A 57,671-nucleotide genomic window follows, 5' to 3' on the forward strand; every position below is an offset into this window, starting at 1 on the left:
TTTCATTAGCCATTTTTTTAATTGCTATTTTTATGGCCTGGATGTTTAGATCACCACAAATGATTTTTATTTCCTTAATTCCAAATATACTTCCGCTATTAATTACAGCAGGTTTAATGGGCTTTTTAGACATCCCAATAAAACCATCTACCATATTAGTATTTAGTATTGCTTTTGGTATTTCTGTAGATGATACCATTCACTTTTTAGCAAAATACAGACAAGAATTAATATCCAATAAATGGCGTGTAAAAACTTCTGTTTATGCTGCTTTAAGAGAAACTGGAGTGAGTATGTTTTACACTTCAATTGTACTCTTTTTTGGTTTCTTGGTGTTTACTTTATCTAGTTTTGGAGGTACAATTGCTTTAGGTGGATTGGTTTCTGTTACGTTACTGTTAGCAATGGTTTCTAACTTATTGTTGTTACCATCCTTACTCTTAACTTTCGAAAAGAAAATTGCAAATAAAAAAGTATTTAAAGAACCAGCAATTAGAATTATCCCCCCAAAAGAGGAAAAAACAAAAGAATAAAACTTTATCGTATTATTGACATTTCTTCATTGTTAATCTTGAAGCAAAAAAGTATCTTTACTCTTTCAATTCAAATATTTTAAAAATGATGAAGACAAGCGTTGTTGAGGTTTTAAATAATGAAACATTATTATTACAAGAAATTTCCTTAAAAGGATGGGTAAGAACCTTTAGAAGCAATCGTTTTATTGCTTTAAATGATGGATCTACCATTAAAAATATACAATGTGTACTCGATTTTGAAAACACACCAGAAGAAACTTTAAAAAGAATTAATACAGGTGCAGCAATTGCTGTAAAAGGAACCTTAACCGAAAGTCAAGGAAGAGGGCAATCTGTAGAAGTGCAAGTTTCAGAAATTGAAGTTTTAGGTGATTCAAATCCAGATGAATACCCAATACAACCTAAAAAGCATAGTTTCGAATTTTTGCGCGAAAATGCACATTTACGCATGCGTACAAACACATTTAGTGCAGTAATGCGAGTACGTTCTAAATTATCATTTGCGGTACACCAATACTTTCAAGAAAGAGATTTTAATTATGTTCATACACCAATAATTACTGGTTCTGATGCTGAAGGTGCTGGAGAAATGTTTAGAGTTACCAACTTTAAGGACAATGAAGCTCCTATTGATGAAAACGGAAACATAGATTATTCAAAAGATTTTTTCGGTAAAGAAACTAATCTTACAGTATCTGGTCAGTTAGAAGCAGAAACTTTTGCGATGTCTTTGGGTAAAGCTTATACTTTTGGACCAACGTTTAGAGCAGAAAACTCAAATACAACTCGCCATTTAGCAGAATTTTGGATGATAGAACCAGAGGTGGCTTTTATGGATTTAGATGGTAATATGGATTTGGCTGAAGATTTCATCAAATATGTTATCAATTCTATTTTAGTAAGTTGTAAAGACGATTTAGCCTTCTTAGATCAACGTTTAACTCAGGAGGAAAAAAGCAAGCCACAAGCGCAGAGAAGTGAAATGAGTTTGCTTGAAAAGCTAAAGTTTGTAGTTGACAACAATTTTAAGAGAGTTACCTATACTGAAGCTATTGATATTTTACGTAATTCAAAACCAAATAAAAAGAAGAAATTTCAATTTCCTATTAATGAATGGGGAGCAGATTTACAATCTGAACACGAACGTTTTCTAGTTGAAAAGCACTTTAAATGTCCAGTAATTTTATTTGATTATCCAGCAAACATCAAAGCATTTTACATGCGTTTGAATGACGATGGAAAAACGGTAAGAGCTATGGATGTTTTGTTTCCAGGAATTGGAGAAATTGTTGGAGGTTCTCAAAGAGAAGAACGTTATGATGTTTTGGTAGAAAAAATGAAAGCTTTAGATATTCCTGAAGAAGACTTGTGGTGGTATTTAGATTTAAGAAAATTTGGAACCGCAGTTCATTCAGGATTTGGTTTAGGATTTGAAAGATTGGTGCAATTTGCAACAGGAATGAGTAATATTAGAGATGTAATTCCTTTTCCAAGAACTCCTCAAAACGCAGAGTTTTAATCGATTTTTTGTATATTTAAGTTTATGTTAAAGCAAAGTTTACAATACAAACTCTTACAAAAATTATCTCCTCAACAAATTCAGTTGATGAAGTTAATTCAATTGCCAACACAGGCTTTTGAAGAACGTCTAAAGCAAGAAATTGAAGAAAATCCTGCATTAGATACTGGCAAGGAGGAAAACAATGATTTTGACGATGATTTTTCTGATGACTTTGACGATACTGGAAATGAAAAAATTGAAGCTGAAGACATAAATATAGACGAATATTTGAGTGATGATGAGATTCCTTCTTACAAAACACAAGCAAATAATTACTCAGCAGATGATGAAGAAAAAAATGTTCCTTACGCAGCAGGAACTAGCTTTCATCAATCTTTAAAAAATCAATTAAATACCTATTCTTTAAACGAAGAAGAAAAATCAATTGCAGAATTTTTAGTAGGTAGTATTGATGATAGTGGCTACATACGAAGAGATATTTTAGATTTGGTAGATGATTTAGCCTTTACTGCAAACGTATTTACAACTGAAGAAAAAGTAATTGAAATTTTAAAAAAAGTAGTGCATTCTTTAGATCCCATTGGTGTTGGTGCTAGAGACTTAAAAGAGTGTTTAATTATTCAGCTTAAAGCAAAAGAAACCAATAAAACCAGAAGTTTAGCTATAGAAGTTCTTGAAAATACATTTGATCATTTTGTAAAAAAACATTACAAAAAGTTAATGGAAAAATTCAATATTTCTGAAGATGAGTTGAAAGAAATCAATTCAGAAATCGCTAGATTAAACCCAAAACCTGGGAGTTCTTATGCTGGAAACAACAAAATTGCAGAACAAATTGTACCTGATTTTACCATTAAAATTTTAGATGGCGAATTAGATTTGACTCTAAATTCTAGAAATGCTCCAGAATTGCATATATCAAGAGAATACAACAATATGTTAAAAGGCTATCAAGAGTCTAAAACAAAAAGTAAATCTCAAAAAGATGCCGTATTTTTTATCAAACAGAAATTAGATGCTGCAAAATGGTTTATAGATGCCATAAAACAACGTCAGCAAACCTTAATGGTAACCATGAATTCGATTATGCATTATCAATATGATTATTTTTTAACTGGTGATGAACGTAAGTTAAAACCAATGATTTTAAAAGATATTGCAGATCAAATAAACATGGACGTTTCAACGGTTTCTAGAGTAGCTAACAGCAAATATGTTTCTACACCTTATGGGACAAAATTGATTAAAGAATTCTTCTCAGAATCAATGAAAAATGACCAAGGTGAAGATGTCTCTACAAGAGAAATAAAGAAAATACTAGAAACAGTAATTGCAGAAGAAAATAAGAAAAAACCTTTAACTGATGAGAAGCTTGCAGCTATTTTAAAAGAAAAAGGCTATCCAATTGCAAGAAGAACTGTAGCAAAATATAGAGAGCAACTAGACATATCTGTGGCTCGTTTACGAAAAGAAATTTAGTGAAATTTTATAAATTTTTATCAGTAATCTTACATCCAATTGTAATACCAACAGTTGGGGTGTTTATTTACTTTTTTTTAATTAGAAATAGTTTTAATAGTGATCAAAGGTTGGCCGTTTTAGGACTTGTTTTTATTACAACTTATATCATTCCTTTATTAATTCTTGTTCTTTTTAAAAGACTAAAAATGATTGACTCTTATTACGCAGAAAGTATTAGAGAGAGAAAAATTCCTATAGCAATGATGATAATTCTCTTTTATCTTTTAGGCAACACACTTTTAGGTACCGCTGATATTACTGATTTAGGTATACTTTTCTATGCAACAAGTTTAGGGTTAACTATCATTTACATATTTTTTGCCTTCAAACTAAAAGTGAGTATTCACTTATTATCCCTGGGAATATCTACTGGATTTTTTTTAATGATGAGTTCTAAATATAGTCACTCATTTACATTAGTTGTAATCATATGCTTTTTGGTTTCTGGACTTTTAGGAAGTGCCAGATTACATTTAAAAGCACATACAAGAACAGAGGTTTATTTGGGTTTTTTATTTGGATTTATATCACCATTTATAGTAAATTATGTTCTATAGTATATAAAAGATTAATCCAAATTTTAAAATTTTAGTATTGATTTGTTCACCATTTATGGTTACGTTTTCAAAGATTGGTGTTAACCCATAAAAAACATTAATATTAAACTCATCATATCCTGCAGATAAAGTTAGACCATACTGAATCTTTCTATAATTTTCAATATTCTTAAAAACAAATGGTATAGCATTAGTATCTGTGTATTTAAATTGGTTCGAGATATTATATAAGAACTTAATACCTGTATAAATACGCCAAAAATTATATTTTTTTGCTGTAGAAGTTCTCCACCTAATTTCTAATGGAATTTCTAAATTATGAGATGTAAAGGCATTATCAGTTATTGAATTGTCGCTGCTAAACACAATTGAATTATTAACTTGTGATACTTTTAATTCGTGATTAAAAGAGTCAAATCCATAACCTAAACCAAATGCAAAAGCAAGATTTCCTTTTTTATTTAGAATAAAGTCTTTTATAAATCCTGATGACAAAGAAAAAGAAAAACCACTCTTAGATATAGAACTAGGTTGGTCATAGAACTGTGCATAAGAAATTGATGCGTAAATCTGATCTTCTGCGTAACGATCACCAAATTGTAATGAATCCTTTTGAGAATACAAACTAAAGGATAGTAAAAGCATACTAAAAAAAAGATATAATCTATACATATTGTTTAACGTTAGTTAAATATACAATATTTCATAATTTAAAAAAGAAATAGAAATATTTAAAAATAAAAAAAGGATAATCCGTTAGAATTATCCTTTTTTTAAAAATTATAGTAAATCAATCTAGTTTGATGAAGTTTTTGATGCAGAGTAACTAATTTTAAGAGCATTTACATCTCTTAACTTAAGTCTAATATCTGTAATTGTACCTACACTAGATTCTTTATCTGCTTTTATAGAAGTTGTCATGAATGGCACCTCAGCTTCAGAAACTTTAGATCTTGCATTAATAATAAATGCAGGAACTTGATCTGCTGTTGCTATTTTGTCATTTAGTTGTATTCTATTAAAACTAGAACCATATTTTGAATCTTTGGCTTTACCAACATAAATAGTGCTAACTAGACTTTTATGTTCTAACTTTTTAACCTCAGTTGCACTTGGTAACCTAGGGTTTTCTATTTTTAAATCAGTTTCTCTCATGGTAGTAGTAACCATAAAGAAGAATAATAACATAAAAACGATGTCTGGTAATGCCGCAGTATTTACCGCTGGAACTCCTTTTTTCTTTTTTCTAAACTTAGACATATTATTATACTTTTTTAAAAATTAATTAGACGTTGGTTCAGCATCAGAAATAATTTGAGGATAACTTGTTTTGATATCTTCAACTTTTTTCTTCAAAGCTGCATTATCTCTATCATCTTTATAAGCTTCTTCCAATTCTGCAAAAGGAATTTTATATCTCTCTAAAGATAGTCTATTACGTAATTCTGCATATGCTCTTAACAATTCATTTTGAACAGTTAAATAAGTACCATATTCAGTTAACCTATCACTTTGTACAGAGATAATAGCTTTATTAGGATGATCTGAAGATTTATCACTTCTTTCTCCATTACAATAGTCACAAGGTCCTGTAGCTACACCATTTTCAACTTTACCATCTCCTCCACCATTATCAATAAACTTGATTGCAGCTTCTTTTAGGTCTTTTACTTCCATTCTTTCACCTTCTACCAATAACTCGTTATTTCTATTGATATTAACTTCAAAAATGTTTTTTTCCTTAATTACAGGAGGTACATAGTCTGGTGGCGGTTTTTCTGATAACTTTTTAGATACACCAGAATCTACATTCATTGTAGTGGTTACTAAAAAGAAAATTAATAGCAAGAAGGCAATATCTGCCATAGAGCCTGCATTAATTTCTGGAGTGTCTCTTCTTGCCATAAAATTAAGATTTAATTAAACCTTTTACTAAATCGTATACAAAGAAGAAACTAGCAGCTGCTCCTAAAAGAACGCTGTACCATATTCCTGTACCAACCCACTGATTGATAGAAGAACCTTCTTCTCCTCCTTTTAACACTACTCCTTGAGTATCTACAACAGCTGCACTGTCTGCTGTAAAGTATGCTATTACTAAAACTACCCCTAATACAGCAAGACCCAGTAAAGTTTTCTTTAAATTATCCGGATTTGTAAACAATCCTATCAAAGATAGAATTATTGTTGCTCCAACAGCAAAGTAAAGTAATGATGTTGAGTAAGTAACTATTGTTCCAACAGCGCTACTCAATGCTTCCAAATCCTCACTATCAGTCATAAAAATTCTGATAAAAAGAATTGCTCCAATTATTGCGATAACCGCAACAACTATGCTTAATATTTTAGATAAATTACCTTTCATAAGATATTTTATTTTTTATATTTTACTAATAAATCGATTAACTGTATAGAAGCGTCTTCCATATTATTAACGATGCTATCAATTTTAGATACGATATAATTATAAAAAATTTGTAATATAATTGCTACAATTAAACCAAAAACAGTTGTTAATAAGGCAACTTTAATACCACCTGCAACTACACCTGGAGAAATATCATTTGCAACAGCAATCATATCAAATGCTTGAATCATACCAATTACAGTTCCCATGAACCCTAACATCGGTGCCAAAGCAATAAATAAAGACAACCAAGAAACGTTTTTCTCTAAAAGTCCCATTTGAACTCCACCATAAGAAACTACAGCTTTTTCTGCAGCATCTACACCTTCATCTACTCTATCTAAACCTTGATAAAAAATTGAAGCTACAGGCCCTTTGGAATTTCTACAAATTTCTTTAGCTGCTTCTACACCACCCGAACTTAAAGCGTCGTCTACATTTGCTACTAATTTCTTAGTATTTGTAGTTGCCATGTTTAGATAAATGATTCTTTCAATTGCAATTGCTAGACCTAAAATTAAAGCTACCAATACAATTCCCATAAATTGAGGATCACCTTCAATAAAACGTTGTTTTAATTCTTGGTGAAAAGTCTTTGCTTCCTCTGTCGTTGCTTCTTGCGCAAAAGTTGATTGAATAGCTCCAAAAAACATAAATCCTGTTATAGATAGGATATTTACTACTTTTTTCATCGTTGTTATAATTATTTTAATAGTTAACGGGTTAAAGATATAAATTTTCAACTCAAAAAAAGAATCTTAAATTCACTTTAACGAATAAATTAAAGAAAACCTTGTAGTTTCTCTTTTTGAGAGTGCCAAGTAACAAAAAAATATTGACCCATTAAAAAAAAAATGAATCTATTTAAATGTCAAAATCACATTTTATTTGAAGATATACAATAATGTTAAATTATTTACTAGTTATTTCTCCTCGCATTGACTTCTGAAACAATTCTTTAAACTCAAAATCTGAAATATTTTTATTAAGCAAATGCATTAATTTAGCAACAGCAGCTTCTGTTGTAATATCTTTCCCATTAATTACTCCAATAGTATTTAACTCAACACTAGTTTCATAATGTCCCTGAATTACACTTCCGCCAACACATTGTGTTACATTGACAATCTTAATCCCTTTTTGAATTGCATCCTTCAATAAGGTAATAAAAGATTTTGTAGTTGGCGCATTTCCAGAACCATAAGTTTCTAACACCACTCCTTTTAAATTAGGTATGTTTAATATACTTTTTACAACTTCTTTTTTTATACCTGGGAATAATTTTAATATAACAATATCATCAACTAAATTCTTTCTAACAATTAACTCATTATATGTGTTTTTAGGTTGATGAATTAAATGCTTGTTAAAGCTTAAATGCACACCACTTTCTGCTAATGGTGGATAATTCATAGAAGCAAATGCCTCAAATTGTTCTGCACTTATTTTAGTAGTTCTGTTGGCTCTGTATAACTTGTATTCAAAATACAAACACACTTCTGCAATTGTAGGTCTCCCATTTTCTTGATCAGCTGCAATCTGAATTGATGTAATTAAATTTTCTTTTGCATCTGTTCTTAAATCGCCAATTGGCAACTGAGACCCAGTAAAAATGATTGGTTTTTTTAAATTCTTCAACATAAAACTTATTGCAGAAGAAATGTATGACATTGTATCTGACCCTGTTAAAATTACAAAACCGTCAAATTTTAGATAATTTTCTTCAATTATATTAACAATATTAATATAATATGCAGTATTCATATTAGAAGAATCCATAGGTTCATCAAAAGAAATACTTTCTATGTGACAATTTAATTGTTGTAATTCTGGAATTTTATCAACAATCTGACTAAAATCAAAAGCCTTTAAAGCGTTTGTTTTATAGTCTTTAACCATACCAATTGTTCCTCCTGTATAAATTAGTAATATGTTGGGTTTATTTGTCATTTTGTCATTTTTATATTCCAAATAATAAATTGGAATACTTTATGTTGTAAATTTATCAAACAAAAATGATATACAATTTAAAACACTATAAATTATGATGGGATTCTATATACTAATTGGTCTAATCTCTTTGGTGAGTATGCTAGTTAGCAATAAATTAAAAAGTAAGTTTAAAAAATACTCTCAAATTTCATTAAGAAACGGAATGTCTGGTGCTGAAATTGCTGAAAAAATGTTGGCAGATAATGGTATTTTTGATGTAAAGGTAATTTCTACTCCTGGACGCTTAACAGATCACTATAATCCAAAAGACAAAACCGTAAACTTAAGTGAAGCCGTTTACAATCAAAGAAACGCTGCTGCAGCTGCTGTTGCTGCTCACGAAGTTGGGCATGCTGTGCAGCATGCAAAAGCATACAGTTATTTAACAATGCGTTCTCAGTTAGTGCCTATTGTTAGTGTTACTTCTAAATTTTCACAGTGGCTAGTTATTGGTGGGTTAATTTTAGGAGCTGCTTCTGGTGCTGCAGGTATTGGTTTTTATATAGCTGTTGCTGGTTTAGCAATGATGGCATTGGCAACGCTTTTTAGTTTTATTACATTACCAGTAGAATATGATGCAAGTAACAGAGCTTTGGCATGGCTAAAAAACAAAAACATAGTTTCTCAACAAGAATTTGCGGGTTCTAAAGATGCCTTAAAATGGGCTGCAAGAACGTATTTAGTAGCTGCTTTGGGTTCTTTAGCAATGCTTTTATATTGGGGATTGCAAGTTTTGGGTGGTAGAGACTAAATCTCACAGAAACTTTTTTAAAAATATTTCTTAATGATATAAATATCTAAAATGCTTCAATTTTTCGGAGCATTTTTTGTGCTAGGAAACTTTTTATCAATTGGTAGCGTCTTTGGTTTGTAGTAACTCAATATCTGTTTATCGGAAAATTAACCCAATTCATTAGATTTCTGTTTTTCTACTCTAACAAAATGGACACTTTTACAGTGTTAAATAAAAAACCAGCCAAATGAAACTATTTACAACAAGCATTATTTTTTTATTTTTTGGAATTACAACAGCATTTCCTCAACACTCAATTCAAGGAAAAATTATTGATGATCAAAAACAAGCTTTGCCTTTTGCAAATATTGTTTTGTATAAAATTGATAGTAAAGAAAATCCAAAAGGAGTAACTTCTAATGATTTAGGAGAATATCGATTAGAAAATATTGAACCAGGAAAATATCGTCTAGAAATTTCAATGTTGGGTTTTAAAACTCAAAAAATAAAAGATTTTGAATTGAATTCTAATAAGACCTTTAATATTACCTTAAAAGAAGAAACACAGACTCTAAATGAAGTTGTTGTAAAAAGTAAACGACCTGTTATCAAACAAACTGCAGAAAAACTAGTCGTTGATTTGGAAAAATCTGAAATGATTAACACCAACTTACAAGATGTAATGCGAAAAGTTCCTGGTGTTTTGGTTACCAATAATGGAATTACAATTGCTGGAAATAGAGGTGTTCGAATTTTAATCAATGGAAAAACTACAGATTATATGGATATTCAAACGCTACTTCGTGATTTTCCTGCAGACAACATCTCTAAAATTGAAGTTGTAGAACAACCTGGAGCAGAATATGAAGCCTCTGGTTCTGGAGCTATTATCAATATTATTTTAAAGAAAAATGTAAAATTAGGAACTCATGGAAGTGTAAATTCTTGGGTAGGAGAAGACCAAGGTTTTGAGTGGGGTTCTGGTTTTTCTATTGCCAGTTATAAAAATAAACTGAATTGGCAGATGAGTACAGGTTACTCTCAACCAACTTGGAGAGACGATTTATTTTTAATTAGAACAGTGGGTAACGAAACGTACAATCAAGTTACAAGAGAGCCTTATGATCCTGATAATTTTAGAATTAGCGGAAGTTTAGATTATTATCTTAATGACCATCATTCCATAGGATTAGGTAGTCAAATAAATACTAGAAATTCTGATAGAATTGCGACCAGTGAAACAATTATTTCTGATGCGAATACTACCAATACCTTATTTTCTGAAAATAATTTTGATAGAAAAAGAACGAATTTTAACATCAACCCTTATTACGAATACAAAACTGACACAGATAAATTAGTTATCGATTTTAATTACATCAATTTTGTAAATGATAACACCAATAGATTATCTGATGTTGCAGGTAGCACAGTAGCTTTTACAGACAGAAGATATATTCAAGATGGAAAATATACTATTAAAACCTACAGAGCAGATTACACAAAAACATTTTCAGACAATTTCAAGTTCAGTACAGGAACTCGTTTTGCAGATGTAAAAACAGATAATGATTTAGAGTCTCAAATTCAAAATAACGGTGGAAATTTTGATAAAGTTGATGATGAAAGCAGTCGTTTTGTAATTGATGAAACTATTTTTGCACTCTACTCTAAAGTAAATGCTACATTTGGGAAATGGTCTTTTTCTGGTGGATTAAGATATGAGGATAGTAACACAGACGGAACATCAACCTTTTTAAAAAATGGTGTAATGACCACTGAGGTTAAAAAGCGTCCTATTAAAAAAATCTTTCCAAGTGCATCAATCAGTAGAAAATTAACCGATATTTTAGGAGCAAGTTTATCATACAGTTACAGAATTCAAAGACCTTCTTATAACAGTTTAAACTCTTTTCAACAGTTTTTAGACCCGTTTTCTGCCAGCGAAGGAAACCCATCTTTAACTCCAGCGTACACCAATAACTATCAATTTAACTTAACTTATAAAGGCCAACCTTTTTTTACCATCGGTTACAGTAAAACTGATGATGTTATTTTTCAGTTGATAAAACAAGACAATGCTACAGCACAAATTCGTCAGCAAGAAGTAAATGTAGAAAATAATGCAAATTGGAATTTTAGATTATTTGCACCCGTAAACTTTACCAAAGGTTTAGAAGGTTATACTGGAATTATAGTAACCAATACCGATTTTCAATCGTCAACGTATGGTGTAGATTTAAACAAATGGAACTTAGTTTGGTTTGTTCAAGCTAGTTATGAACTACCTTGGGATATCGATTTTGAAGTTAGTGGAAATTACGGAACAGGAGCTTTAGAAGGTCAAATTAATGTAGATTGGTTAGCAGGATTAGACTTTTCTTTTGGTAAGAAATTTTTGGATGAAAAACTACGTGTAAATCTTGGTTTCAATAAGATGTTAAACAGAGGTTTTGTGGGTAATATTGATTATGGTAATGGAACAGCATCAGTAGAAAGTAATGGTTCTAGACAAAATATTCAGTTAAGGTTAGTATATAGTTTTGGTTCTAAATTTGGTAAAAAGAAATCGAGTAGAAACAAGAACAGAGATGAAGAAAATAGAATTAGAGATAATAATTAATATCTTCGTTTTTAGATGAACACCAAACTTAACAAATCTGATTATGTAATTCTTGGCATATTTTACCTTATCAGCGCAATGCTAAATGTGTTTGATTATTTAGATCAAAATGCAACATTAATAGAATACTTAATAGATATACCCATGTATGTGATTACCTCTTGTTTGGGTGTTTTAATCTATATGTACTTTATTATTCCAAGGTTTCTTATTCATAAAAAAAATTATATACTTTTTGCAGTATTTGGCCTCTTAGTTATTACCTCTATTGGTGTAATAGAAAGAGTAGTTGGTTTTGCTACTGGAAATAATGATTGGAGTAAATTTCCAGAACTTGGCAATTTAATATTGTATGCTATTTTTAATGGATCTGATTCTGTGGGTCTTATCTTAGGTATTATTATTACCAAAAAGTTTTATGAAGGTCAAACTCAAATCTCTAAGATTACAGCGCAACAAAAAGAAAACGAATTAAAATTATTACGCTCTCAGATTGATCCTCATTTTTTATTCAATAATTTAAACACATTAGACAGTTTAATAGATAGCAACCCAACAAAAGCAAAAGAATATATCAATAGATTGTCATTAATTTATCGGTATTTAATACAAACAAAAGACGCAGAAGTCATGGAACTCTCTGATGAAATAAATTTTGCAAAAAACTATATATTCTTAATTGAAACGAGGTTTAGTAAGGATTATGAATTTACAATAGAAGAAAATATTTCTTTATTAAATAAATTTATACCTACTAGCGCTATTCAAACCTTATTAGAAAATGTCGTAAAACACAATAAATCTGATGGTACAAAACCAATTAAAACCAACATTCTAATTAATGAAGGTTGGTTGATTGTTACCAACACAAAATCGAAAGTAAAGGTAAATAAAGAATCCTTAGGTACAGGTTTAGCTAATTTAAAAGCTCGTTATCAATTGCTTTCTGATGAAAAAGTTCAGGTTGTAAATACAGAAACAAAATTTGAAGTTTTTATACCAATTATAGAATTAAGTAATTAATGTGGAATTGAGAAACCTTAATTAAAAAATAGATTTCTCCACAAGGTCTAAATGACATCAAAAAAATGTCTGGTCGAGCGCAGTCAAGACCTAAATTAACCTCTAGACTGCGCTCGACGAGAAAAGTTAAAACTATGAAAATATTAATTTTAGAAGACGAAATACCAGCATATCAAAAATTAACCAAGTATTTGGATGTTTTTTTTGATGTAAAAATCTCACAAGATTGGGCACGTTCTCTAGTTGATGGAGAGCTATTACTCAAAGAAAATAAGTACGATTTTATTTTATCTGACATTCAACTCTTAGATGGTTTGTCATTTGATTTATTCAATAAAATTCAAATTGATGCACCTATTATTTTTTGTTCCGCTCACGATGAATATTTGTTTCAAGCTTTTAATACTAACGGAATTGCATACATTTTAAAACCCTATTCTCAAAATGATTTTAACAAAGCTATTTTAAAATACCAGTCGTTATTCAAAAAAGGCGATTATAACAAATTAGACACTTCTACTATAGATGTTTTAAAAACCGCTCTGCAACAAGAATACAACACGTATAAAAAACGTTTTGTTATTAAAAAAGCCTCTGGTATTCAATTATTAAATGCTATTGACATGGCTTTAATTGCTGCCTCTGGAGATTTCTGTTTGGTAAATGACAAAGACGGAAAAAGACATACCATTTCTCAAAATCTAGGAAGCATTCACCAACAGTTAAATCCTAAAAAGTTTTTTAAGATTAATAGAAGTGAAATTGTAAACATCGATTTTATAGAAAAAATAGAAAGTCACTTTAAAAATCGTTTATTGATTTCTATTAGAATCCACAAAGAAAAAGTAATGACGAGTTCTTCTACTACTGCTGAGTTTAGAAAATGGTTGGAAAATTAATTTTCATATTCACCAGATAAGGATTCTAAGTTCTTTTTATTAGATCGTAATTTTGATAATAACATCCCAAAATCAATCATTAAATCACTTTTGGAAAACTTTTCTATCTGTTCTTGTCTAATTTTAGATCTTTTATAGTTTGATAAGAATCTATTTTTCCATGTTTTTTCATAATTGTTAAGTAGAGAAATATCATTTTCTATTAAAGCACTATCAATTGCTCTGCTAGCAATAACTGCTGACTCAAATATAAATTTATATCCTTCACCCACAATTGGATTTACTTGTGAAACACTATCCCCAACACAAACCAAATTTTTTAAAACAAATTTTTCAATTACTGGCGTTATTGGTATACTTCCTCCTTCTACTTTTTTAGAGTCTAATTGAATCAGTTTTTTTATCTCTGGTAATTCAACTATCTCATCTAATCTTCTTTTCAATCCTTTTTTCAAGGTATTATCCGTTGTTCCAAATCCTATAATTGCTCTATTATTTTTTAAGGGAAAAATCCAACCGTAACCACCTTTATAAGTCTTCCCTAAAAGTAGATAAATTTGATCGGGTTTACCTAAATACTTGGCATTGTACTCTACACCAGTTGCTAGCTTATTTTGTTTATCTCTTAAACCCAATTGTTTACTCAGAACACCTGCAGTTCCTGTTGCATCAACAAATATTTTTGCAGAGTAGGAATTATTATTTTTATCTTTTACAGTAGTAAATAGCTTGTTTTCCTCGACAATTTCTTTTATTTGAATGCCCAGTTTAAAATCTACAAAATCAGTATTTATTGCTTCTAATAACTCTTTATGAACCGCTTTTTTATCTAAAGTATATAGCTCACATTTAATTTTTGTTTTAAAGTTTTTAGAATGAAGCCATATTTTATTAATATTCTCAGAAACGACGTTTTTAGTTAGATTAAATTTTTCTAGATTTATAAAACTTGCAAGTGTATAAAATGAGAAATCTAAAAGATTTGTGTTTTTATCAATAACTAAAACTTTATGTTTTTTATTACCCAGTTCTCTAGCAAGCAATAAACCTGCTCCCCCACCTCCAACAATAATAACGTCATATTGATGCATAATGCTAAATTCTAATCATTCAACTTTAAAACTGCCATAAATGCTTCTTGAGGTATTTCTACATTACCTACTTGACGCATTCTCTTTTTACCTTTTTTCTGTTTTTCTAGAAGTTTACGTTTACGAGATATATCACCTCCATAACATTTTGCAGTTACGTCTTTACGCAACGCTTTGGTAGTTTCTCTAGCGATAATTTTAGCACCAATTGCAGCTTGAATAGGAATATCAAACTGTTGTCTTGGTATTAAAGTTTTTAGTTTTTCTACAATTTTTTTACCAATTGTGTAGGCATTGTCTGCGTGTAATAATGCAGATAACGCATCAACTGTTTGCCCATTTAATAAAATATCTACTCTCACTAATTTTGAAGTTTGCATCCCAATAGGATGATAATCAAAAGAAGCATATCCTTTAGAAACGGTTTTTAATCTATCATAAAAATCAAATACTATTTCTGCCAAAGGCATATCAAAAATTAACTCAACTCTTTGTGTTGTTAAATACGTCTGATTTACAATCTGTCCACGTTTTTCAATACATAAACTCATTACTTGACCAACAAAATCTGATTTTGTAATGATAGAAGCTTTAATAAAAGGCTCTTCTACTCTGTTTAATTTTGATGGTTCTGGTAAATCTGAAGGATTGTTAACAATAACAGCCTCGTCAGGATTTTTATTGGTGTATGCATGATAAGATACGTTAGGAACTGTAGTAATTACAGTCATGTTAAACTCACGTTCTAAACGTTCTTGAATGATTTCCATGTGCAACATTCCTAAGAATCCACATCGAAAACCAAACCCTAATGCTGCTGAACTTTCTGGTTGAAATACCAAAGAAGCATCATTTAATTGCAACTTTTCCATAGAATTACGCAACTCTTCGTAATCTTCTGTATCTACAGGATAAATCCCAGCAAAAACCATGGGTTTTACATCTTCAAAACCATCAATTCTATCTGCTGTAGGGTTTGCAAAATCTGTAATTGTATCTCCAACTTTTACTTCTTTTGCAGCTTTAATTCCTGTAATTAAATACCCAACATCACCAGTTTTAATTTCTTTTTTTACAACTTGCTCAAGCTTTAAGGTACCAACTTCATCAGCTCCATATTCTTTACCAGTTGCCATAAATTTAATCTGTTGATTCTTTTTTATAGCCCCATCTAAAACTCTAAAGTAAGTTTCAATTCCTCTATAAGAATTATAAACTGAGTCAAAAATTAAAGCTTTTAATGGCGCATTAGGATTTCCTTGTGGCGCAGGTACTCTATCTATAATTGCGGCTAAAATATTATCTACTCCAAAACCTGTTTTTCCACTTGCGTGAATTACTTCTTCTGGGTTACATCCTAATAAATCTACAATATCATCTGTAACTTCTTCTGGATTTGCACTTGGTAAATCCACTTTATTCAACACAGGGATAATTTCTAAATCGTTCTCTAAAGCCAAGTATAAGTTAGAAATAGTTTGTGCTTGTATGCTTTGTGCAGCATCTACAATTAACAATGCGCCTTCACAAGCTGCTATTGAACGAGAAACTTCGTAAGAGAAATCTACGTGACCAGGAGTATCAATTAAATTAAGAATATATTTTTCTCCATTTAATTCATAATCCATTTGAATGGCATGCGATTTTATAGTAATACCACGTTCACGCTCTAAATCCATATTATCTAATAACTGATTTTGCTTTTCGCGTTCAGTTACAGAGCCTGTATAATCTAATAATCTATCTGCTAAGGTACTTTTACCATGATCTATATGTGCGATGATGCAAAAGTTTCTAATGTTCTTCATACTGCGTTTTCTAACTACTTTCAACCAACAAAGATATGCTATTTACCAACCTTGTCAAATAAAAAAAGTACAATGAAATTCATTGTACTTTTTCGTTTATTTAGTTACAATTTACAAATCTCTTTCAAGTTCTGTAATCGCAACTTTAAATTCTTCCCAGCTAATTGTATCATCACTATCTTTGTCATATCCTTTTAATAATTCATCAGCAACTATACCTCTTATAAAACCATTAACAACAGCACTTCTTAATAATTTTTTTATTTCAGATTTTCTTAACCTACCATCATCATTTGAATCAAAAAAGTGAAATGCCTCTTCTGGAGAATCAAACTGGTTGGTAATTAAAATTCTAATCTTTCTTAAAATACTTTCTTTTGCTCCCATATTTTTTACCTGTAATTTAATAATGCATCAAATTAATAAATATTTTTTATTTATTTTGTGATAAATCTCATTTTATTATTATTTTTTACGAATATCGTAAATTTTATTTCAAATTCATCTTGCCATTCTGCAATAAACAAGTTGGTATCTCTTATTATATGTTTCAAAATGCCAATCCTTTTAGTCTTGCCATTTTGCAATAAACAAGTTGGTATCTCTACCACCTCCATTATTTCTATTTGATGAAAATATCAACTTTTTACCATCATTAGAAAATACAGGAAAGGCATCAAAAGTCTCTCCATGCGTAACTCTTTCTAAATTTTTTCCATCCAAATCTATCATATATAAGTTAAACGGAAAACCTCTTTCCGCTTCAAAATTTGAAGAGAATAAAATCTTTTTTCCTGAAGGATGAAAAAACGGACTCCAATTGGCATTACCTAAATCTGTTAATTGTCTTAAATCAGAACCATCTGCATTACAGATGTATAATTCCATTTCCGTAGGTTGCACCAATCCTTCTTTTAATAAATCTTGGTATTCTTTGATTTCTGCTTCTGTTTTAGGTCTTGAAGAACGAAAGATTAATTTTGTGCCATCTGGTGAGAAAAACGCTCCACCATCATAACCCAATTGATTGGTAATTTGTTTTACATCAGAGCCATCAATATTCATTGTAAATAATTCTAAATCTCCTGTTCTCATTGAAGTAAACACAATTTTATCACCTTTTGGAGATACAGTTGCTTCGGCATCATAACCAGGTTCTGTGGTCAATTGTTTGGTGATATTTCCTTTTAAATCGGCTACAAAAATATCATACGTTTCATAAATTGGCCATACATATTTACCTTCTCTTCTTAGAGGTGCAGGCGGACATTCTTTTCCTCCTAAATGTGTAGAACCATAAACAAAACTTTTATTATCTGGTAAAAAATAAGCACATGTTGTACGTCCTAAACCCGTTGAAATCATTGGCGGAATTGTATCTTTAAATGTTTCATCAGCATTCATCAAAAACATTTGGTCACAATTTACTCCCCAGTTTTTGTTATTGGATTGAAAAATCAATTGTTTATCATCAAAACTCCAATAGGCTTCTGCATTATCACCTCCAAAAGTAATTTGTTTTAAAGATTTAAAATGCTTCTCTTCTGGATAGATTAAACCTCCTTCCCATTTTTTTGTTTCACCAGCATAGGCATCCTCTTTTTCTTTTTTCTTATTTTTACAAGAAACTATGAATAAGGTTAATATAAACAAAAAAAGTACTCTAAATTTCATTTTTAAACTGTTTTAATTGTAACAAAAATACTATTTATCATTATGAGAAACATCCTATTTTTAATCTTTTTATGTATCGCAATAAGTTGTCAAAAAGAAATCAATCAAGAAAACCGTATCAAAGAAGATGTTACTTATTTGGCTTCTGATGAATTAGAAGGAAGGCAAACTGGTACAGAAGGCGAAAAAAAAGCGGCAGATTACATTAGCAAACGATTCCAAGAATTAGGATTGTCTAAGAAAGGAACCAAAGGTTTTTTGCAACCTTTTACGTTTAAGCCAAAAACAAATCCACATGATGAAGTAAAATTTGATGTAAATGGAGATGGAACAATTACTGGAAATAATATTCTAGGTTTTTTAGATAATAATGCAGAAAATACGGTAATTATTGGTGCTCATTACGATCATTTAGGTTTTGGCGGTGAAGGTTCTTTGTATAGAGATTCTATAAAAGCCGTTCATAATGGTGCAGATGATAATGCATCTGGTGTTGCTATTATGCTAAATTTAGCTGCAAAATTAAAATCTCAAAACACCAATAACAACTATTTATTTATGGCTTTTTCTGGCGAAGAAATGGGTTTGTTAGGTTCTAATTATTTTGTAAAAAACCCATCAATAGACACCAAAAAAGTATCCTATATGATTAATATGGATATGGTTGGACGTATGAAAAAAGATTCTTCTTTAGCAGTTTACGGTACAGGAACTTCGCCAATTTTTAAACAGGTTTTAAAATCGCATAATGACAATTTTAAACTAATACAGCAAGAATCTGGTGTTGGTCCTAGTGATCATACTAGCTTTTATTTGGCTGACATCCCTGTGTTACACTTTTTTACTGGGCAACACGAAGATTATCACAAACCTGGTGATGATTCTGAAAAACTGAATTACGATGGAATGTATTTAATTTCTGATTATATTTTTGATATCATTTCTGATTTAGATAACAATGGAAAACTTGCATTTAGAAAAACCAAAAACGAAAGTGAAAGTACTCCTCGTTTTAAAGTGGGTTTAGGCGTAATTCCTGATTATTTATTTGATGGTGTGGGTATGAGAATTGATGGTATTTCTGAAGACAAACCTGCACAAAAAGCGGGTTTACAAAAAGGAGATATTGTAATTCAATTAGGTGATAGTACTGTAACCAACATGATGAGTTATATGCGTGCTTTGTCTGTTTTTGAGAAAGGAAATACAACTAAAGTTGTGGTAAAAAGAGGTGATGCTGAAGTTGAGAAGGTGATTAATTTCTAAGTTTCCATCCTAAATCCTTCCCGAAGGAAATATAAAAAACTTCTCGATACAAAATTCTTGAAAAAGAATTTCACTCGAAGTGACAGCATGAATAAAACAATTTAAAAGGTTTGTTGTCAATTCGAGTGATTTTGCCTTTTTCAGGCAAAATTGTACTGAGAACTTATTATGCTAAATGTATGTTTAAAACCAAAAAAGATTTCATCAATAAAATACATTTAATTATTTCTGTGTGTTTAGTTATGCCTGTTTCTTTTGTTTATGGTTTTAATCCTTCTTCAGAATTTGATATTCAATTACAAACTATAGACGAGCATAACTTTTTTAAAGCCATTATGGGTTTGTATTTGGGTTTTTCTGCACTTTGGATTTTGGGTATTTTTAAACATCAATATTTAAAAATTGCAGTTATCACCAACATTGTTTTTATGCTGGGTTTAGGTTTTGGCTGAGTTTTAAGTTTTTTTATGGATGGAAACCCAACTTTTGGTTATCAATTTGGCACTTTTGCAGAAATCTTTTTGGGGTTTTACGGATTTTGGGTATTCAAAAACCTTAAATAAGGCCCTTTTTGTAATTGACCACCACTATTTGCAGTTTACAAGAAACTTGTTTTGTAAACTTTTAAATGATTGTTGTTTTGTGGTATAAAATTTTAAATTTACCAAGATGAAAAAGATAATACTAATATTAATTATTTTAATTGGAATACCATTTTTTATATGTTCAGATGATAATTTGAATACTCTAAATTATGAAAAAGGATTTCCAAACTTACCAAAAAATGATAACTGGGAATATGTTATTTCTAGATTATATCCTAATGAAGCAGTAAATAATAAGATTGGAAGATTTGAAGGACCTATTTTAATAGAATTACATCAAGCTTCTAAAAAAGATAGTTCACTTATCAAAGACATAATGAAAGATATAAAAGTTCTTTTACCTAAAAAAGAGATTAATTTTCTAACTTCTTTTATTTCTAATTATGACGAAAAAAGAGCTAAAGGAATTATACCAAAAAACTATGATTTAAATAATTTAAAAGAGTATGCAATACAATTATCTTTTGATTCAATAAACCCTAAATTAAGACAAGAATACACTCATATTACAAAAATTTATGATAAAATTACGATTAGTAACTCCCAAAAAAATTATAACTATATATCAAATACTAGAGATCATTTAAACGGAATTACAAATCAGTACCTTAATTTTGAATTTAGCAATTCTGTTTCAACGCAAGAAAGAAAAAAAATTATTTATTATAAGTTGCTTAGAGCGCTTGTTTATGATTTCACTACATTTCCACCAAATAAAGAAATTAAATATAATAAAGCAGTTTTTAGTAGAAATAGCAGTCCAACTAATTATCAACTTACACAAATGGATGTTTTTTTATTACAGAAACTATACGCAAATGATTTTCTAAGTCAGTTGAAATCTTATATGGTTGATACATATCCTTTAAACTACGCTTTAAATTTTATGAGTAAAAGGGATGCAAAACTTGTCGGGTTAATTTCAGTTATTTTAATAGGGTTAATTTCTACAATACTAATCGTCTTTATTTTTACTGAAATAGATTTTACTAATAAATTTTTTAATTATCTGTTAACTGTATGTTTAATTGGAATTTTGTCTGTAAATCTCTTATTACTTTATAATTATTTTGTAGAGCCTTCAAGTTTTATACATCTAAAAAATATGCTAATTATCTTTTTTTGTGTAAGTATTTACTTTTTAATTCTTTCAACTTTATTTTGGTTTCTCGAAGAAAAAGTATTCTTTAAACAAGTAGAAATTTTGCAGTTTCTAGGTATTAAGATTTTAGTGACACTTTTTGTTTTAAATTTCCCAACAATAGTTTTATTGTTCTTAAATTATTTTTTTCATATTCAATTTTTTGATAACGAAAGGACAATATTTGCAATTATAAATTCTCTTCTAATTATTAGTGCTTTCATAGCAATCATAAGAAGTGTAATCTTGTATTTAGATTTTCAATCTAAATCTCTTATCAACAAAAAAGATATAGAATTAAGTAGATTAAAAGAAATAAATGTTCAGTCAGAATTAAAGTCTTTACAATCTCAAATCAATCCACATTTCTTATACAATTCTTTAAATTCTATTGCGAGTTTGGCTCCAATTAATGCTGAGAAAACTCAAAAAATGGCACATTCCTTATCGGATTTGTTTAAATATTCCATCAACAGAAAAGGGCAAAAAATGAGCACCATTAAAGACGAGATAGAAATGGTACAAGCCTATTTAGAAATAGAGAAAATACGGTTTGAAGAGCGTTTAAATTTTACAATTAAAGTAGATGAAACACTTTTGAATCACAAAATTCCGTTGTTTTTAATACAACCTTTGGTAGAAAATGCTATAAAACACGGCGTTTCAAAAAATAAAGACAAAGGCGAAGTTGTTTTGAACATAGAAAAAGAAACAAACAAAATACTAATTACAGTTACAGATAATGGTCCTGATTTTCCTGAAGGTCTGGTAAGTGGGCATGGTTTACAAACTGTTTATGATTTATTAAGATTGAGTTATGGAGACAAAGCGTCTTTAAATTGGACAAACACACCACAAAAAATGATTACCATAACCATCCCTAAAAATTCATAAAATGAACAGCACGTATAAAACCATAATTATAGACGATGAAGCGCCTGCAAGAGAAGGTTTACAAAATTTACTTTCTCAATTTCCAGAAACGTTTACAATTATAGATATTGCTAAAAATGGCATAGAAGCCAAAGAAAAGATTGAAACTCAAAAACCAGATCTTATTTTTTTAGATATTGAAATGCCAGAATGTTCGGGATTTGAATTGTTGGCAAAATTAGAGCAAATTCCCATTGTGGTTTTTTGTACAGCTTATAATCAATATGCATTAGAGGCTTTTGAAACCAATAGCATAGATTATATTGTAAAACCTGTAAAAAAAGAACGAATTGCAAAAACGGTTCAAAAATTAACATCGTTTCAAAAAAACATTTCTCAAGATGAGATGTTAAAAGTCTTAAAAGACATCGCTAGTAAAAAAGAAGTCAAAAAAATGACTTCGATTACCGTTAAAAAGAATGACCGTTTACTATTTATAAAACTAGAGGAAGTTTCTTTTTTTGAAGCAGATAATGTTTACACCAAAATTCATAGCGATTCTGGTGTCTATTTAAGTAACGAAACGATTGCTAATTTAGAAAACAAATTACCCGATAATTTTTTACGCATTCACAGAGGCATCATTATCAATAAAGATTTTGTAAACGATATTCAGAAGTATTTTAATAGCAGATTTATCATCACCCTAAAAAATAGTAAACAAAGTAGTGTTACTTCTGGCAGAAGTTATAATGAGGTAATTAAAAGTTGGATAAACACTTAACAAAATGATTTTGATTGCTATATATTAATTGACAATTTAGTTTTTAAAAAAAGAATCAAAGTCTTATATCCTGCAAAGTCTTTATTTTGACTTTTTAGGTATGTTTTAAAACAAATACCTACAAGGTTTTCAAAACCTTGCAGGAATAGTAGAATCAATTATAGTAATTTCATAATCGTTATTCAGGTTAAAAAATATTATTCCTAAAAACAAGAAGCTAAAATTGCAGTTCAATCCTATTTTTTGCAGTTCATCCGAAAATCATTTCTATAAAAAACATTTTCCTGTTTATTTGCGGTATAAAATTTTAAATTTACCAAGATGAAAAAGATAATTTCGATTCTTATAATTTTAGTTATTATTGATGTAGCTATTGTTTCTGCTAATTTTATATCCTTTAATGATAAGGTTTCTTTTAATGAACTCAAAAATCAAAAAGATGACACTTGGGAACAAATTATAACACAAGTTTATGGCAGAGGAATCAAGAAAGGAAAAACACTTTTTAAGTATAAAGGACCAATACTTTTTAAACTTAAAAATGCAATTAATAAAGATAGTTTAGCTTTTAATAGTACATTACAATATTTCAAAGATTTATTACCAAATCAAGAGATAGATTATTTTTCTAATTATATAGAAAAACATACAATTAACAAAGATAGTTTGATTAATGATTACCCTTTATACTTTTTAAAAACATACGCTATAGGGTTTAACATCAATAATACTGGGAGTGCACCATGGGGCGAAAATGTTTTTTTAGATGTTATTGACAACAAAACTTTTGCTCATTTTAGATCAATTACTCAAGATAAATTTACAATTTCTGGATATGTAAATTCAAAAACAAAATTCAATTTTATAGAATCAATTTCTGCTTACGAGAGAGCTAAAGTATTTAAAAATGTAATTTTTAAAATTTTGTCTGCAAAAAGTTTTCACGTATCTGACGATTATACTACACATAATATTACTGAATCAGACGAATTAGTATTGCAAAAGTTTTATAGCCCAACTTTTGAAAAAGATTTAAAAAATTATATGAAAGGTATTTATGGCTGGAGATATACAAATCATTTTTTAGACAAAGAGAGTTATTTAAAAAAGGTTTTATTGATAGTTTTTAGTATTGGAACGCTGCTTTTTATTTTGATTTTTAGTTACTTCCAAAATAGAAAGTTTAAATATGAATACTTAAATTATTTTTTACCAATATTACTAATCACTATTAGTTACACCAATTTAAGTTTAGTGTACAAATATTTCACATCATTTAATTTCTTTATTAGTTGGAGTAAAGATATACTAAGCCAAATAGTTCAAGCTATAATTTTTTCTATAGTTACCTCTTTTTTGATGTATATCATAGAAAAATTAGCCTTTAAACGTTTAACAAATTTTAGTTTTAAATTACTATTTAAAGTAGTTATTACATTTATAGTACTTAATTTACCTTTTTTAGGTTATGCCATATATTATGATGAAAGTATTGTGTTAAAGCATTATTGGCCTTTACTTTTATTGTGGAGTGTTTTATCTATAGGTCGTGGTTTACTTATTTACCTAAACCATTTTTCAGCATCTTTAGTAAAAGAAAAAGATGTAGAATTAAGCAGATTAAAAGAAATAAACACACAATCTGAATTAAAATTATTACAATCGCACATCAATCCGCATTTTTTATACAATGCCTTAAATTCTATTGCAGGTTTAGCGCATACAAATGCCAACAAAACAGAAAAAATGGCATTGTCTTTATCTGATTTGTTTCGATATTCTATCAACAAAAAAGGAAAAAAAATGAGTACTATTTATGAAGAAATGGAAATGGTACAAAACTATATGGAAATTGAAAAAATAAGATTTGGAGAACGTTTGCAATTTTCTTTAGCTATTAATGAAGATGTAAAAGACGAAAAAATACCCATGTATATTTTACAACCTTTGGTAGAAAATGCCATAAAACATGGTATTTCTAAAATTGCTGGAAACGCAAAAATAAGTATTGAAATTAAAAAAGAACAACAACAATTGTTACTTATCATTGGCGATAATGGTCCCAATTTCCCTGAAAGATTAGTAAGTGGCCATGGTTTACAAACCGTTTACGATTTATTGCGTTTAAGTTATGGAGAAAATGCAGCTATAACTTGGCAAAACAGCCCTAAAAAACAAATTATTATTTCTATTACACAAAACGTATCGCATGAATAATCCTTACAAAACATTAATTATTGATGATGAGCCGCCAGCGAGATTACGTTTGCAAAAGTTGCTAGAAAACTTTACAGAAACGTTTCAAATTATTGGTTTTGCAGAAGATGGTTTAGATGCCAAAGAAAAAATAGCTACTTTAGAACCTGATCTTATTTTCTTAGACATAGAAATGCCAGAATTAACAGGTTTTGAAATGTTAGAACAATTAACAACAATACCTATTGTTATTTTTTGCACGGCTTATGACCAATATTCTTTACAAGCTTTTGAAACCAATAGTGTAGATTATTTATTAAAACCTGTTCGTTTAGAAAGATTACAACAAACTGTTGATAAGTTAAAACTGTTTAGAACGCAAGATATTTCTCAAAATGTAATGCAATTGTTAAAAGAATTATCCACTCAAAAAGAAGAAAAACCAATGACTTCTTTAACGGTGAAAAAAGGCGAAAAGCTCATTTTTTTAAAGTTGGATGAGATTCGTCTTTTCAAAGCAGATGAACGTTATGTGAAAGTAATTTCTAAAGACGATAGTTATTTGATTGAAGATGCCTTATCTAGTTTAGAAAGTAAGTTGCCAGATAATTTTCTGAGAGTACACAGAAGCACAATTATCAACAAAAATCATGTGAAGGATATTCAAAAATATTTTAATAGCAGATTTATCATCACTCTAAAAAACAGCAAACAAAGTACGGTTACTTCTGGCAGAAGTTATAATGAAGTCATTAAAAGTTGGATTGCAAGTTAAACTGGATTTTACTACATTTTATTTCCGATTTTGGTTTGACATTAATAAAAACACTAATTTTGCAAAAAATAAATACCTTTTGGCAAAAATAGGCAACATTCAACTTCCGGAATTTCCATTATTACTAGCACCAATGGAAGACGTTTCTGACCCACCTTTTAGAGCTTTGTGCAAAGAAAATGGTGCAGATGTTGTGTATACAGAATTTATTTCTAGCGAAGGTTTAATTAGAGATGCTGCAAAAAGTGTTATAAAATTAGACATTTACGAAAAAGAAAGACCTGTAGGAATTCAGATTTTTGGTGCGAATTTAGATTCGATGTTAAAAACCATTGAAATTGTTGAGAAATCGAATCCAGATATTATAGATATCAACTTTGGTTGTCCTGTAAAAAAAGTAGTTTCTAAAGGTGCTGGAGCAGGAATTTTAAAAGACATCGATTTAATGGTTTCGCTAACTGAAGCTATGGTAAAACATACCAATTTACCAATTACCGTAAAAACGCGTTTGGGTTGGGATCATGACTCTATAAGAATTGTAGAAGTTGCAGAACGTTTGCAAGATGTTGGCTGCAAAGCTATTGCTATTCATGGAAGAACAAGGGCTCAGATGTATAAAGGCGATGCTGATTGGAAACCAATTGCTGAAGTAAAAAACAATTCTAGAATGCATATTCCTGTTTTTGGAAATGGCGATGTTACATCTCCAGAAAGAGCTATGGAAATGCGTGATAAATATGGTTTAGATGGCTGTATGATTGGTAGAGCTTCTATTGGTTATCCTTGGTTTTTTAACGAAGTAAAGCACTTTTTTAAAACTGGTGAACATTTACCTAAACCAACAATTGCAGAACGTACAGAAATGGCAAGACGTCATTTACAAATGGCTATTGATTGGAAAGGTGAACGTTTAGGAGTAGTAGAAACCAGAAGACATTACACCAACTATTTTAAAGGAATTCCGCATTTTAAAGAATACAGAACCAAAATGGTAACTTCTGATGACCCAAAAGATGTTTTTAAAGCTTTTACTGAAGTTGAAGAAAAATTTGGGAATGCTGTAATTCCTGAAATTAGATAATTAATCATAAATTATTTGATTCTTTTTCTTAAAGGTTGATAATTGTCATTTCTTATCACTTGAATAATAGTTAATTTTAAATGTATAATTTAAAAATCGAGAATTATGAAAGTAGCTATTCAATTCGTTAACATGCCAACCAGTGAAGCTATGGAAACTTATACCATAGGTAAATTAGAAAACTTAGCAAAAAAGTACGATGCTATTATAAATGCCAATGTATTTTTTAAACAAGAAAATTCTCCAAAGAAATTGGGTAAAATTTGTGAAATGGAATTAAGTCTTGCTGGTCCTCGTATTTTTGCATCTTCTAATGAAAAAAATTATGAACTTGCTGTTAAACATACTATTAGCGATTTAGAAAAGCAACTCAAAAAAAGAAAAGGAGTTTTAAAACCTTATCTATAAAATTTCATCATTTTATCTTTCTATAAATTCTTTAGAAATTCTACTACTTGCAATTTTTGAGGCAATATACCCCAATATTGTAATGGTAAGGATAACTATCAATAAGTTTGAAAGTCTAAACTCAACTGGATAAGGTAAGTTTTGAGTAATCATAAACAACCCAAATTGTTGTTGTAGAATTACTAAGATAATTGCCAATACCAAACCTATCAACATTCCTAAAAAAGTGAGTAAAAATCCTTGGAGCTCAAAGATTTTTTTTATCTCTCTTACAGATGTTCCTAGGCTAAATAGTGTTTTTAAGTTCGATTTTTTATCGATAATCATCATTATAATTGCTCCAATTACATTGAATAAGGCAATAATTACGATTAAGGTAAATATCAAATAAGAAACAAAGTTTTCGGTATTAATTACTTTATAAAAAACTTCGTTAAGTTGCTCTTTGGTTTGTACTTTATAACTATTGCCTAATTGATTTTGAAGTTGATTAGAAACATTATCTGGATTAGAGTTATCAATCAGTTTTAATTCAATTCCAGTTACTTGATTTTTTTTATATTTTAGTAATTTTCTAGCTGCACTTATATCAACATAGACAAATTTATTCGTAAATTCTTCAGTTCCAGAATAGACGCCTACTATTTGCGTATTTAAGGTATAAAACGCATTTAGAGGGTTTATAAAGCCTGTACCTGGTTTAGGAATCATTATCGATAAAGGTTCTCCAAAATTTAAAATTCCCAAAGATAATTTTCTTGAAATTCCTTCTCCAATAACAGCTGTGTTTTCATACTCTTTTTGCAACCAGTTCCCCACACTAATAACAGAATCTATCTGCATGATCTTAGGATAATTCTCTTCAACACCTTTTATATAGGCAATTTCATTTTTATCATTATACTCTAAAAAAACACGTTCTTCAATAATCTTTGTGCTTTCTTTAATATTGCTATTATTTTCTAAAAAAGTTTGAATTGAATCATTAAAAATGAAGGATTTTCCTTTAACTGATGTTATTTTGATATCAGGGTCAGATGCATCTAGTAAACTATAACTAAAGGTTCTTAATCCAGAAAATCCAGAAAGAATTACAAACAAAGCCATTGAGCCAACAATAACTCCAAATGATGCAATAATGGTAATAATATTTATAGCATTGTTACTTGTTTTGGTAAACAAGTATCTTTTAGCTATGTAGAAGGGAAAATTCAAAAAAAGTTATTTCTTTTGTCTCTTAGGCAATATATCTGGATTTAGTATCGGATTTTCATCTTTCCCTTTGAGAGAATTATCAATTTCTTCATTATAATCTAAAGTATCATCTCCAAAAAACAACAATTCTGGCATTCTTCTCAATTGATTTCTTGTTCTTGATGCCATTTCGTGACGAATTAAAGGTGTGTTTGATTGTACTCCTTTAATGATTTCATCTCTTTTATCTGATGGAAAAACACTCAAATACACTTTTGCAACTCCTAAATCTGAAGTTACTGCAACTTTAGAAACAGAGATAATTACTCCTTTCATACCATCTTGAGCTGCTTTTTGCAAAACATCTACTAAGTCTTTTTGAAGTACTCCTGCTATTTTACGTTGTCTATTAGTTTCTTCCATATGGTAAATTTACAATATTTTTAAAACAAAAAATCTCAAAATGCAAATTACACTTTGAGATTTTATATAATTTATACTAATTTTTAGTCTGCTAAAATAATCGCTTTATTGTCGTTTAATTCTAAAGTACCTGAATTGATGGCTAAAGTTAATATTTTATCATCAGTTTCATCTGGAACTAATTTTCCATGTAGATCGTCTAACGCAATGTTAGTCTGAGTATGGATATGAATTTTTATAGTTCCATCTTTTAAATTAGAAACAACTGGTGCGTGATTGTTTAGCATTTGAAACTCACCATTTACACCAGGAACTGATAATGAATCAATTTCTGATGAAAATAAAATAGCTTCTGGTGTTACAATTTCTAAAAACATATTTATCTAGTTTTTAGTCTTTAGCTTTAAGTATTTAGTTACTTACTTGTAACAAAAAACTCAAAACTCAAAACTTATTTATGCTTCTGCTAACATTTTTTCTCCAGCATCAATTGCATCTTGAATTGATCCTCTTAAGTTAAACGCTGCTTCAGGATATTTATCTAGCTCTCCATCCATAATCATATTAAATCCTTTTATCGTGTCTTTAATATCCACTAAAACACCTGGTATACCAGTAAATTGCTCTGCTACGTGGAATGGTTGAGATAGGAAACGTTGTACACGTCTTGCTCTGTGAACTACCAATTTATCTTCTTCAGATAATTCTTCCATACCTAAAATTGCGATAATATCTTGTAATTCTTTATAACGTTGCAAAATTTCTTTTACTCTTTGTGCACAATTATAGTGCTCATCACCTAAAATATCAGCAGTTAAAATTCTTGAAGTAGAATCTAAAGGATCTACTGCAGGATATATACCTAACTCTGCAATTTTACGAGATAATACTGTTGTTGCATCTAAATGTGCAAATGTTGTTGCTGGTGCTGGATCTGTTAAATCATCTGCAGGTACATAAACCGCTTGTACAGAAGTAATAGAACCTTTTTTTGTTGATGTAATACGCTCTTGCATAGCACCCATTTCTGTTGCTAATGTTGGTTGATAACCTACTGCAGATGGCATACGACCTAAAAGTGCTGATACCTCAGAACCTGCTTGTGTAAATCTAAAGATGTTATCTACAAAGAAAAGTACATCTTTACCTTGAGCTTCTCCTGCTCCATCTCTAAAGTATTCTGCAATTGTTAAACCAGATAAAGCAACTCTTGCACGCGCTCCAGGAGGTTCATTCATTTGTCCAAATACGAAAGTCGCTTTTGAATCTCTCATTCCTGGCTTATCTACTTTAGATAAATCCCATCCACCTTCTTCCATAGAATGCATAAAATCATCACCATATTTGATAATTCCAGATTCTAACATCTCTCTTAATAAATCGTTTCCTTCACGAGTTCTTTCTCCAACTCCTGCAAACACAGATAAACCTCCATGTCCTTTTGCAATGTTGTTAATCAACTCCTGAATTAGTACTGTTTTACCTACTCCTGCACCTCCAAATAATCCAATCTTACCACCTTTTGCATAAGGTTCAATTAAGTCGATTACTTTAATTCCTGTAAATAAAACTTCTGTTGATACAGATAAATCTTCAAATTTAGGCGCTAATCTATGTATTGGTAGACCATCTTTACCTTCTTTCTTTAAATCTCCTAAACCATCAATTGCATCTCCTGTAACGTTAAATAAACGTCCGTAAATATCATTACCTATTGGCATTTGTATAGGATTACCAGTTGCTATTACTTCTGCTCCTCTGCTTAAACCATCAGTAGCATCCATGGAAATAGTTCTAACTGTATCTTCTCCAATATGTTGTTGTACTTCTAATACTAAGATAGAACCATCAGCTTTTTTAATTTCTAAAGAATCGTAAATCTTAGGTAGTTCACTTTCAGTATTGAATTCAACATCAATTACTGGCCCAATAATCTGAGAAACTTTACCTGTTATTGTAGACATTATGTATCTAATTAAAGTTATTATTTTATTTATGAGACTTCTATCTCATTTTCAGGTTGCAAAGGTAATTTTTTTGAATGGAATTAAAAAAAAATATTTTGATTAAAAAATAATTATTATTAAATAAAAAAAAACCTCATCAAATTGATGAGGTTTTTTTAATATTATTTAAAGAATCTATTATTAATTAGAAACTTTAATTACAACTCTTCTGTTTTGAGCCATTCCTGCTCTTGTTTTGTTAGAAGCAATTGGTTTACCTTCTCCGTATCCAATAGCTGTTAAACGTGTAGTATCAATACCTTTTCTAACTAAGTAATCTCTTACAGCGATTGCTCTTTTTTCAGAAATTCTTAAGTTCAATGCAGAACCTCCTGAACTATCTGTATGACCTTCGATTACAAATGTAGCTTTCGGGTTTTTCTTCATGATATCTACAACTTGATCTAGTTGTTTACTAACTCCTGGTTTAAAAGAAGATCTACCTACGTTAAACAATATAGATTTAGCAGTAAAGTTTAAAACTTCTATATCTTCTTTATTGATTACTGGTTCTGGACATCCCATTTCTGATGCAACACCAGCAACTTTAGGACATTTGTCATCTTTATCTAAAACTCCATCACCATCTGTATCTGGCCAAGGACAACCTGCGTTAGCAGCAGGACCTGCAACTGAAGCACATTTGTCATCTTTATCTACTACACCATCTCCGTCAGAATCAGGACAACCTTTATTAGCTTTTGTTCCTTTAGCATTTGGACACATGTCATCTTTATCAGCTACACCATCTCCATCAGAATCAGGACAACCATTCATAGCAGCTAAACCAGCTGTATTTGGACAAGCATCATCAGAATCTTTAACACCATCTCCATCAGCATCAGGACAACCATTAAACTCAACTAAACCAGCAACATCTGGACAAGCATCTTCTTTATCATAAACTCCGTCACCATCTGTATCTTTTCCTCCAAATTTAATTACTAAACCTAAAGAAGTTTGGTAATGAGCTCTAATATTATCAGAGAAACCTTTTTTAGTACCCGTTTGGAAGTTAATACCTAAGTTATCATTAAACCAAGTATTGAAACCAACACCTACATTTAACATTCCCTCACCTCTATCATCAACAGAAACATAAGATCCCCCTAAATACACATAAGGATCAAACCATGCAGTTTCCCCTACTAAAGTATTTAAATCGTATTTCACAGCAGCATCAAGTGACCAATATAAAAAGTCAGAGTCATTTTTTACTGATACTGTTTCAATTTTATTCAAAGTACCCGCCAATTGAACAGTAAATCCTTTGTCTAAATATTTCTCACCAGTAATTCTAGAAATAGATGGTAAAAAATTCCAATCTTTATGACCTAATAAGTCTTTAAATTGTTCAGTAATATCAGATCCATCGTAAAAGTCTACAATATTTACTCCAAAACCTACTACCCAAGGATTGTTTTCATCCTGTGCGTTTACGTTGCTAACTGTTACCAACGCAAACAAAGCTATCACAGCTAATTTTAATCGTTTCATTATCAAATTTTTAAATTAAAAGTTCGTTATTATTATACGCAAAAGTAACCTCTTATAACGTATCTACAAAGACAAATCTACAAAATATTCAGAAAACCACAAGTTTTTATTAATTCTAAATTACATTTAGTTCTTTTCCAACTTTTACAAATGCTTTTATTGCTTTATCTAAATGTACCTTAGTATGAGCAGCAGATAACTGTACTCTTATTCTCGCTTTTTCTTTTGGGACCACAGGAAAAAAGAAGCCAATTACATAAATACCTTCTTCTAAAAGTTTATTTGCCATAACTTGAGATAATTTTGCGTCATATAACATTACTGGTACAATAGCAGCATCTGCGCCAACCAAATCAAAACCAGCTTTTTCCATTTCTGTTCTAAAGTAATTTGTGTTCCACTCTAATTGATCTCTTAATGTAGTATCATCAGCAATTAAGTCAAATACTTTTAAAGACGCCCCTACAATTGCTGGCGCTAATGAGTTTGAAAATAAATATGGTCTAGAACGTTGACGTAAAATTTCAATAATTTCTTTTTTACCTGTTGTATAACCTCCCATTGCTCCTCCAAGTGCTTTCCCTAAAGTTCCTGTTACTATATCAACTCTATCCATTACATTTTTCAATTCAACAGTTCCTCTACCTGTTTTACCTATAAAACCAGTTGCATGGCATTCATCCACCATCACCAAAGCATCATATTTATCAGCTAAATCACAAATTTCATCAAGTTTTGCTACAATTCCGTCCATAGAGAAAACACCATCAGTCACAATAATCTTAAACCTATGGTTTTGTTTATTCGCTTCAATTAACTGTTCTTCTAAAGAATTCATATCATTATTATGATAACGATAACGCGCTGCTTTACACAAACGAACTCCATCAATAATGGAAGCATGATTTAAACTATCTGAAATTATGGCATCATCTTTTGTTAACAATGGTTCAAAAACGCCTCCATTTGCATCAAAACAAGCAGCATATAAGATGGTATCTTCTGTGTGATAAAAGTCTGCAATTTTTTCTTCTAATTGCTTATGTATATCTTGAGTTCCACAAATAAAACGAACAGAAGACATTCCAAAACCATGCGTATCCATGGTGTCTTTTGCTGCTTGAATTACTTCTGGATGATTTGACAATCCTAAATAATTATTTGCACAAAAATTAATCACTTCTTCTCCTGTAGCAATTTTAATCACTGCATCTTGTGAAGATGTGATGATTCTTTCTGATTTATATAAACCAGCATCTTTTATTTCTTGAAGCTCTTTTTTTAGAGTATCTTTAATATTTCCGTACATTTTTTATTGATTTAAGAAAAACAAAGTTACAAAGTTTCTTTCTATTGATTAAACTTCAACGATATCAATTTTATCATTGATATAAACTAGTATTTTTTTACCAGTCACAAAATTCATTGATTTTAAAACTTGTTCGTATTTTAGGAGTTGTTGATGATGTTCTTTAGATGGATTTCCAGTCTTATAATCAATAATTATAACTTTATCATCCTTAAAAACTAAACGATCTGGAATGATAACTTGATTATCAACATCTACAATTTCCCTTTCGTTATATACAATTTCATCAACAGAAAAATAATCTTTTAATTCTGGATGATTTACCACATCATTTACATGTTTCGAAATTGCTGCAAATTGTTTATCATTTAAAATTCCTTGTTGATGGTATTGAGAAATTACTTTAGTTACTTCATCTTTTGTGATAATTTTTGAAAAGATTTCATGAATTAAATTTCCATAATCAATGGCTTTCCCTTGTTCTGTATTCCATAATTTTGAGGAACTTGCCAATAAAACCAAATTGTGTTCTTGCCAAGGTGTTGAAATAAAATTTTGCTGAATTTCTGCAACTGCTTCTTTATTCTCTTTTAAACTGATTTTAATTTTTTCTCCAAATTGATATTCTAAAACCTCATCATTCCAAAGATTTTTTTCTTTTAAATAATTGATAAAAACACCAGAATAAAAATTTGTGTTTTCATCACCTTTAGAAGAAATTTTATTTTCGGTAATAACATGTAATTGTTCTACAGCTCTTGTTAACGCTACATATAACAAATTGAAATTATCCAATTCTAACTCTTCTCTTTGTTGATTGTAAATTTCTAAACCTCTATCGTTTACTAAACTCAAATCTTTATTATAAGACACCAAAAGCTCCTTAAAATTATCAAAATCTTTTGGTAATTTATCTAACCAAACTTTCGGGTTTATTTGACGGTAAATCTCAACATCGCAAGGAAAAATAACCACAGGAAATTCTAAGCCTTTTGATTTATGAATAGTCATTATTTGAACAGCACTGGCGCTTTCTGGAGCAACAATACTTAATTTATCTTTCTTTAATTGCCAAAACTCTAGAAAATCTAAGACAGTAGTTCCTTTTCTTTGCTGTTCTAAAACTACATCTAAGAAAAATTGAATGTAAGCATCAGAAGTATTTATGAGTTGAAAACCTCTAATAATTTCTTCGATTTTCTCATAAAATGGCAGTTGATGAAAGGTTGAAATGTCAAAAAACATTCCGTAGTTTTTGAGCTGGGTAAAAAGTGAAATAGCATCTGATTTTAAAAATTGATGACAAAACTGATGCTTTGATTCTTTAACTTTTAAATGCTGATGCAAGAAGTACAAGACTTCAAAACGTGTTTCTTCATCAGTCGGATTTAGAATCATTTGCAACACATCAATGATAAAATTGATTTTAGTACTATTTTGTAACAGTAACGTTTCTGAAGACACAATTGAAATCCCATTTTCTGAAAGATAATTGGCAATTGCAATTCCGTCTTTCTTTGTTCTCGTCAACACGCAAATTTCATTCAAAGAAAAATCATCTTTTAATTCATTGATTTTCTCTAAAACTTTCTTTGGATATTTTATTTTTTCATCCTCTTTATCTTCTTCTTTTTGTAAGAAATCTAAAGCAACATAACCTCCTTTTTTGGTATTTTCTAATTGCTGATTTCCTAGTAAAAATAAGTTTTTGTATGATTCATTTTGCAGAAAGTTGGCTGTGTGTTGAAAAAACGAATTGTTAAAATTGATGACTTCTGAATAACTCCTAAAATTGGTTTCTAAAGTTTCGATTTTCTTTTCAACAAAAAACGGATTTTCTATATCAGTTCCTAAATTGATAAATTGTTCTGCTTTTCCTCCACGCCACCTGTAAATGGCTTGTTTACCATCGCCCACCAACAACAAATTACCATTTTCTTGTGCTAAGGCATTATCTATTAACGGAATTAAATTCTGCCACTGTAATACAGAAGTATCTTGCATTTCATCAATAAAATAATGCTGAAAACGTTGCCCAATTCTTTCATAAATAAATGGTGCTGGTTGGTCTTTTATATTGTCAGAAATCAATTGATTGAACTCAGCATTTAATCTGATATTATTATCTTCTTTTATCGTTTCTAATTCTTGATTGATGTTATTTAAAACCGCTAAAGGAATGATACTTTTCAATGCCAATTTATTCAACACAAATTGACTGTACATTTCTTTTGCTTGTTGATAAAAAGAAACAATTTTTGGAACAATACTTTCTATAGTTTGCGCAATTGCATCTGTAGTTGATTTGGAATAATATTGATGATTTTTTATTGCTTTTTCAATGGTTGCACTTCGAGTTGTAAAACTAAAATTAAAGTCTTTTTGATGAATATCTGTAAAAAACTTCGGAATTGTTCCTCGCATAAAATCTTTTGGTTCTAAATCTTTAGAAGCTATCAAATCCAAACAATCCTTTCCATTTTTTTGAAACGATTTTTTCAACTCTTTTTGATTGATAAAAAGCTTGGTTTTTAAATTGGTAAAATCATCCAATTGCTTATTTGCTAGTTCTCTAAAATGCTTTACATCATCTTCATTTAAAAGAATTTTGGCAAAGTCATTTAAATCTCTTGAAATATCCCAAGATTTATCATCATCTGTTTTATCAAGTGAATAATCTATCAGTAAATTAGTGAGTTTTTTATCTGTACCTATTTTTGAAATCAATACATCAACTGCTTCATTTAATAACGAAACTGCATCCATTTCTACTTCAAAATTGAGTGATAACCCCAAATCGTAAGCAAAATTTTTGATGATTTTATGCGTAAAGCTATCAATTGTAGTAATTGAAAATGCCGAATAATTTTGCAAAATTACATCTAAAATCTTTGTACTTCGTTCTTGAATTGTAGTTTTATCAAGTGCTGTTTCATGTAAAATGATTTCGAGTAAATCATTTGCTTTTAATTCAGCAAAATCCTCCAAATTCTGCAAAACTCTTTCTTTCATCTCACCAGCAGCTTTATTGGTAAATGTAATTGCCAATACTTTTTGAAAGGTGTACACATCTTCCGAAGTTAACAACACCTTGAGATATTCTTTAACTAAAGTAAATGTTTTTCCGCTTCCTGCAGAAGCATTATATACTTGAAAAGTCGAGGTTTTTTGCACAGAATAATTTTATTGCAAAATAATCTTTTTAGAGGCAAGAGACAAGAGTCAAAGCAAAAGAAAGCAGAACTTAAATTAAGTTCTGCTTTCTTTTTTTGAAAACATATTGTGTTTTTAGCCTAAACCAACATCCAAAGACATCATAACAATAAAACCACCTATAAAACCAAGTGTGGCAATATCTGTGTATTTATCTCTCTGAGTTTCAGGAACCACTTCCTCAATTACCACAAAAATCATTGCTCCAGCTGCAAATGCTAAAGCGTAAGGTAAAATTGGTGTGAAGAAAGAAACTGCTAAAGCTCCTAAAACTGCTGCTACAGGCTCTACAATTGCAGATAATTGCCCATACCAAAAACTTTTTAAACGACTAACTCCTTGACGTCTTAAAGGCATTGCTACTGCAAAACCTTCAGGAAAATTCTGAATTCCAATTCCAATTGCTAATGAGATTGCAGCAATAATCATCTCTGTTTGCTCTACACCTACCAAAGTTGATGCTGCTCCAAATAAAACTCCTACTGCCAATCCTTCTGGAATATTGTGGAGGGTAATTGCCAAAACCAATAAAGTAGACCTGTGTAATTCTGTTTTTACACCCTCTTTTTCACTTTCTTTAAAATTGATGTGTAAATGCGGTAAAATTTTATCCATACCAAATAAGGCCAAAGCACCCAAAGCAAAACCAACAGCAGATGGAATTACTTTTACAAAACCTTCACCTGGACTGTTATCTATGGCTGGTGCTAATAAGCTCCAAAAACTTGCAGCTACCATAACTCCCCCAGTGAAACCCAACATTCCGTCTAAAACGGCTCTATTCATTTTCTTAAAAAAGAACACTAAAGCAGCACCTGCTGCAGTTAATCCCCAAGTAAATAATGATGCATATAAAGCAGCTTGAATAGGGTGTTCTTTACCAAAATCGACTAATTGATCGAAAAAACTCATATTTTTTTTATGTATAAATTGTTTGCTATTTTCTTTGAGATAGACAATTTTTCTTCTCCTACTTTTATAGATAAGGAATCGTCAAAATCTTCTTTTTCTAAAACCGTTATTTTTTTTCCTAAGGTGATGCCTTTTTTATCTAAAAACTGTAAAAATTCTGAGGAAGAATCATCAACACCTACACAAATTCCGGTTTCGTTTTTTGCTAAGGTTGATAGTAAACTTTTTTCTATTGTTTTTAAATTCCCTTCTTTATCAGGAATTGGATCTCCATGTGGATCATGAGTAGGAAAGCCTAACAAGACATCTAATTGATTGATTAATTTAGGTGATTTTATATGTTCTAATTGTTCAGCTACATCATGCACTTCATCCCAAGAAAAATTTAATTTTTCAACCAAAAAAACTTCCCATAATCTATGCTTACGAACAATATTTGCTGCAGTTTTTTTACCTAAACCTGTTAAATGCACTCCTTTATATTTCTTGTAAACCACGACTTTTTTCTCAGACAATTTTTTAATCATATCTGTTACAGAAGACGCTTTGGTTTCTAATTGTTCTGCAATTGCATTTGTACTGATACCTTTATCAGAATCTAACTCTAAATGATAAATTGCTTTTAAATAATTTTCTTCAGAAAGGGTAAACATTATTTATTTTTTACTGAGACAAATATACTATTTTTATTTATATCAAAATATTTTTTTAGGCAAGTCTAAAAAATAAGTTATATTTGTCGAAATTATAAAACTAAGATGAAACTTTTTTTTACAATCATATTATTTTTATCAGTAGGCATATCAGCAACTTTTAGCCAAAAAAATAGCATTTCAGGTAAAGTTACCTCAGCAGGAGAACCACTACCTTATGTGAATATATATTTAAAAAAAACAAAATTAGGTACCTCTACGAATGAGAATGGTTTTTATCGAATTAAGAACATTCCTGATGGAAAATATACATTAATCTTAAGCTCTGTTGGTTTTAAAACAAAATCTGTTAAAGTTATGTTTTCTAGTGGAAAAGCAATTAGTAGAAGTTTTATTTTAGATGAAAGTAATTCTTTAGATGAAATTGTGGTTTCTGGAACTTTAAAACCTGTGACAAAAGCCAATAGTCCTGTTCCTATTGAGGTATATAGTAAAACTTTTTTTAAAAAGAATCCTACTCCATCAATTTTTGAATCACTACAAAATGTAAATGGAGTAAGACCTCAATTAAACTGTAATGTTTGTAATACAGGTGATATTCATATTAATGGTTTAGAAGGGCCCTATACTTTTGTTTTAATTGATGGAATGCCAATTGTTAGCGGACTTTCTACGGTTTATGGTTTAACTGGAATTCCGCAAGCTTTAATAGAACGTGTAGAAGTTGTTAAAGGTCCAGCTTCTACTTTGTATGGATCTGAAGCTGTTGGTGGAATTATTAATATCATCACAAGAAAACCTTCAAATTCTCCTGCACTTTCCACAGATACTTTTGGGAGTTCTTGGGGCGAAATTAATACAGATATTGGTTTACGATACAAATTATCAGAAAAAATTCAAGGTTTATTAGGAGTTAATTATTTTAATTTTCAAAATAGAATTGATAATAACAACGATGGTTTTACAGATTTAACTCTACAAAATAGAATATCAATTTTTAATAAAGTTGATATTAGAAGAGAGAATGGAAAGACATTTACAATAGCTGGTAGATATGTTTACGAGGATAGATGGGGAGGTGAAACTAATTGGAAAAAAGAATTTAGAGGTACAGATGTTATTTACGGAGAAAGTATTTACACCAATAGATGGGAAACATTTGGAACCTACCAGTTACCCACAACAAAAAATATTAATTTTCAATTCAGCGCAAATGGACATCATCAAAACTCTATATATGGAACCGATTTTTATGATGCAGATCAATTCATTGCTTTCGGACAATTTATCTTTAATAAAAATATCAAAGAAAATCAAGATTTAACCCTTGGCTTAGCATACAGATATACATTTTATGACGACAACACTTTTGCTACTAAAGACACTAATGGTGTTAATAATCAGCCTTCTATTACTCATTTACCTGGAATTTTTGTACAAGATGAAATTAGTTTAAACAAAAACAACAAACTTTTATTAGGAGCAAGATGGGATTACAACAGTTTACATGGAAGTATTTTTTCTCCAAGAGTAAATTACAAATGGAATTCTAAAGATAATTCTGATATTTTTAGAATAAGTATAGGTAACGGATTTAGAGTTGCCAACGTTTTTACAGAAGATCATGCAGCATTAACTGGGGCAAGAGAAGTTGTGTTTGATGGAGAGTTAAACCCTGAAACTTCCTGGAATACCAACTTAAATTATGTAAAAAAGTTTTATCCAGGAAATTCAATAATTACTTTAGATGCAAGTGCTTTTTATACTTATTTTGACAATAGAATTTTACCAGATTATGATACTGACCCTAATAAAATTATATATGCCAATTTAGAAGGTCATTCTATTTCTAAAGGAATTTCTCTGAATACAGATATCATGTTTTTAAATGGTTTAGCAATTAACGCAGGAGCTACTTTAATGGATGTATCTATAACAGAAAACGGAATAAAAACAAGACAACCTTTAACAGAGAGCTTTAGTGGGGTTTGGTCTATTTCTTATTCCTTTCTAAATGATTTTAAAATCGATTATACAGGGAATATCTATGGTCCAATGCGTTTACCTTTATTGAGTGATACAGATCCAAGAGCATCAGAATCCCCATGGTATAGTATTCAAAATATTCAGCTTAGTAAAAGGTTCAGCAATTCTTGGGAAATTTATGGAGGAGTAAAAAACTTATTAGACTTTACTCCTGCTGCAAATAGTATTGCTCGTTCTTTTGATCCTTTTGACAAACAAGTTGTTTTTGATCAAAATGGTCAAGCAATGGCTACACCAAACAACCCAAATGCATTAACATTTGACCCATCGTATGTCTACGCATCTAATCAAGGAATTAGAGGGTTTATCGGGTTAAGATATACTGTTTTTTAATTTGCTTTAATTTCTTGTATCCCAAATACGTTTTCTTCTAGAATCTTTAATAACTCTTGTACTTGAGGATGAAGAGTTAGAGTCTCCAAACAATGAGAAACGATACACAATTCCTGCTGAAGCAAAAGTATGAGATTTTTGGCTTTGAAATCTTTCTTCATTGAACCTATACATGAACTCCCCAGTTAATCCTAACTTATCAGAAATCCAAATTGTGGCTCCTCCACCAAAATTTAATGTAGGTAAAAGGTATTTTGATCTGGTAGATTTTATAAAACTTCCACCAATCATTACAAATGGAGAAATTGTGTTTTTTGAAGTACCAAAATCATATCTTACAGAACCATCTACTGAAGCATAATGCTGAGGATTATTTAAAGTAAAAGATAGACTCCCAACAAGAGTTACATTCTTAAAAGCATAGAGCCCTCCAGAGAGTCTTGGAAATTGAGTAAAATATCGACCTCCAACTGCTGAAGCATCTTCTTTAGCGTACAACACAGATGACGAACCAATTGAGAGGAACCATTTTTTTTCTTCATTTTGGGAGAATGATTTCAGACCAAATAAAAGAAAAAAAACTAAATATAAAATAAGTTTTCTTTTCATTTTTGCTAGGGGATTATAAATATTAACAATCATTAAACTGTTGAGCAACAAATATATTGTATTCTTTGAGAAAACAAAATAGATAAAGGTATTTTATATGTTAAGAATTTTGAGTTTTTAAATTTTAAATAAAATATAAATATTTAACAATATTAGAATAATATCTTAATTTAAAGAAAAACAGATTTATAATTTAACAAGTATTACATATTATTTTTGGTTTAAAGAGATAAATAGTTTTAAAATCAATACACATTTAACAATTTCTAATACGTATATTTGACAAAATTTTCAACGTTGAGTACGCAGAACATTGTAAATCAATACCAAAAATCTGCGAATGTTTCGCAGATTATTCAACAGCTACAAGAAGACAAAAACCATATTCAAATTTCAAATTTGGTGGGTTCTTCGTTGTCTTTTGTGATTTCAGAAACTTTTAAAAAAGCAGACAAACCTTACCTTTTAATTTTTAATGATAAAGAAGAGGCTGCCTATTATTTAAACGATTTAGAACAACTTTTAGGCGATAAAAACGTGCTATTTTACCCTGGTTCTTACAGAAGACCTTATCAAATAGAAGAAACAGACAATGCCAATGTTTTATTACGTTCTGAGGTTTTAAATAGAATAAACTCAAGAAAAAAACCTGCTGTAATTGTTACTTATCCAACTGCGTTGTTTGAAAAAGTAGTTACCAAAAAAGAACTAGAAAAAAGCACTTTAAAAGTTACTGTTGGCGAAAATTTATCGTTAGATTTTGTAAACGAAGTTTTATTTGAATATAAATTTAAACGGGTAGATTTTGTTACAGAACCTGGAGATTTTTCAGTAAGAGGTGGTATTATAGATGTGTTTTCTTTTTCTAATGACGAACCCTATAGAATAGAGTTTTTTGGTGATGAAATTGACAGTATCAGAACCTTTGATGTAGAAACACAATTATCTAAAGAGAAACTGAAAAAAGTTTCTATAATGCCCAATGTAGAAAATAAAACTTTAGAAGAAAATAGAGAAAGTTTTCTTAAATACATTTCCTCTAAAACTGTAGTTTTTGTAAAAAATCAAGCTTTACTTACGGGTAATTTAGATAAGTTTTACAAAAAAGCAGAAGAAGCTTTTTTAACTTTATCTAAAGAAATAAAACATGCAAAACCCAATGAATTGTTTTGCGATGGTAATTTTATTTTAAAACAGTTACAAGATTTTACAATCGTTAATTTTGATGCAAATCCGCATTCAGAACTTGTTACAGCATCCAATAAAATTGTAGATTTTAATACAAACCCACAACCCTCATTCAACAAAAAGTTTGATTTATTAATAGACAATTTAGAAGAATACCATAAAGCTGGTTTTACCAATTATATTTTTTGTGCAAACGACCAACAAGCAAAACGTTTTCATGATATCTTTGATGATTCAGAAAAAGAAGTTCATTACGAAACTGTTGTTTTTCCTTTATACCAAGGCTTTGTAGATGTAGATAATAAACTGATTTGTTATACAGATCATCAAATTTTTGAACGTTACCATAAATTCCGATTAAAAAATGGCTATGCAAAAAAACAAGCCATCACACTTCAAGAATTAAACAAACTAGAAATTGGCGATTACGTAACACACATGGATCATGGAATTGGAAAATTTGGTGGTTTGCAAAAAATTGATGTGCAAGGTAAAAAGCAAGAAGCCATAAAATTGGTGTATGGAGAACGTGATATTTTATATGTAAGCATTCACTCTTTGCACAAGATTTCTAAATTTAATGGAAAGGATGGAAAAGCACCTAAAATTTATAAATTAGGTTCTGGTGCTTGGAAAAAAATAAAACAAAAAACCAAAGCTAGAGTTAAACATGTTGCGTTTAATTTAATTCAATTATATGCGAAAAGAAAACTACAAAAAGGTTTTGCTTTTGGACCAGATACGCATATACAGCATGAATTAGAAGGTAGTTTTATGTACGAAGATACACCAGATCAATTTACAGCTACACAAGATGTAAAAACAGATATGGAAAAAGAACAACCTATGGACAGGTTGGTTTGTGGTGATGTTGGTTTTGGTAAAACAGAAGTTGCAGTAAGAGCCGCATTTAAAGCGGTTGATAATGGTAAACAAGTAGCCATTTTAGTACCAACAACTATTTTGGCTTTTCAACATTACAAAACGTTTTCTGAACGTTTAAAAGATTTTCCAATCAAGATAGATTATCTAAATAGATTTAGAACTGCCAAACAAAAAACAGCTGCAATTGAAGGTGTAAATAGTGGTGCTGTAGATATTATTATTGGTACACATCAGTTGACAAATCAACGTATAAAATTTAAAGATTTAGGGCTTTTAATTATTGATGAAGAACAAAAATTTGGAGTTGCTGTAAAAGATAAATTGAAAACTTTAAAAGAAAATGTAGATACCTTAACCTTAACTGCAACACCCATACCAAGAACTTTGCAATTTAGTTTAATGGCTGCCAGAGATTTATCAGTTATAAAAACTCCACCACCAAACAGACATCCTATAGAAAGTCATGTAATTCGTTTTGGCGAAGAAACGATTAGAGATGCTATTTCTTACGAAATTTCAAGAGGAGGACAAATTTTCTTTATTCATAACAGAATAGAAAATATAAAAGAAGTAGCTGGTTTGTTGCAAAGGTTAGTACCATCTGCAAAAATTGGTATTGGTCATGGGCAAATGGAAGGCAAAAAACTAGAGGATTTAATGCTCGGTTTTATGAATGGAGATTTTGACGTTTTGGTTTCTACAACCATTATAGAAAGTGGTTTAGACGTACCTAATGCCAACACCATTTTTATTAATAATGCCAATAATTTTGGCTTATCTGATTTACATCAAATGCGAGGTAGAGTTGGACGTTCTAACAAAAAAGCGTTCTGTTATTTTATTACACCACCTTATCATATGATGACAGATGATGCCAGAAAACGTATAGAAGCACTCGTTTTATTTTCTGATTTAGGTAGTGGAATTAACATTGCCATGAAAGATTTAGAAATACGTGGTGCTGGAGATTTGTTAGGTGGAGAACAAAGTGGTTTTATTAATGATATTGGTTTTGATACCTATCAAAAAATATTGCAAGAAGCCATCGAAGAATTGAAAGAAAATGAGTTTAAAGAACTCTATCCAATAGATACTTCAAAGCCAAAAGAGTTTGTAAAAGAGGTACAAATTGATACCGATTTTGAAATTTTGTTTCCAGATGATTATGTAAATTCGGTTACAGAAAGGTTGAGTTTGTATGAAAAATTATCTGACTTAAAAACCAATGAAGAATTAAAAACTTTTGAAAGCGAAATTGTTGACAGATTTGGAGAAATACCTACACAGGTAGAAGATTTATTTGATTCAGTTAGAATAAAATGGTTAGCAAAAGAGCTAGGTCTAGAAAAAATTATACTAAAACAAAAAAGAATGATTGGCTATTTTGTGTCTGATCAACAAAGTGATTTTTATCAAACAGATGCCTTTTCTAGCATGTTAAAATACGTACAACAAAATAGCAAGAGTTGCGTAATGAAAGAGAAGCAAACCAAAAACGGATTGCGTTTACTAATTACATTTATAAAAATAGATTCTGTAAAAAAAGCTTTAGAAATTTTGAATACAATTTAAACAATCTCCATTTTTTTCAATAAAAAGGAAGCATTCATATTTTTACAAACGCCGCTTTTTAAAGTGTAATCAAAATGTAATTCGTTGTTGGTAATTTCTGCATCAAAATAATAATTTTGTATGCTAGAAAACTCATTTTCCAATTCGCATAAACTTACATCATGTGTTGCAATAATTCCTGTAGATTTAGATTTTGATAGTTTTTCTACAAACTTTTTAGAGCCAATTGCCTTGTCTTTGCTATTGGTTCCTTTTAAAATTTCATCTAAAATGATAAAGTAATCTTCTTGCGCAATTTCATCAACAATAAATTTTAAACGTTTTAATTCCGAGTAAAAATAACTCTCATCTTCTGTTAAAGAATCTGTAGTTCTCATACTTGTAATTAATTTTATAGGATGATATTTAAAACTTGCTGCACAAACTGGCAAACCACAATTTGCCATTACTATTGATAGGGAAACTGTTCTTAAAAACGTGCTTTTACCTGCCATATTTGCTCCTGTAACAATAAAAAAATGTGCTGCATCAATTGTAAAATTATTGTCTATTCTTTTTTCTGCATTTAATAATGGATGCCCTAAATTGGTAGCTTCTATGATTTGTTTTTTTGCAGTTATCTCTGGAAAAATAAATTTTGGATGATTAAAATGAAAATTGGCTAATGAGTTTTGAGTATCAAAAAAAGCAACCACTTCAAACCATTTTTCTACAGTATGTTTATATGTTGCAATCCACTTTTCTACTTTGTGAGCGTTGGCAATTTCAGATAAAAATAAACCATTCCCAAAAACAGCTATTATAATGTTATTTCTTTGGTCAAAAGCATCTAAAATTCTAGCAAATTTTTTAAAAATTGTAGAGGCTTTCTTATCTTCTGATGTAATAATGTTTTGCCTTTGCTGTAAGATTTCTGAGGTGAACTCTTCGTTTTCAATCTCATTCAACAATTCGTGATATTGTTTAAATGTTTCCCTAACTTTATCTGTTTCTGCATATAAATTGCTGGTCTTTTTTAGAAATTTTCCTGTAATAAATAATCCAAAGAAAAACCATGCAAGCATATAATTGAAAGGTAAAAAACCAAAAGAAACCAAACCAATCAACAATACAGAAATAACAGAAAACAATTTTGTAAAAACGTTTAAAAAATTGGGTAAGACTTGTTTGTAATTCACAATCCAATTTGCAATAAAACCAGAGGTATTTTTTACAGTAACCAAACTAGCTATAGCATTAAAATGTTGCCTCCATTTTGGTTTTTTTGATAGCTCTTTTACAACTTCTTGTTTGGCTAAAATTTTATCGGTTTTATTAGCTGTTAAAAGAGTTGCTAACTCTTTTTTACCATCTTTTGTTACAGTTCTATTTAGATATTGAAAAAAAGAACCCACACCAAACAAATCTATATCATTGCTATAAAAATGAGCAGAATTTATAAATTCTTTACCTGTTTCTAAGTGATGAAAATCTCGATGTAAAACTTTAATTTCGGTAGTATTTATGTCTATTTTTTTAGAAACTATATTGCGTTTCCTTTTTAAATCTAGATGTTTTACAACCAGAAAAGAAAACAAGAAAATTCCCAAAAAAGCAATGATAAAAACATCTGGATAACTCCCAAAAGTGAGGTAAATTAAAAAGCAAGTTCCTAAAAACACAGCAAATCTAAAAACACTTAAGTTTAGAGACTTATTTTTCAAATCGACTGCTTTTTCTTCTAGTTTTTTTAGTCTTTTTGAGTAAAATTTTAAAGGGTTTTTCATGAACTTACTTGCGTTTTGTATGTAGAAATTCCACCCGTTAAATTTAGTACTTTTAAATCTGGATATTTCTTTTTTAACCTTTCTGTGGCTCTGTAACTGTTAAATCCTCTTTGACAAACCATTACATAAGTTTTATTAAAATCTACTGCTATTTTTTCTGCGTCAAAACTATTAATATGTATGGTTTTATCAACCTGAAAAGGCAATTCTAAATTATTTAAAACCGCAATAATTTCTAAGTTTTTAGATTCTGATTGTATTGATAAACGTTCTTTTAATTCTTGTGATGATATTTGCCAATCAGGATTTTGACCCACACAAGCAGCATCAACATAAGTTTGCAACTTAAAAATCTTGGCAATTTTATCTTTTAAAACACTTGGTTTTAACTTCATTTTTAACTGTGTATTTTCTAACGAATTGTAAATTAACAATTCATTCGTTAAAGGTTTTCCTATTTCTGTAACCAGTTTTAAAACCTCATTTACTTGTTGTGTAGCAATCAAACCCACAATGGAGTTTAACGTTCCTGCTTCTTCGCAATTAGGAATGTCTGTTGCCATTTCTGGAAAAGCATCTCGTAAATTTGCTGAACTACTTCCGTCTTTTTGCAACACATTAAAAGTAGCTACATAACCATCAAACTTATACAAAGAACCATATACCAAAGGTTTGTTTTTGACAACGCAAGCATCGTTTAACAAATATTTTGTAGGCAAAGAATCTGTTCCATCAACTACAACATCTACATTTTCAATCAAATCGAATACATTTTCTTTTGTAATCGGTTTATTAGTAAAACTAACTTCAGTAAAAGGTGCTCTTTGTTTTATAAACGTACGTAAAACTGCTGCTTTTGGTTTGCCAACATCGTCTAAACTATAAAAAACTTGTCTGTGTAAATTGGTAATATCTACTGTATCAAAATCTACCAAATGGAGTTTTCCAATTCCACTAGAAGCTAAATACACTGCAATTGGACTGCCCAAACCACCACAACCAACTACCAAAACTGATGCGTTTTGTAATTTTTCTTGTCCAGATTCACCTATCTCTGATAAAGTAATTTGACGTTTGAAAAGTTGGGGTTTTGTGGGTTTCATTTTTAATTTTATATGTTCTCGATACAATTTTTTAGCTTCGCTAGCTACCTTCCATCAAAATATATTTTGATTTTGCTAATCTCAAAAATCACTCGAACTGACAGCTCATCTTTTTAGTAATTGTAAACAAAATGTCACTTCGAGTGAAATTTCTTTTTTAGAAATTTTGCATCGAGAAGTTTTCAATCATTTATCTCCTTTTTAGCCATTTCAAACTCTTCTGGAGTATTTACATTTCTAATCAAATCATCCTCAATTTCTACAATTTCTACATCAGAATTGATGAGCATTTTACGTGGACAAGAATATCCTTGTGCTAAATATTGCAATAAAATAGGATATGCTTTTGGCTCGTAAATAGTAATTAATGGCTCTACAAACTCCTTACTTTTTCCTTTAATTGCGGTGGCTACTTTGCTTGGATTTCTATGGTTTAATAATAACTGAATTACCTCATCATTTACAAAAGGCACATCAGTAGCCAACACAAACCAAGCCGAATTTGGGTCTTTTTGAAACGCAGAACAAATGCCGCCAAATGGACCTAAATTATAGAATTTATCTGAAATTTCATCTACATTATTTGTTGTTTTTTCAACAGAATAAAACGTTTCTAAATTGTTGTTTTCTAACAATTCTTTAGCAACTTCTTTTTGAGGTTTTCCAAAATAATTAAGTTCAGATTTATCTTGTCCCATTCTGGTACTTTTTCCACCTACCAAAACCAAACCTTTTATGGGGGCAATTTTTTCTTGAATCAAATTATGAATATGATTTACTATTTGATCAACTTGATCAATGGTATAACAAATCTTGTTTTTTATGTTTGGATATTTTTCAACTAAAAAATCGAAAAACTCAGTTTCTTTTTTCAATTTTACAATAAACTGAATACGATTTAATTGCTCTAATCTTTTTAACACAGAAGCTTCTTTAGCTTCGTCTAAAACTAGAATTTGTTTTGCTCCTTGGTAATGATTTCCGTTGATAAACACATAATCAAATTGTGCAAAATCTAAACGTTGTTGATATTTATTTATCTTTCCAGAAGTGGTTATTTGTAGATTTCCTTGGTGATGAAAAGTGTATTCAGATAAAATATTTTTTTCAACATCTTTTGCATGAGATGCATCAAAATATGCTAATTTAAAATTCGATAATTTTTGCGAAACTTTACTAACTAAATTAGAAATAGTAGTACAATTTGTACCTAAAATTGCAATTTCGTTAGGTGCAAAATTATCATTATCTCTTCTTGTTAAGTTTGTATGTTTTTTGTGTTTAGTCATTTTTAATATCCGATTTTCCTCCCGTTTTTTGTATCAATTTTACTTCTTTAATCACCATTTGTTGACTGATGCTTTTGCACATATCATAAATGGTTAAACAAGTAATATTTGCTCCTGTTAAAGCTTCCATTTCTACTCCTGTTTTTCCTTCAATAGTAACTTTACAGAACACTTCTATACATTCATCATCTGTAATATTTATGTCAATATCTACACCATTAATCAATAATGGGTGACACATAGGAATTAATTCAGAAGTTTTTTTAACACCTTGAATTCCTGCTATAATTGCTGTTTGAAAAACAGGTCCTTTTTTGGTGGTTAATTCATTATTTGTAAAATTAGAAATAACCTCTTTTCCTAAAAACATAGTTGCTTTTGCTATAGCAGTTCTTTTGGTAATTTTCTTGTCAGAAACATTTACCATTTTTGGGTTGTTTTTTGAATTTAAATGTGAAAAGCTCATTTAAATAGTTTTTAGTTTGTCACTTCGAGTGATTTTCGATTTTATGAGAAAATTGTATCGAGAAGTTGTTGAAATAGTTCTCGATACAAATTTGTTCATCCTTCACAAATTCACTCGAACTGACAATAAATTAATTAAATTTCTTCTTTGCTAAATTAGGAAGTTTTTCATATTCATCATTAATTAAAGCCTCCTTTTTAGCTTTAGACCATTTTTTTATTCTCTTTTCCCAGTCAATTGCAAAACCAACATCTGTAAATTCGGCATAAAAAACCAATTTAAGTGGTCTTCTTTTGTAAGTATAACTTTCTTGATGTTTACCTTGTTGATGTTCAAAAAATCGTTTTTCTAAATTTGATGTAATTCCTGTGTAATAAGTTTTATCTGAACATTTTAAAATGTAAACATAATAGATTTTCATTTTGGATTTTTATAGGTTAATTATCATTTGTTCTCGATACAATTTCTATAAAAAATCGAAATTATTTTGGTTCTCGATACAAATTTTTCGTCCCTCAAAATTCACTCGAACTGACAGTTTTTATTAAATTACTGATAAAAAGTATGTCACTTCGAGTGAAATTTCTTTTTCAGAAATTTTGTATCGAGAAGTTTTATGTTTTCCTAATATGTTCTCGATACTATTTTTCTTCCTTCGTCAGAAAAATCACTCGAACTGACAGTTTGTTAATTAGTTTATAAAAACTATCGATATCTAATTACAGGATAATTCTCTCCTTTTTTGAATACGGTTTTGTTACTTGGCAACTGAATAAAAGCATCTGCATTTACCAAACTTGCTAAATCTCCAGAACCATTTCCTTGAATGGGTGTTGCTAATAAATGCCCGAATTTATCACTTAATTGTACTTGTAAAAAGTAGGTTAAATTCGGTTTAAAAGTAACATCTTCTTTTAAAATGGCAGTTTCTTCTTGCACTTCTACTCCAACAGATTGGTAATACCATGGATAAAAATACACTAAACAATTTACAAACGTTGAATTTGGATTACCAGGAAATGCAAAAATTTTACAATTCTCAGTTTGCCCGAACCAAAATGGTTTTCCAGGTCTTTGTGCTACTTTATGAAACAATTTTTTCACCCCTAATTCTGTAAAAACTTCTGGTAAAAAATCAAATTTTCCTTTGCTTACTGCACCACTAAATAATAATACATCAAATTGTTTTAAATAGTTTTCTATTTTTTGTTTTAAAATGTGTTTATCGTCTGTAATATGATCTGTTTCTGAGGAAATATTCAATCGCTCTAATAAAGAAACCAAAGTAAACACATTAGACCTTCTAATTTGATGTGGCAAAGGGTTTGCACCTACTTCTACCAATTCGTCTCCAGTAGAAATAATCATTACTTTGGGTTGTTTTGCAACTTTTATGGTTGATTTGCCAACGGTTGCTAACACCCCAATTTCTGCTGCAGAAATAACTTTATTTTTGTTGATTAAAATGTCTCCCGACTTTCTGTCTTTACCTTTGGCATGAATATTTTGGAAGTCTTTTACAGCATCTATTTGAATTGATGCAACTCCATTTTCGATTACTACATCTTCGTATCTAATGACCACATTTGTATTGTTGGGCAATACTGCACCAGTCATCACTTCTAAACAATTTTCTTTGTTTTGTAATGTAATTTGTGGACTTCCAGCAGGTTGAATTCCTTCAATTTTAAATGCTCTTTGTCCGTTTTGAAAAACATTAAAATCAATCGCAATTCCATCCATAGAAACTCTATTGAATGGTGGAAAATCTCTATCTGCAACAATACCTTCTTTTAAAATTCTACCTACAGATTTTATAAATGGAATTTCTTCAACTCCAAAATTTTGAGTTGCGTTTAAAATGATATTTTTTGCTTCTTCTACTGAAATCATTGATTACTGTGTAATTGTTTATTTGTTTAATCGTGTAATTGTTAAACTATGGTTTACACAATTAAACATTTACACGATTACACTTTTTTATCCTCCAATTGTACTCATACTTTCAGAAACATCGCCTTTTTTACGATTTGCTTCTGCTATAAAACCATTTTCTGGTTTTTCTTTTACTAAAGATAAGAAAAGCTCTTTTAAATCGTTGTTACTTGCGCCATTTCTTATAAAATCTCGTAAATTAAAAACGCCATCATCAAACAAACAATTTTTAAAAGTGCCTGTAGATGTTATTCTAATTCTGTTACAATCGTTACAAATGGTTCTTGTAAATGCAGGAATTATACCTACAGTACCTAAATGATTTTCTATTTGATAATTTCTAGAAGTTGATGATTTTTCTGATTGAATTTCCTCAACAGCAAACTCGGTTTTTATTTCTTCTAGGATTTTTTTAAACGTCCAATTTTCTTGCATTTCACGCTGACCTTTTCCATTAAAAGGCATTTCTTCAATAAAACGAACCGCTACATTTTTATCTTTTGTGAGTTTTACAAAATCTACAATTTCATCGGTATTAAAACCTGATTGTACAACTACGTTTAATTTTAAATTTAAGTTACTTTTTTCTAGCAATTCAAAAGTTTTATACACTTCTGGAAACACATCTCTTCTAGTAATTTTTGCAAATTTATCTCGTTGTAAACTATCAATACTTAAGTTGATATTTTTTACTTTTTTCAGTTGCTCAATTCTATCAATATGATGAGAAATCATCGCGCCATTTGTGGTGATATTAATAGCATCTAACAAATCGTTGAAAGATAACATTTCTAAAAAACCCACAAAATCTTTACGCACAAAAGGTTCTCCACCTGTTAAACGCACTTTATTAACGCCCAATTCTGTCAACACACGAATTAAGCGATACATTTCTTTAAAGGTGAGCAACTCTTGTCTTGGTACGATATCTATTCCGTGAGCAGGCATACAATATTGGCAACGCAAATTACAACGATCTGTAACTGCGAGACGAACATATTCTATTTGTCTCCCAAAATTGTCTATTAATTTACTCATTAATTAGGTAATTTCTTGCTTAAAAGTCCGTAAATAAATGCTCCTAGCAAAGCTCCAATCAATAAAATTAGAGCAGGTAAAAATTTAAATCCTAAAATCACAAAAATTGGAGCTGCACAAGCACCTGAAATTCCCCAGCCTAAACCAAAAAATGTTCCTCCTATTAAAGTTCTGTAAAACCCTTTTTTCTTTTGCTCTGGATAAATTTTATTTCCTTTAATATCTCTTATTTTCCCTGATTTGAATAGTTGCATAAATACCATTGATATAACAACTGCACCACCAATAATTCCAAACATATGAAACGATTCAAAACGAAACATTTCATAAAAACGATACCAAGAAATGGCTTGTGTTTTACTTAAAACGATTGCAAAAAAGATTCCTAATAATAAAAATTTTATGTTCTTCATCATCTAAAAAAGTATTGGAATTAAAAACCAAGCAGCTATAATACCGCCAATAAAAAAGCCAATTACTGCCAATAAAGATGGCAATTGTAAACTGCTTAACCCTGTAATTGCATGACCTGAAGTACAACCTCCTGCATAACGTGTTCCAAAACCAATGAACACTCCAGAAACTAACAGAATTAAAAATCCTTTAAGAGAAAAGACAACCTCATCACTAAAAATTTCATCAGGAAAATATTGGTTACCAATATTAGAAAACCCTAAGTTTGATAATTCTTGTACCGTATTTGGGTTCAAATCTATAGTTTGTTCAGGGATTAAATATATTGATGAAATGTATCCGCCAATAATTAATCCGATAACAAATAATAAGGCAAAACTTCTTTCTTTCCAATCTGTCTTAAAATAGTCAGAAATTTTACCTGCGCCAGCCATGGTACATAAGGTTTCGAAGTTGGTTGATGCTCCAAAGTTTTTGCCAAAGTAAAAGTACAATAGCAATGAAATCGCTATTAATGGACCACCTATATACCAAGCCCAAGGTTGTAATATAAAATCCATAATTACAATTGTGTTTTTAAATAATTCATAATTAATGTTGTTGCACCCAAATTATCTTGGATGTATTTTTTGTTGATAATTCCTGTTAGATTTCTAAAACTTTCATCATTTTTTAAAAGATTAAAAGCATCAGTAAATTCTTCTTGATCTTTTATTGAGAGACAACCTCCAATTTTCACCAAATCTACAGCTTCTTTAAATTTGTCGTATTTTTTTCCAATCACTACAGGAATTCCAAAAGTTGCAGGCTCTAAAATATTATGTAAACCTGTTTTTAGACCTCCACCAACATAAGCAACATCTGCGGCTGCATAAATTTTAGTTAAAATTCCAATGGTATCAATGATAAAAACTGGGTGTTCTTTTAAAGGTTGTTTCACTTTGTTTGCAATGACATCAGAATATAAAACTATTTTTTTATGGATAGATTTCTCTAATTCTAAAATAGCTTCTTTTTTAATATTATGTGGTGCAATGATAAATTTCTCATTTTCTGATGATTGATTATTGATATAATTCACTAATAATTCTTCATCTTCTGCCCAAGTGCTACCTGCAACAATGGTGTATTGTTTGTCTTTAAATTCGGTAATAAAACTAAGAGTATTGTCTTGTTCTAAAATTTTAGAAACACGATCAAAACGAGTGTCTCCTGCTATTGTAACGTTGTTAAAATTGATTGATTTTAATAATTTTTCAGACTTTTGGTCTTGTACAAAAAAATGATGAAAAGCATTTAAAGATGCTCGCATAAACCCTCCATACCATTTGAAAAACAACTGCTTATCTCTTAATATTCCTGAAACTAAAATGGTTGACACTTCATTTTTTTGGAGTTCATTTAACAAGTTTGGCCAAAATTCATATTTAACAAAAACTGCTAATTTTGGATTTACAATTTTAACAAATCGTTTTACATTGGATTTAGAATCTAGGGGTAAATAACAAACCACATCTGCTAAGTTGTAATTTTTTCTAATTTCGTATCCAGAAGGTGAGAAAAAAGTGACTAAGATTTTATACTTAGCATATTGTTTTTTAATTTCTTCAATAATAGGTCTTGCTTGTTCAAATTCGCCTAAAGAAGCCGCATGAAACCAAATGACATCTTGATGTTTTAAGGGAGATATTTTGGAAAAAGTTTCTTTTCTTCCGTCTACAAAAAGCTTGATTTTCTTATTGAATAGCCCAATAATTGGCAAGAATAAAGATGCTTTGAATACCAATAAGTTGTAGAAAAATTTCATAGTTGCAAAAGTACGAAATAGTACTTAGCCAAAATCAAAGAAATAAAAAACATAAAAAAAGCTACCCTAAATGGATAGCTTAATTTTATTTTCGAATTTTAAGATTTGCAGTAACATCACATTCCCCCGAAAAATGTTATAACACTCTTAAATTCTTAATCAAATTTACACTAAAAGTGGTATTAGTACTTGAAAAATGTTCTGAACGGAAATATATTGTTCTAAAAACTAAAGAGTTATTAAATTAAGTTGATTCTTTTTACAATATCATCCTTATATTTCTTTCCTATTGGAATTTCCTCATTAAGAATCTTAACTGATGTGTGGGTTATTTGTGACAAGTATTTTGTATTAATAATATAGCCTCTGTGAATTCTAATAAAACTATCGTTTAATTTTTCTATTATGTCATTCAAACTAGTTCTTACCAACATTTTCTGATGAGATTTTAAAATAATCTCAATATAAACATGTGCACTTTTTAAATATAAAATATCATCAAAATGGACTTTTGAGTAAAATCCTTTGTCTTTTACAAAGAGTGAATTTTTAATAATTAAGTTATCGCTATTAATTTCGCCAATTTTTTTTGAAAAATTATGCAATGCTATTTCTATAGAGGTATACAACTCATCTTTAGAAAAAGGTTTTACCAAATACGCAGGTGGCATAACCTCTTTAGCCTGATTAACAGTGAGTGTATCAGAATTTGAGGTTAAGAAAATAAACGGAAAATTAAAAGATTCTCTTATTTTTTTGGCGATATCAATCCCGGTTTTTCTACCAGATAAATGAATATCTAAAATGGCAATATCTGGTTTTTCTTTTTCTATCCTTTCAATGGCTTCAGTGTAATTAATTGCTGGCTCTAGAGCCTCATAACCTAAGTTTTCTAAAGCATCACAAATATTATCAGCAATGATCATTTCATCTTCTACAACAAGAATTTTCACTTTACTCATTAGATTCAATTTTTACACTAAAATAAGAATCAATCATATTATTTGGTACTAAGACATTAAAAAATGTTCTGAAACACAAAATACCTAACCTAAATCTAATTTACCAATTGCCTTGACGCACTGTCTTTAAAATAGATTTCAAATTTTGCTCCTTGGGTATTACTTTGCTTTAAAGTTCCATGTAATTGTTTTACCAATCTATTCACCAATCGTAACCCTAAACTTTTGGCTTTCTTTACATCAAAATTATTTGACAAACCAGGACCATTGTCTTCGATAATTAATTTATAATTGTCTTCTTTTGCTTTTTCTATAGATATTGATAAACTGTTATCAGCATCATTTCTAAAAGCGTATTTGTATGAATTTGTAATAATTTCATTAATGATTAAACCTAAAGGAATTGCAGTATCTACATCAAATTTAATATCTTTTGAATCTACCAAAGTTGCTACTTTTTTATCTGAAGAATACATTGACGATAGTTCTCGAATTAAAAGTTTGATATATTCATCAAAATCAATCAACCCAGATTCTTCTTGATATAACTTTTGATGGATTAATGCCATAGATTTTACTCTATTTTTTCCTTCATTTGCTAATTCTAAGGCTTTTTCATCTTCTATTCCTTTGGTTTGTAATTCTAATAAACTAGAAACTATCTGAAAATTATTCTTTACTCTATGATGCACTTCTTTTACCAATAATTCTTTTTCTTGAAGCGCTTTTGCAATGATTTTATTTTTATCAGAAAGTTGTTTCGATTGCTTTTTTATTTTTCTTAAAACTAATAGACTAATTACAAATAAGATAAAAGCAAGAATAGCGATAACACCATACAAAGTTGTTTTTTCTTTTTCGTGCTTAATTTCTAATTCTTTCTTTTTTACTGCTTGTTCTGTTTTGTAATTTGCCAATGACTTTGACAAATCTTGAGAATAAATTTTTCTAGTGATTTGAATTGCTTCATCTTTATAATTCAATGCTAAATTAGTATAAGCATTTTTAGCTAATGCTCTAGAACTCTCGTTAATTAATTGATAAAAATCATTTGGATTCAAATCCTTTCCTAATTTTTTAAATTTTGACGTTAATTCTGGTACAGTTGTAACATTAAATTTTTTAAGGATATCATTTTTAATAGTTGAATTCTTATCTAACCTTGATATAATTTTAGCATAAAGAGAATAGGTATGGATTCTTGTTGATGGATTCTCATAAAGAATATTAATTAGTTTTATTACCCTATCATTATGTCCGCCTTTGTATGCATATGCGTCTATTAAGTGCTCAATAATGCTGTAATAATAATTGGTATGTATTGGCAACTCTTCTTCGAGTGCTAAACTCTTCTCACTAACATCAATATATTCTTGGAGTTTTCCTTCAAGAAGTAAAAAATCTGTTAAGTGATATAAGAATATAATTTGTAATTCTTTGTCATTTAGTTTTTTTGCAATTTCTAAACTATTAGCAATAAGTGCTTTCCCTTTTTTAACATCTTGTTCAATAAGGTACATTACCACAGGATGTGTT

At 29.8% G+C, this 57,671-nt stretch carries 50 protein-coding genes (2 of these 50 running past the window's edge); 18 read left to right on the plus strand and 32 right to left on the minus strand.

All coding sequences use genetic code 11. The features are described from left to right. From FP421_RS00970 to FP421_RS00985, 4 genes are all read left to right on the plus strand, one after another. Nucleotides 1-533, plus strand: the end of a protein-coding gene (locus FP421_RS00970; RefSeq protein WP_159946697.1) for an efflux RND transporter permease subunit. Its footprint begins 1,843 nt before the window's first position; the window shows 533 of its 2,376 coding nt (coding positions 1,844-2,376); the start codon falls outside the window, past its left edge; it ends in the stop codon at nucleotides 531-533. 88 nt (nucleotides 534-621) lie between these two features. Beyond that, the gene (asnS, locus tag FP421_RS00975; RefSeq protein ID WP_201288774.1) at nucleotides 622-2,055 is read left to right on the plus strand and encodes an asparagine--tRNA ligase; all 1,434 of its coding nucleotides are present in this window, start codon (nucleotides 622-624) and stop codon (nucleotides 2,053-2,055) included. Between the two features lie 24 nt (nucleotides 2,056-2,079). Further along, nucleotides 2,080-3,537 (plus strand): RNA polymerase factor sigma-54, encoded by a 1,458-nt coding sequence (gene rpoN, locus FP421_RS00980; protein WP_159946701.1) that lies wholly within the window; start codon nucleotides 2,080-2,082, stop codon nucleotides 3,535-3,537. After that, nucleotides 3,537-4,136 carry a hypothetical protein gene (locus FP421_RS00985; protein ID WP_236547999.1) on the plus strand — a complete coding sequence of 200 codons (600 nt, stop codon included), beginning with the start codon at nucleotides 3,537-3,539 and terminating at the stop codon, nucleotides 4,134-4,136. The genes rpoN and FP421_RS00985 overlap by 1 nt, the downstream gene beginning before the upstream one ends. On the opposite strand, the gene FP421_RS00990 is transcribed toward FP421_RS00985, so the two are convergent. The 6 genes from FP421_RS00990 to FP421_RS01015 all read right to left on the minus strand — a co-directional run bounded on the left by FP421_RS00990 (nucleotide 4,131) and on the right by FP421_RS01015 (nucleotide 8,493). Beyond that, entirely contained in the window at nucleotides 4,131-4,781 is a 651-nt protein-coding gene (locus FP421_RS00990) for a porin family protein (protein WP_236548000.1), read from the minus strand. The genes FP421_RS00985 and FP421_RS00990 overlap by 6 nt on opposite strands. Before the next feature lie 150 nt (nucleotides 4,782-4,931). Beyond that, nucleotides 4,932-5,396, minus strand: coding sequence for an ExbD/TolR family protein (locus FP421_RS00995; RefSeq protein WP_159946705.1), 465 nt, complete (start codon nucleotides 5,394-5,396; stop codon nucleotides 4,932-4,934). 21 nt (nucleotides 5,397-5,417) lie between these two features. After that, on the minus strand, nucleotides 5,418-6,041 hold the full coding sequence (locus tag FP421_RS01000) for an ExbD/TolR family protein (protein ID WP_159946707.1): 624 nt from the start codon (nucleotides 6,039-6,041) through the stop codon (nucleotides 5,418-5,420). Between the two features lie 4 nt (nucleotides 6,042-6,045). Next, nucleotides 6,046-6,501 (minus strand): hypothetical protein, encoded by a 456-nt coding sequence (locus FP421_RS01005; protein WP_159946709.1) that lies wholly within the window; start codon nucleotides 6,499-6,501, stop codon nucleotides 6,046-6,048. An 8-nt stretch (nucleotides 6,502-6,509) separates the two neighbouring features. Next, the gene (locus tag FP421_RS01010) at nucleotides 6,510-7,235 is read right to left on the minus strand and encodes a MotA/TolQ/ExbB proton channel family protein (RefSeq protein WP_159946711.1); all 726 of its coding nucleotides are present in this window, start codon (nucleotides 7,233-7,235) and stop codon (nucleotides 6,510-6,512) included. Between the two features lie 220 nt (nucleotides 7,236-7,455). After that, on the minus strand, nucleotides 7,456-8,493 hold the full coding sequence (locus FP421_RS01015; RefSeq protein ID WP_159946713.1) for an asparaginase: 1,038 nt from the start codon (nucleotides 8,491-8,493) through the stop codon (nucleotides 7,456-7,458). A gap of 94 nt (nucleotides 8,494-8,587) precedes the next feature. Here FP421_RS01015 and FP421_RS01020 point away from each other — a divergent pair, with 94 nt between their 5' ends. From FP421_RS01020 to FP421_RS01035, 4 genes are all read left to right on the plus strand, one after another. After that, complete coding sequence (locus FP421_RS01020; protein ID WP_159946715.1) at nucleotides 8,588-9,286, plus strand: zinc metallopeptidase; 699 nt, start codon at nucleotides 8,588-8,590, stop codon at nucleotides 9,284-9,286. A gap of 229 nt (nucleotides 9,287-9,515) precedes the next feature. After that, complete coding sequence (locus tag FP421_RS01025; RefSeq protein WP_159946717.1) at nucleotides 9,516-11,891, plus strand: outer membrane beta-barrel protein; 2,376 nt, start codon at nucleotides 9,516-9,518, stop codon at nucleotides 11,889-11,891. A gap of 15 nt (nucleotides 11,892-11,906) precedes the next feature. Beyond that, the gene (locus FP421_RS01030) at nucleotides 11,907-12,914 is read left to right on the plus strand and encodes a sensor histidine kinase (protein ID WP_159946719.1); all 1,008 of its coding nucleotides are present in this window, start codon (nucleotides 11,907-11,909) and stop codon (nucleotides 12,912-12,914) included. A gap of 134 nt (nucleotides 12,915-13,048) precedes the next feature. Beyond that, complete coding sequence (locus FP421_RS01035) at nucleotides 13,049-13,813, plus strand: LytR/AlgR family response regulator transcription factor (protein ID WP_159946721.1); 765 nt, start codon at nucleotides 13,049-13,051, stop codon at nucleotides 13,811-13,813. On the opposite strand, the gene FP421_RS01040 is transcribed toward FP421_RS01035, so the two are convergent. The 4 genes from FP421_RS01040 to FP421_RS01055 all read right to left on the minus strand — a co-directional run bounded on the left by FP421_RS01040 (nucleotide 13,810) and on the right by FP421_RS01055 (nucleotide 18,386). Beyond that, nucleotides 13,810-14,904, minus strand: coding sequence for a lycopene cyclase family protein (locus FP421_RS01040; protein ID WP_159946723.1), 1,095 nt, complete (start codon nucleotides 14,902-14,904; stop codon nucleotides 13,810-13,812). The two genes, FP421_RS01035 and FP421_RS01040, sit on opposite strands and share 4 nt — an antisense overlap. Nucleotides 14,905-14,915: 11 nt before the next feature. Next, entirely contained in the window at nucleotides 14,916-16,712 is a 1,797-nt protein-coding gene (gene lepA / locus FP421_RS01045; protein WP_159946725.1) for a translation elongation factor 4, read from the minus strand. A 111-nt stretch (nucleotides 16,713-16,823) separates the two neighbouring features. Further along, entirely contained in the window at nucleotides 16,824-17,099 is a 276-nt protein-coding gene (locus tag FP421_RS01050) for an EF-hand domain-containing protein (protein ID WP_159946727.1), read from the minus strand. A gap of 180 nt (nucleotides 17,100-17,279) precedes the next feature. After that, the gene (locus FP421_RS01055) at nucleotides 17,280-18,386 is read right to left on the minus strand and encodes a TolB family protein (RefSeq protein WP_159946729.1); all 1,107 of its coding nucleotides are present in this window, start codon (nucleotides 18,384-18,386) and stop codon (nucleotides 17,280-17,282) included. 42 nt (nucleotides 18,387-18,428) lie between these two features. Here FP421_RS01055 and FP421_RS01060 point away from each other — a divergent pair, with 42 nt between their 5' ends. From FP421_RS01060 to FP421_RS01095, 8 genes are all read left to right on the plus strand, one after another. Continuing rightward, entirely contained in the window at nucleotides 18,429-19,652 is a 1,224-nt protein-coding gene (locus tag FP421_RS01060) for a M28 family peptidase (RefSeq protein ID WP_159946731.1), read from the plus strand. Nucleotides 19,653-19,831: 179 nt separating this feature from the next. Beyond that, complete coding sequence (locus FP421_RS01065) at nucleotides 19,832-20,104, plus strand: DUF4345 domain-containing protein (protein ID WP_236548001.1); 273 nt, start codon at nucleotides 19,832-19,834, stop codon at nucleotides 20,102-20,104. A gap of 217 nt (nucleotides 20,105-20,321) precedes the next feature. Continuing rightward, nucleotides 20,322-22,292, plus strand: a complete 1,971-nt coding sequence (locus FP421_RS01070; protein WP_159946733.1) for a sensor histidine kinase — start codon at nucleotides 20,322-20,324, stop codon at nucleotides 22,290-22,292. 1 nt (nucleotide 22,293) lies between these two features. After that, nucleotides 22,294-23,055, plus strand: a complete 762-nt coding sequence (locus FP421_RS01075) for a LytR/AlgR family response regulator transcription factor (RefSeq protein ID WP_159946735.1) — start codon at nucleotides 22,294-22,296, stop codon at nucleotides 23,053-23,055. Between the two features lie 321 nt (nucleotides 23,056-23,376). After that, the gene (locus FP421_RS01080) at nucleotides 23,377-25,272 is read left to right on the plus strand and encodes a sensor histidine kinase (RefSeq protein ID WP_159946737.1); all 1,896 of its coding nucleotides are present in this window, start codon (nucleotides 23,377-23,379) and stop codon (nucleotides 25,270-25,272) included. Beyond that, nucleotides 25,265-26,026: a LytR/AlgR family response regulator transcription factor gene (locus FP421_RS01085; RefSeq protein ID WP_159946739.1), complete on the plus strand. Its 762-nt coding sequence runs from the start codon at nucleotides 25,265-25,267 to the stop codon at nucleotides 26,024-26,026. The genes FP421_RS01080 and FP421_RS01085 overlap by 8 nt, the downstream gene beginning before the upstream one ends. A gap of 79 nt (nucleotides 26,027-26,105) precedes the next feature. Continuing rightward, the gene (dusB, locus tag FP421_RS01090) at nucleotides 26,106-27,107 is read left to right on the plus strand and encodes a tRNA dihydrouridine synthase DusB (RefSeq protein WP_159946741.1); all 1,002 of its coding nucleotides are present in this window, start codon (nucleotides 26,106-26,108) and stop codon (nucleotides 27,105-27,107) included. A 105-nt stretch (nucleotides 27,108-27,212) separates the two neighbouring features. Beyond that, nucleotides 27,213-27,515 carry an HPF/RaiA family ribosome-associated protein gene (locus FP421_RS01095; protein ID WP_159946743.1) on the plus strand — a complete coding sequence of 101 codons (303 nt, stop codon included), beginning with the start codon at nucleotides 27,213-27,215 and terminating at the stop codon, nucleotides 27,513-27,515. Between the two features lie 12 nt (nucleotides 27,516-27,527). Here the strand turns inward: FP421_RS01095 and FP421_RS01100 are convergent, their stop codons facing one another. The 9 genes from FP421_RS01100 to FP421_RS01140 form a co-directional block, all read right to left on the minus strand. After that, nucleotides 27,528-28,730: an ABC transporter permease gene (locus FP421_RS01100; RefSeq protein WP_159946745.1), complete on the minus strand. Its 1,203-nt coding sequence runs from the start codon at nucleotides 28,728-28,730 to the stop codon at nucleotides 27,528-27,530. Between the two features lie 6 nt (nucleotides 28,731-28,736). After that, nucleotides 28,737-29,132, minus strand: coding sequence for a 30S ribosome-binding factor RbfA (gene rbfA / locus FP421_RS01105; protein WP_159946747.1), 396 nt, complete (start codon nucleotides 29,130-29,132; stop codon nucleotides 28,737-28,739). Between the two features lie 83 nt (nucleotides 29,133-29,215). Next, complete coding sequence (locus FP421_RS01110; RefSeq protein WP_159946749.1) at nucleotides 29,216-29,509, minus strand: FoF1 ATP synthase subunit delta/epsilon; 294 nt, start codon at nucleotides 29,507-29,509, stop codon at nucleotides 29,216-29,218. 78 nt (nucleotides 29,510-29,587) lie between these two features. Further along, nucleotides 29,588-31,096, minus strand: coding sequence for a F0F1 ATP synthase subunit beta (gene atpD, locus FP421_RS01115; protein ID WP_159946751.1), 1,509 nt, complete (start codon nucleotides 31,094-31,096; stop codon nucleotides 29,588-29,590). Nucleotides 31,097-31,279: 183 nt separating this feature from the next. Beyond that, complete coding sequence (locus FP421_RS01120; protein WP_159946753.1) at nucleotides 31,280-32,635, minus strand: OmpA family protein; 1,356 nt, start codon at nucleotides 32,633-32,635, stop codon at nucleotides 31,280-31,282. 115 nt (nucleotides 32,636-32,750) lie between these two features. Continuing rightward, nucleotides 32,751-33,944: a glycine C-acetyltransferase gene (gene kbl, locus FP421_RS01125; protein ID WP_159946755.1), complete on the minus strand. Its 1,194-nt coding sequence runs from the start codon at nucleotides 33,942-33,944 to the stop codon at nucleotides 32,751-32,753. 48 nt (nucleotides 33,945-33,992) lie between these two features. Then, a complete protein-coding gene (locus tag FP421_RS01130) occupies nucleotides 33,993-37,118 on the minus strand; it encodes a UvrD-helicase domain-containing protein (RefSeq protein ID WP_159946757.1) in 3,126 nt (1,041 codons plus the stop codon). Between the two features lie 114 nt (nucleotides 37,119-37,232). Then, nucleotides 37,233-38,069, minus strand: a complete 837-nt coding sequence (locus FP421_RS01135; protein WP_159946759.1) for a ZIP family metal transporter — start codon at nucleotides 38,067-38,069, stop codon at nucleotides 37,233-37,235. Next, nucleotides 38,066-38,722 carry a metal-dependent transcriptional regulator gene (locus FP421_RS01140; RefSeq protein ID WP_159946761.1) on the minus strand — a complete coding sequence of 219 codons (657 nt, stop codon included), beginning with the start codon at nucleotides 38,720-38,722 and terminating at the stop codon, nucleotides 38,066-38,068. The genes FP421_RS01135 and FP421_RS01140 overlap by 4 nt, the downstream gene beginning before the upstream one ends. Nucleotides 38,723-38,827: 105 nt before the next feature. Here FP421_RS01140 and FP421_RS01145 point away from each other — a divergent pair, with 105 nt between their 5' ends. Further along, the gene (locus FP421_RS01145) at nucleotides 38,828-41,101 is read left to right on the plus strand and encodes a TonB-dependent receptor (protein WP_159946763.1); all 2,274 of its coding nucleotides are present in this window, start codon (nucleotides 38,828-38,830) and stop codon (nucleotides 41,099-41,101) included. Nucleotides 41,102-41,107: 6 nt separating this feature from the next. On the opposite strand, the gene FP421_RS01150 is transcribed toward FP421_RS01145, so the two are convergent. Next, nucleotides 41,108-41,710 carry a hypothetical protein gene (locus FP421_RS01150; RefSeq protein WP_159946765.1) on the minus strand — a complete coding sequence of 201 codons (603 nt, stop codon included), beginning with the start codon at nucleotides 41,708-41,710 and terminating at the stop codon, nucleotides 41,108-41,110. 297 nt (nucleotides 41,711-42,007) lie between these two features. Between FP421_RS01150 and mfd the strand changes: the two genes are divergently transcribed. Further along, complete coding sequence (mfd, locus tag FP421_RS01155; protein WP_159946767.1) at nucleotides 42,008-45,355, plus strand: transcription-repair coupling factor; 3,348 nt, start codon at nucleotides 42,008-42,010, stop codon at nucleotides 45,353-45,355. Here the strand turns inward: mfd and FP421_RS01160 are convergent. The 12 genes from FP421_RS01160 to FP421_RS01215 all read right to left on the minus strand — a co-directional run. Then, nucleotides 45,352-47,121, minus strand: coding sequence for a MutS-related protein (locus FP421_RS01160; RefSeq protein ID WP_159946769.1), 1,770 nt, complete (start codon nucleotides 47,119-47,121; stop codon nucleotides 45,352-45,354). The genes mfd and FP421_RS01160 overlap by 4 nt on opposite strands. After that, entirely contained in the window at nucleotides 47,118-48,224 is a 1,107-nt protein-coding gene (locus tag FP421_RS01165) for a HesA/MoeB/ThiF family protein (protein WP_159946771.1), read from the minus strand. The genes FP421_RS01160 and FP421_RS01165 overlap by 4 nt, the downstream gene beginning before the upstream one ends. A 182-nt stretch (nucleotides 48,225-48,406) precedes the next feature. Beyond that, nucleotides 48,407-49,513 carry a molybdenum cofactor guanylyltransferase gene (mobA, locus tag FP421_RS01170; protein ID WP_159946773.1) on the minus strand — a complete coding sequence of 369 codons (1,107 nt, stop codon included), beginning with the start codon at nucleotides 49,511-49,513 and terminating at the stop codon, nucleotides 48,407-48,409. Further along, nucleotides 49,506-49,979 (minus strand): cyclic pyranopterin monophosphate synthase MoaC, encoded by a 474-nt coding sequence (gene moaC / locus FP421_RS01175; RefSeq protein ID WP_159946775.1) that lies wholly within the window; start codon nucleotides 49,977-49,979, stop codon nucleotides 49,506-49,508. Before moaC ends, mobA begins: the two co-directional genes overlap by 8 nt. Before the next feature lie 130 nt (nucleotides 49,980-50,109). Beyond that, entirely contained in the window at nucleotides 50,110-50,400 is a 291-nt protein-coding gene (locus tag FP421_RS01180) for a GIY-YIG nuclease family protein (RefSeq protein WP_159946777.1), read from the minus strand. A gap of 284 nt (nucleotides 50,401-50,684) precedes the next feature. Beyond that, nucleotides 50,685-51,872 (minus strand): molybdopterin molybdotransferase MoeA, encoded by a 1,188-nt coding sequence (locus FP421_RS01185; RefSeq protein ID WP_159946779.1) that lies wholly within the window; start codon nucleotides 51,870-51,872, stop codon nucleotides 50,685-50,687. A gap of 87 nt (nucleotides 51,873-51,959) precedes the next feature. After that, a complete protein-coding gene (gene moaA / locus FP421_RS01190) occupies nucleotides 51,960-52,952 on the minus strand; it encodes a GTP 3',8-cyclase MoaA (protein ID WP_159946781.1) in 993 nt (330 codons plus the stop codon). Continuing rightward, nucleotides 52,952-53,365 carry a YeeE/YedE thiosulfate transporter family protein gene (locus FP421_RS01195; protein ID WP_159946807.1) on the minus strand — a complete coding sequence of 138 codons (414 nt, stop codon included), beginning with the start codon at nucleotides 53,363-53,365 and terminating at the stop codon, nucleotides 52,952-52,954. The genes moaA and FP421_RS01195 overlap by 1 nt, the downstream gene beginning before the upstream one ends. 3 nt (nucleotides 53,366-53,368) lie before the next feature. Further along, entirely contained in the window at nucleotides 53,369-53,926 is a 558-nt protein-coding gene (locus tag FP421_RS01200; RefSeq protein WP_159946783.1) for a YeeE/YedE family protein, read from the minus strand. A gap of 2 nt (nucleotides 53,927-53,928) precedes the next feature. Next, complete coding sequence (locus FP421_RS01205) at nucleotides 53,929-55,173, minus strand: 3-deoxy-D-manno-octulosonic acid transferase (RefSeq protein ID WP_159946785.1); 1,245 nt, start codon at nucleotides 55,171-55,173, stop codon at nucleotides 53,929-53,931. A 239-nt stretch (nucleotides 55,174-55,412) separates the two neighbouring features. Beyond that, on the minus strand, nucleotides 55,413-56,135 hold the full coding sequence (locus FP421_RS01210; RefSeq protein WP_159946787.1) for a LytR/AlgR family response regulator transcription factor: 723 nt from the start codon (nucleotides 56,133-56,135) through the stop codon (nucleotides 55,413-55,415). Between the two features lie 95 nt (nucleotides 56,136-56,230). After that, a protein-coding gene (locus tag FP421_RS01215) for a sensor histidine kinase (protein ID WP_159946789.1) crosses the window boundary here: on the minus strand, nucleotides 56,231-57,671 show its 3' portion. It continues 452 nt past the right edge of the window; 1,441 of the gene's 1,893 nt are visible here — the last part of the coding sequence; its start codon lies beyond the right edge, outside the window — the gene reads right to left on this strand; it ends in the stop codon at nucleotides 56,231-56,233.

Source organism: Polaribacter septentrionalilitoris, from assembly GCF_009832745.1.
In the GTDB taxonomy this organism is placed as follows: Bacteria; Bacteroidota; Bacteroidia; order Flavobacteriales; family Flavobacteriaceae; genus Polaribacter; species Polaribacter septentrionalilitoris.

Excerpts from the sequence above, each read along its gene's own strand:
- asnS (WP_201288774.1), top strand. The coding sequence starts at position 622 with ATGAAGACAAGCGTTGTTGAGGTTTTAAATAATGAAACATTATTATTA.
- rpoN (WP_159946701.1), top strand. The coding sequence starts at position 2,080 with ATGTTAAAGCAAAGTTTACAATACAAACTCTTACAAAAATTATCTCCT.
- FP421_RS00990 (WP_236548000.1), bottom strand. The coding sequence starts at position 4,781 with ATGCTTTTACTATCCTTTAGTTTGTATTCTCAAAAGGATTCATTACAA.
- FP421_RS00995 (WP_159946705.1), bottom strand. The coding sequence starts at position 5,396 with ATGTCTAAGTTTAGAAAAAAGAAAAAAGGAGTTCCAGCGGTAAATACT.
- FP421_RS01000 (WP_159946707.1), bottom strand. The coding sequence starts at position 6,041 with ATGGCAAGAAGAGACACTCCAGAAATTAATGCAGGCTCTATGGCAGAT.
- FP421_RS01005 (WP_159946709.1), bottom strand. The coding sequence starts at position 6,501 with ATGAAAGGTAATTTATCTAAAATATTAAGCATAGTTGTTGCGGTTATC.
- FP421_RS01010 (WP_159946711.1), bottom strand. The coding sequence starts at position 7,235 with ATGAAAAAAGTAGTAAATATCCTATCTATAACAGGATTTATGTTTTTT.
- FP421_RS01015 (WP_159946713.1), bottom strand. The coding sequence starts at position 8,493 with ATGACAAATAAACCCAACATATTACTAATTTATACAGGAGGAACAATT.
- FP421_RS01020 (WP_159946715.1), top strand. The coding sequence starts at position 8,588 with ATGATGGGATTCTATATACTAATTGGTCTAATCTCTTTGGTGAGTATG.
- FP421_RS01025 (WP_159946717.1), top strand. The coding sequence starts at position 9,516 with ATGAAACTATTTACAACAAGCATTATTTTTTTATTTTTTGGAATTACA.
- FP421_RS01030 (WP_159946719.1), top strand. The coding sequence starts at position 11,907 with ATGAACACCAAACTTAACAAATCTGATTATGTAATTCTTGGCATATTT.
- FP421_RS01035 (WP_159946721.1), top strand. The coding sequence starts at position 13,049 with ATGAAAATATTAATTTTAGAAGACGAAATACCAGCATATCAAAAATTA.
- FP421_RS01040 (WP_159946723.1), bottom strand. The coding sequence starts at position 14,904 with ATGCATCAATATGACGTTATTATTGTTGGAGGTGGGGGAGCAGGTTTA.
- lepA (WP_159946725.1), bottom strand. The coding sequence starts at position 16,712 with ATGAAGAACATTAGAAACTTTTGCATCATCGCACATATAGATCATGGT.
- FP421_RS01050 (WP_159946727.1), bottom strand. The coding sequence starts at position 17,099 with ATGGGAGCAAAAGAAAGTATTTTAAGAAAGATTAGAATTTTAATTACC.
- FP421_RS01055 (WP_159946729.1), bottom strand. The coding sequence starts at position 18,386 with ATGAAATTTAGAGTACTTTTTTTGTTTATATTAACCTTATTCATAGTT.
- FP421_RS01060 (WP_159946731.1), top strand. The coding sequence starts at position 18,429 with ATGAGAAACATCCTATTTTTAATCTTTTTATGTATCGCAATAAGTTGT.
- FP421_RS01065 (WP_236548001.1), top strand. The coding sequence starts at position 19,832 with ATGTTTAAAACCAAAAAAGATTTCATCAATAAAATACATTTAATTATT.
- FP421_RS01070 (WP_159946733.1), top strand. The coding sequence starts at position 20,322 with ATGAAAAAGATAATACTAATATTAATTATTTTAATTGGAATACCATTT.
- FP421_RS01075 (WP_159946735.1), top strand. The coding sequence starts at position 22,294 with ATGAACAGCACGTATAAAACCATAATTATAGACGATGAAGCGCCTGCA.
- FP421_RS01080 (WP_159946737.1), top strand. The coding sequence starts at position 23,377 with ATGAAAAAGATAATTTCGATTCTTATAATTTTAGTTATTATTGATGTA.
- FP421_RS01085 (WP_159946739.1), top strand. The coding sequence starts at position 25,265 with ATGAATAATCCTTACAAAACATTAATTATTGATGATGAGCCGCCAGCG.
- FP421_RS01095 (WP_159946743.1), top strand. The coding sequence starts at position 27,213 with ATGAAAGTAGCTATTCAATTCGTTAACATGCCAACCAGTGAAGCTATG.
- rbfA (WP_159946747.1), bottom strand. The coding sequence starts at position 29,132 with ATGGAAGAAACTAATAGACAACGTAAAATAGCAGGAGTACTTCAAAAA.
- FP421_RS01110 (WP_159946749.1), bottom strand. The coding sequence starts at position 29,509 with ATGTTTTTAGAAATTGTAACACCAGAAGCTATTTTATTTTCATCAGAA.
- atpD (WP_159946751.1), bottom strand. The coding sequence starts at position 31,096 with ATGTCTACAATAACAGGTAAAGTTTCTCAGATTATTGGGCCAGTAATT.
- FP421_RS01120 (WP_159946753.1), bottom strand. The coding sequence starts at position 32,635 with ATGAAACGATTAAAATTAGCTGTGATAGCTTTGTTTGCGTTGGTAACA.
- kbl (WP_159946755.1), bottom strand. The coding sequence starts at position 33,944 with ATGTACGGAAATATTAAAGATACTCTAAAAAAAGAGCTTCAAGAAATA.
- FP421_RS01135 (WP_159946759.1), bottom strand. The coding sequence starts at position 38,069 with ATGAGTTTTTTCGATCAATTAGTCGATTTTGGTAAAGAACACCCTATT.
- FP421_RS01140 (WP_159946761.1), bottom strand. The coding sequence starts at position 38,722 with ATGTTTACCCTTTCTGAAGAAAATTATTTAAAAGCAATTTATCATTTA.
- FP421_RS01145 (WP_159946763.1), top strand. The coding sequence starts at position 38,828 with ATGAAACTTTTTTTTACAATCATATTATTTTTATCAGTAGGCATATCA.
- FP421_RS01150 (WP_159946765.1), bottom strand. The coding sequence starts at position 41,710 with ATGAAAAGAAAACTTATTTTATATTTAGTTTTTTTTCTTTTATTTGGT.
- FP421_RS01160 (WP_159946769.1), bottom strand. The coding sequence starts at position 47,121 with ATGAAAAACCCTTTAAAATTTTACTCAAAAAGACTAAAAAAACTAGAA.
- FP421_RS01165 (WP_159946771.1), bottom strand. The coding sequence starts at position 48,224 with ATGAAACCCACAAAACCCCAACTTTTCAAACGTCAAATTACTTTATCA.
- mobA (WP_159946773.1), bottom strand. The coding sequence starts at position 49,513 with ATGACTAAACACAAAAAACATACAAACTTAACAAGAAGAGATAATGAT.
- moaC (WP_159946775.1), bottom strand. The coding sequence starts at position 49,979 with ATGAGCTTTTCACATTTAAATTCAAAAAACAACCCAAAAATGGTAAAT.
- FP421_RS01180 (WP_159946777.1), bottom strand. The coding sequence starts at position 50,400 with ATGAAAATCTATTATGTTTACATTTTAAAATGTTCAGATAAAACTTAT.
- FP421_RS01185 (WP_159946779.1), bottom strand. The coding sequence starts at position 51,872 with ATGATTTCAGTAGAAGAAGCAAAAAATATCATTTTAAACGCAACTCAA.
- moaA (WP_159946781.1), bottom strand. The coding sequence starts at position 52,952 with ATGAGTAAATTAATAGACAATTTTGGGAGACAAATAGAATATGTTCGT.
- FP421_RS01195 (WP_159946807.1), bottom strand. The coding sequence starts at position 53,365 with ATGAAGAACATAAAATTTTTATTATTAGGAATCTTTTTTGCAATCGTT.
- FP421_RS01200 (WP_159946783.1), bottom strand. The coding sequence starts at position 53,926 with ATGGATTTTATATTACAACCTTGGGCTTGGTATATAGGTGGTCCATTA.
- FP421_RS01205 (WP_159946785.1), bottom strand. The coding sequence starts at position 55,173 with ATGAAATTTTTCTACAACTTATTGGTATTCAAAGCATCTTTATTCTTG.
- FP421_RS01210 (WP_159946787.1), bottom strand. The coding sequence starts at position 56,135 with ATGAGTAAAGTGAAAATTCTTGTTGTAGAAGATGAAATGATCATTGCT.